35 protein-coding genes and 1 tRNA gene (2 of these 36 only partly in view) are annotated in these 57,671 nt (G+C 70.5%); 17 read left to right on the top strand and 19 right to left on the bottom strand.

The window, feature by feature from the left end; genetic code table 11:
- Both WMF19_RS06425 and WMF19_RS06420 read left to right on the top strand, forming a co-directional pair.
- Positions 1 to 25: the 3' end of a class I SAM-dependent methyltransferase gene (locus tag WMF19_RS06425; RefSeq protein WP_437898244.1), read on the top strand. 545 nt of this gene lie to the left of the window's left edge; the window shows 25 of its 570 coding nt (coding positions 546–570); its start codon lies off the left edge, out of view; its stop codon occupies positions 23 to 25.
- Positions 26 to 289: 264 nt separating this feature from the next.
- The gene (locus tag WMF19_RS06420; protein ID WP_437898243.1) at positions 290 to 904 is read left to right on the top strand and encodes a DNA-3-methyladenine glycosylase I; all 615 of its coding nucleotides are present in this window, start codon (positions 290 to 292) and stop codon (positions 902 to 904) included.
- A 15-nt stretch (positions 905 to 919) separates the two neighbouring features.
- Here the strand turns inward: WMF19_RS06420 and WMF19_RS06415 are convergent, their stop codons facing one another.
- On the bottom strand, positions 920 to 1,816 hold the full coding sequence (locus WMF19_RS06415) for a cupin domain-containing protein (protein ID WP_437898242.1): 897 nt from the start codon (positions 1,814 to 1,816) through the stop codon (positions 920 to 922).
- Between the two features lie 158 nt (positions 1,817 to 1,974).
- On the opposite strand from WMF19_RS06415, the gene WMF19_RS06410 reads away from it, so the two are divergent.
- The gene (locus WMF19_RS06410; protein WP_437327913.1) at positions 1,975 to 2,718 is read left to right on the top strand and encodes an SDR family oxidoreductase; all 744 of its coding nucleotides are present in this window, start codon (positions 1,975 to 1,977) and stop codon (positions 2,716 to 2,718) included.
- A 99-nt stretch (positions 2,719 to 2,817) separates the two neighbouring features.
- Here WMF19_RS06410 and WMF19_RS06405 read toward each other — a convergent pair whose 3' ends face one another.
- Together WMF19_RS06405 and WMF19_RS06400 are read right to left on the bottom strand one after the other, a co-directional pair.
- On the bottom strand, positions 2,818 to 4,245 hold the full coding sequence (locus tag WMF19_RS06405; protein ID WP_437898241.1) for an MFS transporter: 1,428 nt from the start codon (positions 4,243 to 4,245) through the stop codon (positions 2,818 to 2,820).
- Entirely contained in the window at positions 4,242 to 4,781 is a 540-nt protein-coding gene (locus tag WMF19_RS06400; protein ID WP_437898240.1) for a hypothetical protein, read from the bottom strand. The genes WMF19_RS06405 and WMF19_RS06400 overlap by 4 nt, the downstream gene beginning before the upstream one ends.
- 149 nt (positions 4,782 to 4,930) lie before the next feature.
- Here WMF19_RS06400 and WMF19_RS06395 point away from each other — a divergent pair, with 149 nt between their 5' ends.
- Positions 4,931 to 5,890 (top strand): LysR family transcriptional regulator, encoded by a 960-nt coding sequence (locus WMF19_RS06395; protein ID WP_437898239.1) that lies wholly within the window; start codon positions 4,931 to 4,933, stop codon positions 5,888 to 5,890.
- Positions 5,891 to 5,924: 34 nt separating this feature from the next.
- Here WMF19_RS06395 and WMF19_RS06390 read toward each other — a convergent pair whose 3' ends face one another.
- Positions 5,925 to 6,989: an NAD(P)-dependent alcohol dehydrogenase gene (locus WMF19_RS06390; protein WP_437898238.1), complete on the bottom strand. Its 1,065-nt coding sequence runs from the start codon at positions 6,987 to 6,989 to the stop codon at positions 5,925 to 5,927.
- A gap of 464 nt (positions 6,990 to 7,453) precedes the next feature.
- Between WMF19_RS06390 and WMF19_RS06385 the strand changes: the two genes are divergently transcribed.
- The 9 genes from WMF19_RS06385 to WMF19_RS06345 all read left to right on the top strand — a co-directional run bounded on the left by WMF19_RS06385 (position 7,454) and on the right by WMF19_RS06345 (position 18,979).
- Positions 7,454 to 8,899 (top strand): sigma factor-like helix-turn-helix DNA-binding protein, encoded by a 1,446-nt coding sequence (locus WMF19_RS06385; protein ID WP_437898237.1) that lies wholly within the window; start codon positions 7,454 to 7,456, stop codon positions 8,897 to 8,899.
- A gap of 83 nt (positions 8,900 to 8,982) precedes the next feature.
- Complete coding sequence (locus tag WMF19_RS06380; protein ID WP_437898236.1) at positions 8,983 to 10,062, top strand: hypothetical protein; 1,080 nt, start codon at positions 8,983 to 8,985, stop codon at positions 10,060 to 10,062.
- 186 nt (positions 10,063 to 10,248) lie between these two features.
- On the top strand, positions 10,249 to 11,340 hold the full coding sequence (locus tag WMF19_RS06375) for a hypothetical protein (RefSeq protein ID WP_437898235.1): 1,092 nt from the start codon (positions 10,249 to 10,251) through the stop codon (positions 11,338 to 11,340).
- Between the two features lie 792 nt (positions 11,341 to 12,132).
- Positions 12,133 to 12,342, top strand: coding sequence for an excisionase family DNA-binding protein (locus WMF19_RS06370; protein WP_437898234.1), 210 nt, complete (start codon positions 12,133 to 12,135; stop codon positions 12,340 to 12,342).
- Positions 12,339 to 13,769, top strand: coding sequence for an ATP-binding protein (locus tag WMF19_RS06365; protein ID WP_437898233.1), 1,431 nt, complete (start codon positions 12,339 to 12,341; stop codon positions 13,767 to 13,769). The genes WMF19_RS06370 and WMF19_RS06365 overlap by 4 nt, the downstream gene beginning before the upstream one ends.
- A gap of 24 nt (positions 13,770 to 13,793) precedes the next feature.
- Positions 13,794 to 14,687: a hypothetical protein gene (locus WMF19_RS06360; protein ID WP_437898232.1), complete on the top strand. Its 894-nt coding sequence runs from the start codon at positions 13,794 to 13,796 to the stop codon at positions 14,685 to 14,687.
- 421 nt (positions 14,688 to 15,108) lie between these two features.
- On the top strand, positions 15,109 to 16,533 hold the full coding sequence (locus tag WMF19_RS06355) for a sigma factor-like helix-turn-helix DNA-binding protein (RefSeq protein ID WP_437898231.1): 1,425 nt from the start codon (positions 15,109 to 15,111) through the stop codon (positions 16,531 to 16,533).
- A complete protein-coding gene (locus WMF19_RS06350; RefSeq protein ID WP_437898230.1) occupies positions 16,530 to 17,696 on the top strand; it encodes a hypothetical protein in 1,167 nt (388 codons plus the stop codon). Before WMF19_RS06355 ends, WMF19_RS06350 begins: the two co-directional genes overlap by 4 nt.
- Before the next feature lie 152 nt (positions 17,697 to 17,848).
- A complete protein-coding gene (locus WMF19_RS06345) occupies positions 17,849 to 18,979 on the top strand; it encodes a hypothetical protein (protein ID WP_437898229.1) in 1,131 nt (376 codons plus the stop codon).
- Between the two features lie 203 nt (positions 18,980 to 19,182).
- Here WMF19_RS06345 and WMF19_RS06340 read toward each other — a convergent pair whose 3' ends face one another.
- From WMF19_RS06340 to WMF19_RS06275, 14 genes are all read right to left on the bottom strand, one after another.
- Positions 19,183 to 20,028 carry a hypothetical protein gene (locus WMF19_RS06340; protein ID WP_437898228.1) on the bottom strand — a complete coding sequence of 282 codons (846 nt, stop codon included), beginning with the start codon at positions 20,026 to 20,028 and terminating at the stop codon, positions 19,183 to 19,185.
- Positions 20,029 to 20,429: 401 nt separating this feature from the next.
- Positions 20,430 to 23,183 (bottom strand): DEAD/DEAH box helicase, encoded by a 2,754-nt coding sequence (locus tag WMF19_RS06335; RefSeq protein WP_437898227.1) that lies wholly within the window; start codon positions 23,181 to 23,183, stop codon positions 20,430 to 20,432.
- Between the two features lie 2 nt (positions 23,184 to 23,185).
- On the bottom strand, positions 23,186 to 24,556 hold the full coding sequence (gene brxD / locus WMF19_RS06330) for a BREX system ATP-binding protein BrxD (protein WP_437898226.1): 1,371 nt from the start codon (positions 24,554 to 24,556) through the stop codon (positions 23,186 to 23,188).
- The gene (pglZ, locus tag WMF19_RS06325) at positions 24,556 to 27,150 is read right to left on the bottom strand and encodes a BREX-2 system phosphatase PglZ (protein WP_437898225.1); all 2,595 of its coding nucleotides are present in this window, start codon (positions 27,148 to 27,150) and stop codon (positions 24,556 to 24,558) included. Before pglZ ends, brxD begins: the two co-directional genes overlap by 1 nt.
- Complete coding sequence (locus WMF19_RS06320; RefSeq protein WP_437898224.1) at positions 27,147 to 30,728, bottom strand: DUF6079 family protein; 3,582 nt, start codon at positions 30,726 to 30,728, stop codon at positions 27,147 to 27,149. Before WMF19_RS06320 ends, pglZ begins: the two co-directional genes overlap by 4 nt.
- Positions 30,725 to 31,909 (bottom strand): PDDEXK nuclease domain-containing protein, encoded by a 1,185-nt coding sequence (locus WMF19_RS06315; protein ID WP_437898223.1) that lies wholly within the window; start codon positions 31,907 to 31,909, stop codon positions 30,725 to 30,727. The genes WMF19_RS06320 and WMF19_RS06315 overlap by 4 nt, the downstream gene beginning before the upstream one ends.
- 103 nt (positions 31,910 to 32,012) lie before the next feature.
- Complete coding sequence (locus WMF19_RS06310) at positions 32,013 to 32,699, bottom strand: DUF4276 family protein (protein WP_437898222.1); 687 nt, start codon at positions 32,697 to 32,699, stop codon at positions 32,013 to 32,015.
- On the bottom strand, positions 32,696 to 33,829 hold the full coding sequence (locus WMF19_RS06305; protein WP_437898221.1) for an AAA family ATPase: 1,134 nt from the start codon (positions 33,827 to 33,829) through the stop codon (positions 32,696 to 32,698). The genes WMF19_RS06310 and WMF19_RS06305 overlap by 4 nt, the downstream gene beginning before the upstream one ends.
- Positions 33,826 to 37,434 carry a BREX-2 system adenine-specific DNA-methyltransferase PglX gene (gene pglX / locus WMF19_RS06300; RefSeq protein ID WP_437898220.1) on the bottom strand — a complete coding sequence of 1,203 codons (3,609 nt, stop codon included), beginning with the start codon at positions 37,432 to 37,434 and terminating at the stop codon, positions 33,826 to 33,828. Before pglX ends, WMF19_RS06305 begins: the two co-directional genes overlap by 4 nt.
- Before the next feature lie 10 nt (positions 37,435 to 37,444).
- Entirely contained in the window at positions 37,445 to 41,590 is a 4,146-nt protein-coding gene (locus WMF19_RS06295) for a protein kinase domain-containing protein (RefSeq protein WP_437898219.1), read from the bottom strand.
- A gap of 2 nt (positions 41,591 to 41,592) precedes the next feature.
- Positions 41,593 to 42,342, bottom strand: coding sequence for a hypothetical protein (locus tag WMF19_RS06290; RefSeq protein WP_437898218.1), 750 nt, complete (start codon positions 42,340 to 42,342; stop codon positions 41,593 to 41,595).
- A gap of 746 nt (positions 42,343 to 43,088) precedes the next feature.
- Positions 43,089 to 43,550 (bottom strand): PIN domain-containing protein, encoded by a 462-nt coding sequence (locus WMF19_RS06285; protein ID WP_437898217.1) that lies wholly within the window; start codon positions 43,548 to 43,550, stop codon positions 43,089 to 43,091.
- Positions 43,547 to 44,494, bottom strand: a complete 948-nt coding sequence (locus WMF19_RS06280) for a hypothetical protein (protein ID WP_437898216.1) — start codon at positions 44,492 to 44,494, stop codon at positions 43,547 to 43,549. The genes WMF19_RS06285 and WMF19_RS06280 overlap by 4 nt, the downstream gene beginning before the upstream one ends.
- A 292-nt stretch (positions 44,495 to 44,786) precedes the next feature.
- Positions 44,787 to 44,859, bottom strand: a tRNA-Asn gene (locus tag WMF19_RS06275).
- A gap of 87 nt (positions 44,860 to 44,946) precedes the next feature.
- Here WMF19_RS06275 and WMF19_RS06270 point away from each other — a divergent pair.
- The 3 genes from WMF19_RS06270 to WMF19_RS06260 all read left to right on the top strand — a co-directional run bounded on the left by WMF19_RS06270 (position 44,947) and on the right by WMF19_RS06260 (position 53,330).
- On the top strand, positions 44,947 to 46,695 hold the full coding sequence (locus tag WMF19_RS06270; RefSeq protein ID WP_437898215.1) for a lipopolysaccharide biosynthesis protein: 1,749 nt from the start codon (positions 44,947 to 44,949) through the stop codon (positions 46,693 to 46,695).
- A 323-nt stretch (positions 46,696 to 47,018) separates the two neighbouring features.
- Entirely contained in the window at positions 47,019 to 48,692 is a 1,674-nt protein-coding gene (ettA, locus tag WMF19_RS06265) for an energy-dependent translational throttle protein EttA (RefSeq protein WP_437898214.1), read from the top strand.
- Positions 48,693 to 48,842: 150 nt separating this feature from the next.
- Entirely contained in the window at positions 48,843 to 53,330 is a 4,488-nt protein-coding gene (locus WMF19_RS06260) for a translocation/assembly module TamB domain-containing protein (protein ID WP_437898213.1), read from the top strand.
- Positions 53,331 to 53,387: 57 nt separating this feature from the next.
- On the opposite strand, the gene WMF19_RS06255 is transcribed toward WMF19_RS06260, so the two are convergent.
- The gene (locus WMF19_RS06255; RefSeq protein WP_437744596.1) at positions 53,388 to 54,191 is read right to left on the bottom strand and encodes a phosphate/phosphite/phosphonate ABC transporter substrate-binding protein; all 804 of its coding nucleotides are present in this window, start codon (positions 54,189 to 54,191) and stop codon (positions 53,388 to 53,390) included.
- A 182-nt stretch (positions 54,192 to 54,373) separates the two neighbouring features.
- On the opposite strand from WMF19_RS06255, the gene WMF19_RS06250 reads away from it, so the two are divergent.
- On the top strand, positions 54,374 to 57,671 hold the 5' portion of the coding sequence (locus WMF19_RS06250; RefSeq protein ID WP_437898212.1) for a POTRA domain-containing protein. It continues 167 nt past the right edge of the window; 3,298 of the gene's 3,465 nt are visible here — the first part of the coding sequence; it begins with the start codon at positions 54,374 to 54,376; its stop codon lies beyond the right edge, outside the window.

Below are 57,671 nucleotides of genomic sequence, written 5' to 3'. Positions count from 1 at the left end.
CTGGCTGGTCCGTTCGGCGGAGTAGCTCGCGCCGCCCAGATACATAGCACGCTATCATTAACGCATGCGACGATCGTCGATTCCGTCACCTTGAACCAGTTGCAGAAGGGGCCCACGGCGAGGGCGGACGCAGCGACGCTTGACGGTCCAGGGCAACCGTCCTACTAGATCGCCTCTCCCCGGCTGCGACAGCGGCCATCCGGCGAGGCGACGCTGTGAGCAACCCGACGACGCGCCCTCAGATCGTTCGAGTCGACGAGCGGCTCGGTTTCCTGCGAGGCGAGGCGCCATGAGCACGGCGACGATCGTGGGGCCCGACGGCCGAGCGCGTTGCCGCTGGTCCGGCGCAGCGCCGGAGTTCATCGACTATCACGATCTCGAGTGGGGGTTTCCTGTCAGCGACGACCGCCGCCTGTTCGAGAAGCTGAGCCTCGAGGGCTTCCAGTCCGGGTTGAGCTGGCGCACCATCCTCGCCAAGCGTGAGAGCTTCCGCGCTGTGTTCCACGGCTTCGACTTCGACAAGGTCGCTCGCTTCACCGGGCGGGACGTCGAGCGGCTCCTCGGAGACGCGCGGATCATCCGCCACCGCGGCAAGATCGAGGCCGTCATCCACAACGCGCGATGCGCCAGAGAGCTCGTCGAGCGTGAGGGCTCGCTGGCGGCGTTCCTCTGGCGCTACGAGCCCCAGGCGGAGCGGCTCGCGCCCCCGCAGACCGTATCGACCTCGCCGGAGTCGGTCGCCCTCTCGAAGGACCTGAAGAAGCTCGGCTGGAAGTTCGTCGGCCCCACGACGGTGTACGCGTTCATGCAGGCGATGGGGCTGGTGAACGATCACGTCGAGGGCTGCGTCATCCGAGGGGAAGTCGAGCGGTCGCGCGAGAGATTCAAGCGTCCCCGGCGCTGACGGCTCGAGCAGCGGCTAGCCCGCGCGCGCGTAGTGACTCGGAGGCTGGCCTACGTGTCGGCTGAACGCCGTGCTGAAGGTGCTCGCGGAGCCGTAGCCGACGCGCTCGGCGACCTCGGCGATCCCGAGGTCGTGGCGGCGGAGCAGATCCCTCGCGACGGCCATGCGCAGGGCGAGCAGGTATTCCATCGGCGGCAGGCCGACGGTGCGGGTGAAGCGCTCGAAGAACGTCGAGCGCGAGAGCGCCGCCGTCTTCGCGAGCTCGGCCATCGTCCACGAGCGCGAGAGCTGGCCGTGCATGTGTCGTATCGCCGGCGCGAGCCGCGCATCGGCCAGCCCGCGCAGGAGCCCCGGAGGCGCGTCGTCGCCTGAGGTCGACCGCAGCGCCTCGATGAGCATCACCTCCACGAGCCGCGTGAGCACGAGGTCGCGACCCGCCTTCTGCTCGTTCGACTCCTCGCCGACGAGCCGCACAAGCACCGAGAGCCGCTCGACACCGCGCACGTGCACCAGCGCCGGCAGCAGCGACACCATGAGGGCCGCGTCCGGCGAGTCGAAGACGAAATAGCCGCCGAGCAGCCGCGCGTCGGGGCGTCCGCCGCGCGTGCCGTGGCGGACCTCGCCCGTCGGCGCGGGCGCGATCTTGGGGTCGATGCGCTCTGGCCGCACCGGATCGAAGCCCGACAGCGTGAAGCCCGGCGTCGCCGGCAGGAGCACGAAATCACCTGCCTCCAGCGTGACGGCGCGCTGACCGTCGACAGCGAGACGGCAGCTGCCCTCGAGCACGGCAGAGAAGCTCGGCTGGCCGAAATCCGAGTAGCGAACACCCCAGCGGCCGGCTCCGCTGATGACCTTCGAGAACACGGCGCGCGGCTGGAGCAGCGCGATGACTTCGGAGAGAGGGTCGCTCACGTCCGGACTCTAGCAAACGAAATACGGACTGTGCATCATAGATCGTCCGGCGTGCCGCGACTACTTTACCCTCATCAACGCCGCGCGCGCCGCGGCAGAGGGGTCGATATGAAGGCGACGGTTGGATTTCATGGCGAGTCTCGCGGGGAGGTGATGCGATGAAGACGGTGCTCATCACGGGTTGTTCTTCTGGCTATGGCCTCGAGACGGCGCGCCATTTCCACGCGCAGGGCTGGAACGTGGTCGCGACCATGCGCACGCCGCGCGAGGGCGTCCTGAGCCGCTCGGACCGGCTGCGCGTGGTCGCGCTCGATGTGACGAAGCCCGAGAGCATCGCGGCCGCGCTCGAGGCGAGCGGGCCCATCGACGTGCTCGTCAACAACGCGGGTATCGGGCTCATGGGCGCCTTCGAGGTCACGCCGATGACCACGGTGCGCGACGTGTTCGAGACCAACACCTTCGGCGTGATGGCGATGACGCAGGCCGTGCTGCCCCAGCTCCGCGCGCGCAGGTCGGGGGTGATCGTGAACGTGACCTCGAGCGCGACGCTGGCGCCCATGCCGCTGGTGGCCGTGTACACGGCGAGCAAGGTGGCCATCGAAGGGTTCACCGCGTCGCTCGCGTTCGAGCTCGAGGAGTTCAATGTGCGCGTGAAGCTCGTCGAGCCGGGCTATGGCCCGAGCACGAGCTTCACGAGCAACGGGGGGGCCCGCATGCAGGGGCTGATCCCCGAGGCGTACGCGCCTTTCGCACAGCGCATCTTCGCCTCTCTCGGACAACCGTCCGCGGTGACGAGGGAGTCCGACGTGGCCGAGGTCGTGTGGTGCGCCGCGAACGACGCGACGGGGAAGCTCCGTTTTCCGGCCGGCCCCGACGCGCTGGCGCTGGCTCGGTCGACATAGGCACCGTCGACGGGACGCGGGGGATCGTCGCGCGCCACGACCGGAGCGCCCTCGTCGCGCGCTCCTTCTCGCCCGCGGCGCTCTCTGCTCGAGCGCTGTTCATCTGCCCATCCCCCCACCGTCATGGCCGCGGTGCGAGCCAGCGCGCAGCGTGCTGACGGTCCCGGCGCCCAGCGTCAGCAGGGCGCCGATGCCGAGGCCGATGCGCGGCGCGGCGTCGAGCGGCGTGAGCGTGAAGAGCAAGGTCATGACGACAGCGCCCGCCGTCTGGCCGGCCAGCCGCGCGGTGCCCTGCATGCCGCCCGCGGCGGCGCTCCGCGCGCGCGGCGCCGCGAGGAACATGTTGCGGTTGTTCGGCACCTGGAACAGGCCAAAGCCGGCGCCGCAGAGCGCCACGAACGGCACCAGCGCCAGCGCGCTGCCGTGCGCCGGCATCAGCGCGAGCGCAGCGAGCCCCAGCGCGAGACACACCGCGCCCGTCGCGCACAGCCAGCCCGTGGAGATGCGGTTGGCGAGGCGGCCCGCGATGGGCGCCACGATGGCCACGCTCAGCGGCCAGGGCGTGATCAGCAGCCCGGTGGTCAGTGCCTCTTGGCCGAAGCCGTGCCGCAGATAGAAGGGCAGCGCGACGAGCGCCGAGGCCTGTCCCGCGAAGCACGCGACCGACGCGATCACGGAGATGCGAAATGATCGGCTGCGCAGCAGATCGAGCGGCACCAGGGGCGCCTCCTTCGGCAGCTCGCGGCGGAGCAACAGCGCCGCGCTCAGCACGGACGCGGCAAGCAAGCCGACCCCGAGCGCTGGCTTTACCGGCAGCTGCTCCGCGCCTGCGATCAGCGCGCCGAAGGCCCCCGCGTTCAGCGCCATGCTCGTCGCGTCCAGCGCTCGCGCCGCGCCGGGGACGTCGGGGAGGCCGCGCGTGGCGAGAAGCACCGCCACGCCGAGCGGAAGATTGACGGCGAACAGCCAGGGCCAGCTCGCGCTGGAGAGCAGCACGGCGCCGACCGTGGGCGCTGCGGCAGAGGACAGCGCCACGGCGAGCGCGTTCCAGCCGATGGCGGCCGCCAGCTGCGCCTGCGGAACCACGAAGCGCAGCAGCGCCACCCCGAGCGCCATCACGGCGGCGCCCCCGAGCCCCTGCAGAAAGCGCGCAGCGACCAGCCAGTGGAGCGATGGTGCCAGCGCACACAGCAACGACGCGCCCGTGAACAGCCCGACGCCTGCCGTGAACACGGCGCGATAGCCCAGGCGCTCGCCCAGCGCGGCGCACGGCAACAGCGCCATCACCAGCCCGAGCTGGTAGGCGCTGACGACGCGCACCGAAACGGCGGGCGTCACCTGGAATGCGTGCGCGAGCACGGGCAGCGCCACGTTGGCGATTCCTGCGGAGAGCACCACGAGCACCATGGCCGCGAGCACGCACGCAATCGCCTCCGTGCGCGCCGGGCCGCGCACACTGGAAGCCGCCTGATCGGGCGCCTCGCTCGGCAGGGGCGCGCCCGCGATCGAGGTGCGCAGCGCCATCATGTTCCCACCGTCCAGACGCCGTTGCGCTCGACATAGCGGGTGACGCGCCGCGCGACCTGATCTTCCTGTTTGAGATCGCGCTCGGTGAAACGGAACAGCAGCGCCGGGCCGGAAACGCAGCGCGTGTCGTGGATGTCCCCCGGCAAGAACAGCTGCGCCTGCCCGGCGCGCAACAGCGTCTCGTCACGCTTGACCAGCTGGACGCCGGCTCCGGTCTCGACGCGAGCGTAGGTCGACATCGCGATCTCTCCGCGCTGAAGGGCGTAGATCACCCAGCTGCGACCGTGGTCGTGCGGCGGGCGGTAGAGCCCGGCCTGCTCGGTGTGGGCCTGCAGCACGAAGCCGTGCTTCGCATCCCGGTAGAGCTCCCTGGACGCGGGCGCCTCCTCGTGCAGCGCCGCGAGCCAGGGCTCGGAGGCGCGCGCCTTCGCCAGCTGTTCCAGGTGATGGCGACAGCTGGCGACCAGATCGCTGCTGAGCGGTCCCCAGCTGGCGCGGGTGCGATGGATGAACAGTTCAAGGGCGTTCTCGGTCATGGGTGGCCTCCGGCTCGGCTCGAATCGACGTGATCCGCGCTTCGACGTCCAAGCTAGGACCCCGGCACGGATTGCGGAACGCGCAACGGATGCAATCTACCTTTGCGTTTGACGCCATGGTTCACCCAGACCTCTGCTAGCCTGGTGGCATGGCGCTGCCCGACCTGAACCTGCTCGTGACGCTCGACGTGCTGCTCACGGAAGGCAGCGTCACCGGCGCGGCCCGACGCCTGCGCCTGAGCCCCTCGGCGATGAGTCGGGCGCTCGCGCGCCTGCGGGAGACCCTGGGCGACCCGCTGCTGGTGCGCGCTGGACGCGGCCTGGTGCCGACCCCGCGCGCGCTCGAGCTGCGCGAGCGCGTGAGCCACCTTGTGCAGGGCGTCGAGGCCGTCCTGCGCCCTGCCGAGAAGCTCGACCTGAAGCGCCTGGCGCGCACCTTCACGCTGCGCACCAGCGAGGGCTTCGTCGAGAGCTTCGGTCCAGCCCTGATCGAGCGCACCGGCGCCCAGGCGCCAGGCGTCCGGCTGCGCTTCGTGGCCAAGCCCGACAAGGACAGCGCGCCGCTGCGCTCTGGCGCCGTCGACCTAGAGACGGGCGTCGTCGACGAAGACACAAGCCCAGAGCTGCGCACCCAGGCGCTGTTCCGCGACCGCTTCATCGGCGTCGTGCGCAGCGACCATCCCCTCAGCCGCGCGAAGATCACGCCCGCGAGCTACGCCGCTGGACGCCACGTCGTGTTCTCACGGCGCGGCGTGGCCAAGGGGCGCATCGACGAGAACCTGGCCGCGCTCGGTCTGGCGCGCGAGGTGGTGACCATCGTCGGCGGGTTTGCCACTGCGATCGCCCTGGCGCGCGCGACCGATCTGATCGCCACCGTTCCGGAGCACCACACAAGGAGCCTGCGCGATGGCCTGTTCAGCTTCGCGCTGCCCTTCGCTGCGCCGGAGATCACCGTCTCGTTGGTGTGGCACCCGAGGCTGGACGCAGACCCCGCTCACCGCTGGTTGCGCGACAGCGTGCGGGAGGTCGTGGCAGGCGGGGAAGAGTCGGTGGCGCGGAGCGGGCCTGCCGGGCAGCGCCGCGAGCCACGGAAGAGGCGACGGGGCTAGCGCCGCCCCTCGGCTTTGAAGATGACCTAGGGCCTTACCGCTGTGGCCCGGCTGCCAAGCTGGCGGTGTCGATGACGAAGCGATACTTGACGTCGCCCTTGAGCATGCGCTCGTACGCCTGTTCGATCCGCTGGATCGGAATCACCTCGATGTCGGCGACGATCCCCTTCTCCGCACAGAAATCGAGCATCTCCTGCGTCTCGGCGATGCCGCCGATCGTCGACCCGGCGATCGTCCTGCGCTTGAGCACGAGGTTGAAGACGTTGGGCGACGGGTGGGCGTCCTTCGGCACGCCCACGAGCACCAGGGCGCCGTCCCGCTTGAGCAGCCTCGTAAAGGCGTCGAGGTCATGGCTCACCGCGACCGTGTTCAAGATCATGTCGAAGCTGTCGGCGTGAGCGTCCATCTCGCTCGCGTTGCGCGACACCACGACCTCGTCCGCGCCGAGGGCCTTGGCGTCCTGCCGCTTCGACTCTGACGTCGTGAACGCGACGGTATGCGCGCCCATCGCGTGGGCGAGCTTGACACCCATGTGGCCGAGCCCGCCGATGCCCACCACGCCGATCTTCTTGCCGGGCCCGGCGTTCCAGTGCCGAAGCGGCGAATAGGTGGTGATGCCGGCGCAGAGCAGCGGGGCCACGGCCGCCAGCTGATCCTCGCGATGGGTGATCTTCACCACGTGCTTGTCGTTGACGACGATCCGCTGGGAGTAGCCGCCCAGCGTGTGCCCGGGGGCGTCCGGGGTCAGAGAGTTGTAGGTGAGCGTCATGCCCCTCTCGCAGTACTGCTCGAGGTGTTCGGCGCAGGACGCGCAGCGACCGCAGCTGTCGACGATGCAACCGACGCCGACCAGCTCGCCCTTCTTGAAGCGAGATACCTGGGCGCCCACGGCGGACACCCGCCCCACGATCTCGTGCCCAGGAACACACGGATAGAGCGTGCCCGCCCATTCACCTCGGACGGTGTGCAAGTCGGAGTGGCAGACGCCGCAGTAGACGATGTCGATCTGCACATCGTGGTCGCCAGGGGCGCGACGAAAGATGTCGAGCGCCTCGAGCGGCTTGTCGGCGGCATGGGCACCAAAGGCTTTCACGGTCATCTTTTACTCCTGGAAGAACTTGAGCTCATGGAAGAGGTAGGATCGGCCCTGCTCGCTCGTCGGCTGCCGGGCGACTTGCAGCACGATAATGCGCTCGGCGTCGACGGCGAACAAAAGCACCGAATGGGCAAAAGTCCAAACAAATCCGAGAATTTACGAACCGGCGTATACAGCAGCGTGCCTGTCCATCGACGCACCGGGGGCCCCCCCTGGGGCGCGGTGGGCCATGAAACCGGGCGGTTTCGCGGGGTTTTAAACCGTTCCGTGTTTGGGGCGACGCAGTACCAGGTCTGCTGGAGGACCTGCTCCCCTCCCATCGGGCGTTCCACCCGGTCGAAGGGGGTCGCCCCCTCGTCCGAGCTGGGTGGGATCGCACCGGGTCGAAGGGGGCCGCATCGGGTCGGAGGGGCCTCGGCCCGGTCCGATTCTGTGACGGCCACGGGAAACGCCCCGTAATTCTGAGCATGAGCCCTTCTCGTCCTCCGGCCGCCCCGGTCCAGCACGGCGCCTGGACATCCATGCACGCAACCGCCGTTCACGTCCTCCCTGGCATGCTCCGGTTCCTCGGCGTCGCCGAGGACGACCTCGACGACCTGTGCCAGGACGTCCTGCTGGGCGCCTACCGCAGCTTCCCCCGGTATGACCCGATGCGGTCCAGCAGCGCGGGCGCCGCGGCCCTGGTGGACTCGCCAGACACCCTGGGCTTCGCCGCAGCGCCCGCGCGGGACGCCGTCGCCGCAGACAGTGCACCGAGCGACACGCCTCCCCGGCTGCGCAGCACACCCACGGGCATGCCCGATCCATCTCGACCGGAGCGCCTCGGCGAGCACTGGAGGGCGGAGGCGTCGTGGCTCTTCGGGATCGCCTGGCGGCAGGTCCGCCATCACCTGGAGCGCGCCTACCGGCGCCGCGAGGTGCCTGTCGGGCTCGCGGACGCCGCCTGCTTCCAGCTGGCAGACATCGCGGCGAGCAGCGAGCATCACATCGCCGTGCAGGAACGGCTCGCGCTCGCGATCCGCCTCCTGTCGGAGCTCGCGCCCGAGCGCCGCGCCGTCCTCGTCCTGGCCGACGCGTACGATGTCCCGATGCGCGAGATCGCGCGCGCCCTTTCGCTCAACGAGCACACCGCCGCGAGCCGGCTGCGCCTCGCGCGCCGGGACTACCGCGCCGCCGAGAAGCGGCTGCGCCCCGAGGAGAGGCGGGCGCTCCGGTCCAGCGTCCTCGTGCTCCCGCTATTCTCCGCGACCTCGTTGCGTTCGCTCCGCGAGACGATCCTGCCCGCGAGCGACCCGGCGGCGCCGATCGCCGGTGCGCGGGTCGATGGGACACGGTGGCGAGCACGCTTCGTGCGCCTCGCGCGCCCGGTCGCCCGAGGCCTTCGACCGGCGCTCGGGTGGGGTGCGGCAGGCGTCGCCGGCGGCGTGCTCCTGGCCGCCTGGCTCGCTCGAGGACCGGTGCACTGGGCGCGCCACCTCGGCCCGGCCGCGATACCGCTCCTCGCCGCGCGGAGCACACATCCGGCCCCGACGCCGGAGCCGCGACCCCGAGGCGTTCTCGGTGAAGCGCCGCGCTCCGACGACGCCACGCGCTCCGCCGACCCCCAGAGCCCCCGAGCGCCCGCGGCACGGACGACCGATGGGCCAGGCCAGCGCACTCCCGCGGGATCGAGGCACGCCCCGGCGCCGGCAGACCAAAGCCAGGATCGGCTCGACGAGGAGCTCGCGCTGCTCGATGCGGCCAGACAAGCGCTGCTGCGCGGCGAGCGCTCGGCTGCCCTCGAGCACATCGATGCGCACGCGCAACGGTTTCCACGGAGCCGGCTGACGTTGCTGCGCGAGCGGCTTCGGTCAAGGGCGGAGGCGCTGCCGGTGACGACGACCAGCGGCACGGCGGGGCACGAGCGGCGATGAGCGCAGAGCCGCCGCATCACGCGCGCGCCGCGTCGCGTGCCCGGAGATGGGGAAAGCTGGCATCGCGCGCAGCGATCGCTTCGGTGGTCGCGGCCCTTGCCGCGCAGCTCGCGGCCGCGCCGGTCCGGGCCGATTCCGGAGCGCCCCGGGCTCGCGTGCGGATCGAGCTCACGCGCGGCCCAGGCACCGAGCGCTGCCCCGACGAGCAGTTCCTGCGCTCGGAGATCGCCCGGCGCATGGGCTTCGACCCCTTCGACGCGGAGGCTCCGTTCACGATGGCAGCGTCGATAGAACAAGGGCAGCGCGAGCTCATCGCGTCGATCTACCTGCGCGATCACCGCGGCGTGGTGCTCTGGACCGACAGCTACAGGGCGCGCGGCGACTGCAAGACGCTGGTGTCGACGGTGGCCCTATCGATCGCCGTGCAGCTCGACGATACGGGCGAGCTCCCGCCACCGCAGGCAGCGCCGGCCCCGCAGGAAGAGCCTGCGACGTCGGCGGAAGCGCCGTGCTCCCCCGAGCGCCCGTGCGCGGGGCAGCCGGCGCCGCCGCCGAACGACTCGCCGCCCGCGCGCCGCCCGGGCAAGGCGCCGCCCGCGCGCGAGCTGCCGTCCGTGCGGGCGCCGCCCTCGAGCAGCGCGGAGCAATCTGCAGCGGAGCGCTTCCGGTGGAGCGTCGGCGCCGGCGCCACGATGGCGCTGGGGCTGACGCCCGGCGTTGCGGTTGGACCGACGTTGGCGGTCACGGGACGCTGGCCGGCATGGTCGATCGCGCTCGAAGCCCGCGGGCTCTCGTCACTGGCGACCAACGTAGAGGGCGTGCGCGTGACCGCATCGGCGCTCACCACGAACGCTGCCTTGTGCCTTCACCGGCATTTTCTCTTCGCGTGCGGGGTCGGAGAGCTCGGCGTGCTCCGAGCGGCGCCCGAGGTTCCAATTACCCCGGAATCGCTGCTGGGTCTTCGTGCCGGAATCGGCGCGCGAGCGGGCGTCACGTGGCCGTTTTCAGAGAGCCTCTCTGGGTACGGGTATACCGAGGCCGTTCAGCGCTTGGTCGACTGGTCACTCGTCCGCCGCGGAGGCATCGCCGGATCAGAACGCGCGGCCTGGAGCGCTCCCGCGCTCGGTGTGACGTTCGGGATGGGTCTACAACTGAACCTGTGACGGGGATCCGGCGGCAAGGACATCTGCCGTACCCGAAGATGAGAAAGCATGAGAAAATTTCCTCAATCCGCCGAATGCTCAAACCTTACGAGGCTCGCAGGGCGATACCTGCCTTGCGCTGAAGGCCATCGTTCGAGTAGGGTTCCACGCATGCGCGTGTCATGCGTTGCCCTTGCAGGGGCGCTGTTGAGCGCTGGTTGCACCCAAGAGCCAGGTGTCCTCTATGGCCCATGCACGGACGAAGAGCGCGTCCTCTACCCTGAGTGGTGTGAGAAGTACGGCGGCGACGGCGGCCAGGGCGGCGGTGGTGGTGGAGACGGCGACGGCCAGGGCGGCGCTGGCGGACAGGGCGGCGCTGGCGGTGAGGAGCACAGCGCGCTGTGCTCCGGCCAGTGCGTCTCCCCCGCACCGCTCGGCTGGTCCGGCCCGGCGCTGCTCTGGTTCGGTCCGCCGGAGGCCACCCCCGGCTGCCCCGCCGACGCGCCGACGATCGGGTACGAGGGCTTCGCCGATCTCCAGCAGGTGCTGAAGACGTGCCCGACCTGCGCATGCGACCCGCCCGAGGTCTCGTGTTCGCTCCCCACCGCGTGGGCCGCATCTTCGTCCTCGTGCGCCGGCGGCGAGCCCGACGCCGTCGCGACGCCGTTCGCCGCACCCGACGCATGGGACGGCGCCTGCACCGGCGGGAGCGCGATCCCTGCCAATCAGGACTGCAACGGCGAGCCCTGCGTGCAGTCGCTGACGATCGCTACCCCCTCGATCACGGCCGGCGCGTGTACGCCGCGCATCGAAGCCCCGCAGCCCATCCCCCAGAGCGCGCCCTGGTGGGCGACGCGCGCGACGGCCTGCGTCGCCGGCGCGCACACCGCGTGCGCCGACGCGACGACGTGCGCGCCGGCAGCGCCGCCCGGGTTCCTGACCTGCGTCTACCACGAGGGCGAAGCCGCCTGTCCGGAGGGCTACGCCCAGAGGCATGTCTTCTATAAAGACGTGCTCGACGGCCGCGACTGCACTCCATGCAGCTGCGGCGAGCCGACCGGCGCTTCGTGCACGATCATGGCGTCCGTGTACCGCGACGCGGCGTGCACCGACCTGGTCGCGGCGAACCTCGTCAGCTCGAGCGTCCCGTTCTGCGCGGTGACGCCGCCCGGCGTCGGCCTGGGAAGCAAGTCGGCCGCGGTCGTGGCGGTGGAGCCGGGCGCGTGCGCGCCGCAGGGCGGCGAGCCCGTCGGCGAGCTCCAGCCGACCGAGCCGTCCACGTTCTGCTGCATCGCCTGACCTCGCCGGAGCCACCGCCTCCCGGCGGAGCCGCCGCCCGGCGCAACGACCGGCTACCGGCGCACCGCAACCTCCGACGTCGTCGCTGGAGGTTGCGAGCGGTGATGGTGGACGGGAGCGGACGCGCCGCGGAGCGCAGTTTCCGCGCGGGCGAGCGCTGGCCGTCCTGCGCGTGGAACTCCTTGATACGCGCGAGCTGCGCGTCGGCAGGCTCGTCGACGTCGTCGTCGAGCAGGAACTCGAGCTCATCGACCATGAGTCCGCCCCTTGTCCGGATAGGCGACGGGGATGTCTAGACGAGCCCGTCCCTTGTCCAGATGGGCGGGCCGGGTGCCCCAGCTGGGTCGGGAAGGACGTCCGACAGGCTCAGGCCGAGCACGGCGAGCATCGCGCAGGTCGCCTGCATGCTTGCCCTCGCACGCCACCTGCACGGCGCCATCGACCGGAACCTCGTCGCGGATCGCGCCGCCGTGGCGTACCAGCTGGGGCCAGCGCGGGCGCAGAGGAAGCGCCTGCTCGACTTGCTCCTCCTCGCGCCCGATCTTCAAGACGCCGTCCGTGCGCTCGAAGCCGCCGACGGCGCAGAGCCCGATGGCCGAGCGGCCCCTCCGGTCGGTGGCCCGCGCGGGGACGTGGGCCTCGCAGCGGGCGGTGTGCGCGTCCACCATCCGGCGTCGGTAGGTTCCGAGCCACACCTGTTGTTCTCGACTCTGGTCGGGTCTTGTTGGCAGAGTTCGGCCCGGGTAGCGTGCTCCGGTGCACAGGGGATGCCACGCGACCGGAGCGGAGCCAATGACGACAGAGCGTTGGACCTCGGTTGAAGACGTCGCCAGGCACCTTGGGGTGGCGAAGGACTCGGTCTACCGATGGCTCGAGCCCCGGAGCCTGCCGGCACACAAAATAGGACGTCTCTGGAAGTTCCAGCTCGACGCTGCGCTGGCTGGCCTGCGCGACGAGTGTGCGCGCCTCATCGGGGCGGGCAAGAAGGTGGTGCTCTCGTGACGGCCCGCATCGACCTCGTGGAGCTCGCGAGGCGGGAGAGCGAGCAGACGGAATGGAAAGAGAACGTCGCTGACGTCAACGACGTCGTCGAGACGCTCTCCGCCTTCGCGAACGACCTCCAGAATCTGGGCGGCGGCTACGTGGTATGCGGTGCGAAGGAGGAGAAGGACGAGAGCGGATTTCCCAAGCTCGTTCGCGCGGGGCTGACCGCGGCACGCTTGAAGGAGGTCGAGAACACGGTCCTGACTCGGTGCAGGGATCGCGTTTCGCCGCCTCTGGCGCCGTTGGTCGAGGAGCTCGAGTCGGATGATCCGCAGCGGCGGATCCTGGTCTTCCTCCAACCTGCCACGGGCTCCGCGCACACGTTTCGCCGAAACAACGAGGGGGCGAAGCACTTCGTGCGGGTGAGCCGCTCCACCATCGAAGCGCGGAACGGGCTCCTCAAGGACCTGCTCGTTCGCAAGGGGGCACTGGAGCCCTGGGATCGGAGGCTGTGCAACGCCGCGACCGTGAACGACATCGACCTGCTCACGCTGAGGGACGCGCTGCAGCGCATGGGGGTCTTCACGCTCGACCGTGGTGTCGAGCCCTACCTGGTCGACGGGGTCCAGCTGTCGCCGTTCGTGCCGTCGCTGTGCGTGGCCGAGCCGCTCTCCGGCGTGCTGCGTCCGAGGAACTTCGCCGTGTTGCTCTTCGGACGAGAACCCCAGCGCTTCATCCCCGGCGCGTTCTCGATCTTCTCCGCGTACCCGGGGCTCGATCGCACCGATCCCATCGCTCGTCGCTTCGAGATCCCCGGCACGCTGCTCGATCAGGCGCGCCGCCTTCAGGAGCTCCTCGACGCCGAAGCCGTGACGCTGTTCGACAAGACGAACCTCGAGGCGCCGAATGCGGAGAAGTATCCACGGAGAGCTCTCCGGGAGGCGATGGTCAACGCGCTCGCGCATCGAGACTATGAGCTCGTCGATCCTGGCCGCTTCACCTCGTACCGTGATCGCATCGAGTTCATCTCACCGGGGCCGCTTCCCGTCGGTGTGACGCTGGAGAACCTCCGTACCGGTTCCGTCACGCCTCGCTGGCGAAACCAGGCGCTCGCCTGGTTCCTCTCTCGCCTCCAGCTCGCCCAGGCGGAAGGACAAGGTATCCAGACCATCCGCAGCACGATGGAGGCGACGGGCTGTCCCCCGCCCATCTTCGATGCCACGGAGGTCTCCGTGACTTGCGTCCTGCGGGCTCATCCCCGCTTCGAGTCGGCGAAGCTAGGGAAGACCCTGTCGAGAGGCGGAGCCACGAAGCCCGCTGCTTCGAAGAAGACCAAGCCGAAGGCAAAGAAGGTCGCATCGAAGGCGAGACCAGCGGCGAAGCCCGGGAAGACGGGCACGAAGGCGACCCAGAAGAGCAGCAAGAAGGGGGTGCGTCGTGGATAAGCGCTGTCACCGTAGAATGCGCCAGTGAGCAACGTGCCCAGCATCGCCGACGAGGTCGAGCGGTACCTCCGCACCGGCGAGACCGACGCATACAACGCAGCATGGCCCGGCGAGTTCATGGAGCGTGCGAACCGCGCCCATGAGGAGCTCCGAGGCGCGCTCGTTCGCGAGGTGCGGCGGCGGGCCGAGGGACTCGCGCACGAATCCCTGCCGCACGCCGACACCGTCGCCATCACGCGCGGCAAGGTCGAGCCGATGGTGCGGGGGCTGTTCCCGCGGGTCGAGCAGGACGCGGTGCTCGCGACGCTCGAGACGTCGGTCGTGTTCGTCACGAGCGCGAACATCGAGCCGCTCTTGCTGAAGCATGGATACGACAGCTCGGCGTGGACGCTCGCCAACCTGTACCTCGCGAGCCTCAACGCGGATCTGCTCGGCGAGGACGCGCCGCGCCTCGTTGGCTTGAGCGAGGGGACGACCTGCTATGTCTCGGTCGAGTACTTCTCGGACGACGATCCGTTCGCCGACTTCATCGTTCACGAGGCGGCGCACATCTTCCACAACTGCAAGCGCGCGACCGTCGGTCTTCGCGAGACGCGAACGAAGGAGTGGCTCCTCGACATCGAGTACCGCAAGCGCGAGACGTTCGCGTACTCGTGCGAGGCCTACGCGTGCATCCTCTCGCGCGCCAAGGGCCCGGCCGAGCGCCGTGCGCTCGCCGCGGAGTACGGTGCGACGGCGCGGCTCTCCGAAGAGCGGGTGGACGCGAGCGAGGTCGCAGACATCGTCGCGGAGGCGGCGAGCGCACGGAACGGCTGGAAGATCATCCTCTCGCGGTGCGCTCCGACGAGCCGTCCGCGGTCGGCTATCCAGCTGCTACGGGCGTCGTGGGCCGCTGAGGATGCTGCCCGGCGTCGGTGATCGAGTCGGGTCCGGTATCCATGCATGTCGGCCCGTCGGCCCGGCACCCCTTCTACGGCATCGTCACCCCGCCGCCGTCACGTTCACGGGGAACCACCACGTGCACTCGCTATCGTGACATCATGACACTCTGGGCGCAGGGCGCCGACATCGAACTCCCGGCAGATCGGAGGGTCGGGCAGGTTCGCCACGCGGCGAACGGCAGCTGGAGGCCTCGGTCTGCTGGAGGACCTGCCCCCCTCCCATCGGGCATCCCCGTGGTCGAGGGGGTCGCCCCTCGTCCGAGCTGGCATCGCACCGGGTCGGAGGGGGCCTCGGCCCGGTCCGATTCTGTGACGGCCGCGGGAAACGCCCCGTAATTCTGAGCATGAGCCTTTCTCGTCCTCCGGCCGCCCCTGTCCAGCACGGCGCCTGGACATCCATGCACACAACCGCCGTTCACGTCCTCCCTGGCATGCTCCGGTTCCTCGGCGTCGCCGAGGACGACCTCGACGACCTGTGTCAGGACGTCCTGCTGGGCGCCTACCGCAGCTTCCCCCGGTACGACCCGATGCGGTCCAGCAGCGCGCGCGCCGCGGCCCTGGTGGACTTGCCAGACGCCCCGGGATCCGCCGCAGCGCCCGCGCTGGCCGCCGCCGCAGACAGCGCGCCGGGTGATACGCCGCCTCGCCCGCGCAGCACACCCACGGTCATGCCCGATCCAGCGCGACCGGAGCGCCTCGGCGAGCACTGGAGGGCGGAGGCGTCGTGGCTCTTCGGGATCGCCTGGCGGCAGGTCCGCCATCACCTGGAGCGCGCCTACCGGCGCCGCGAGGTGCCGGTGGGGCTCGCGGACGCCGCCTGCTTCCAGCAGGCAGACATCGCGGCGAGCAGCGAGCATCACATCGCCGTGCAGGAGCGGCTCGCGCTCGCGATCCGCCTCCTGTCGGAGCTCGCGCCCGAGCGCCGCGCCGTCCTCGTCCTAGCCGACGCGTACGATGTCCCGATGCGCGAGATCGCGCGCGCCCTTTCGCTCAACGAACACACCGCCGCGAGCCGGCTGCGCCTCGCGCGCCGGGACTACCGCGCCGCCGAAAAGCGGCTGCGCCCCGAAGAGAGGCGGGCGCTCCGGTCCAGCGTCCTCGTGCTCCCGCTGTTCTCCGCGACCTCGTTGCGTTCGCTCCGCGAGACGATCCTGCCCGTGAGTGACCCGGCCGCGCCGAACGCCGGAGCGCGGGTCGATGGGACACGGTGGCGAGCACGCTTCGTGCGCCTCACGCGCCCGGCCGCCCGAGGCCTTCGACCGGCACTCGGGTGGGCTGCGGCAGGCATCGCCGGCGGCGTGCTCCTGGCCGCCTGGCTCGCTCGAGCACCGGTCGACTGGGCGCGCCACCTCGGCCCGGCCGCGATACCGTTCGTCGTCGCGCGGAGCACACATCCGGCCCCGACGCCGGAGCCGCGACCCCGGGGCGTTGTCGGTGAAGCGCCGCGCCCCGACGACGCAACGCGCTCCGCCGACACCCAGAGCCCCCGAGACACCCAGAGCCCCCGAGACACCCAGAGCCCCCGAGCGCCCGCGGCACGGACGACCGATGGGCCAGGCCAGCGCAAGCCGGCCGGATCGAGGCACGCCCCGGCGCCCCCAGACCAGAGCCAGGATCGGCTCGACGAGGAGCTCGCGCTGCTCGATGCGGCCAGGCAGGCGCTGTTGCATGGCGAGCGCGCCGCTGCCCTGGAGCAGATCGATGCGCATGCTCAGCGCTTTCCTCACGGCCGGCTGACGTTGCTGCGCGAGCGGCTGCGGTCGAGCGCAGGAGCGCTGCCGGTCACCACGACCGGCGGCACGACGGGGCACGATCGGCCGTGAGCGCAGAGCCGCCGCGACGCGCGCGCCCCCCGTCGCACGGCTGGCGACGGGGAAAGCAGGCATGGCGCGCAACGCTCGCCTCGCTGGTCGCGGTCGCCATCGCGCAGCTCGCGGCCACGCCGGTCCGGGCCGATCCCGGACCGCGCCGGGCCCGCGTGCGGCTCGAGCTCACGCGCGGTCCGGGCACAGAGCACTGCCCCGACGAGCAGTTCCTGCGCGCGGAGATCGCCCGGCGCATGAGCTTCGACCCCTTCGACGCGGAGGCGCCGCTCGCGATGGCGGCGTCGATAGTACAAGAGCAGGGCGAGCTCATTGCGTCGATGTACCTTCGCGATCGCGGCGGCAGGTTGCGCTGGACCGACGGCTACAGGACCCGCGGCGACTGCAAGACGCTGGTTTCGATGGTGGCCCTGTCCATCGCCGTGCAGCTCGACGACCCGGGCGAGCGCCCGCCGCCGCAGGCAGCGCCAGCCCCGCAGGAAGAGCCCGCGACGCCGGCCGAGGCGCCATGCTCCCCCGAACGCCCGTGCGCGGGGCAGCCGGCGCTGCCGCCGAGCGAGGCGCCACCCGCGCGCCGGCCGGGCAAGGCGGCGCCGGCGCGCGAGCTGCGATCCGTGCAGGTGCCGCCCTCGAGCAGTGCGGGGCAAGCTGCGGCGGAGCGCTTCCGGTGGAGCGTAGGCGCCGGTGCCACGATGGCGCTGGGGCTGACGCCCGGCATTGCGGTTGGGCCGACGTTGGCGGTCACGGGACGCTGGCCGGCATGGTCGGTCGCGCTGGAAGCCCGCGGGCTCTCGTCGCTGTCGACCAACGTGGACGACGTGCGTGTGGCGACATCGACGCTCACCGCGAACGCTGCCCTGTGCCTTCACCGGCAGTTTCTCTTCGCGTGCGGGGTCGGAGAGCTCGGCGTGCTCCGTGTCGTGCCCGAAGCTCCAAGGATCGCGAGAATGCTGCTGAATCTTCGTGCCGGAATTGGCCTGCGAGCCGGCGTCAGGTGGCCGCTGTCAGAGGGCCTCTCTGGGTACGGAACTGCCGAGGCGGTCCAGCGCACGATCGACGCGTCACTCCTCCGCCGTGGAGGCATCGCCGAAGGAGAGCGCGCAATCTGGAGCGCTCCCGCGCTCGGTGCGGCGTTCGGGATCGGTCTCGAACTGAACCTATGAGGAGGTCCGGCTGCAGAGATATCCGCCCTCCCCCAAGGTGACAAAAAAAGATGAGAAACGTTTCACGACCGAGGGAATGCTCAGCGCGCGCCAGGCCCGCGGTACGACAGCCGCCTTGCGCTCAGGGCCATCATTCCCATAGGGTACGACGCATGCGCGTTCCGAGCTTTGCCCTCGCAGGCGTCCTGTTGACTGCGAGCTGCACCCAAGCCCCCATCGTCATTGAGGGCCCATGTTCGGACGAAGAGCGCGTCCACTATCCTGAGTGGTGCGAGAAATACGGCGGCGACGGCGGTCAGGGCGGCGGTGGTGGTGGTGACGGCGGCGGTCAGGGCGGCGCTGGCGGACAGGGCAGCGCTGGCGGTCAGGAGCACAGCGCGCTGTGCTCCGGCCAGTGCGTCTCCCCCGCCCCTCTCGGCTGGTCCGGCCCAGCGCTGCTCTGGTTCGGCCCGCCGGAGGCCACCCCCGACTGCCCCGCCGACGCGCCGACGATCGGCTACGAGGGCTTCGCCGATCTCCAGCAGGTGCCGAAGGCGTGCCCGACCTGCGCGTGCGACCCGGCCGAGGTCTCGTGTTCGCTCCCCACCGCGTGGGCAGCATCGTCGTCCTCCTCGTGCCCCGCCGACGAGCCCGACGCCGTCACGACGCCGTTCGCCGCGCCCGACGCATGGGACGGCGCTTGCACCGCCGGGAGCGCAATCCCCGCCCATCAGGACTGCAACGGCGAGCCCTGCGTGCAGTCGCTGACGATCGCGGCGCCCTCGATCACGGCCGGCGCGTGTACGCCGCGCATCGAAGCCCCGCAGCCCATCCCCCAGAACGCGCTCTTGTGGGCGACGCGCGCGAGGGCCTGCGTCGCCGGGGCGCACACCGAGTGCGCCGACGCGACCACGTGCGCGCCGACAGCGCCGCCCGGGTTCCTGACCTGCGTCTACCACGAGGGCGAAGCCGAGTGTCCGAAGGGCTACGCCCAGAGGCATGTCTTCCATAAAGACGTGCTCGACGGCCGCGACTGCACTCCATGCCGCTGCGGCGAGCCGACCGGCGCTTCGTGCACGATCATGGCGTCCGTGTACCGCGACGCGGCATGCACGGACCTTGTCGCATCGACCCTCGTCGACTCCAGCGTTTCGTTCTGCGGGGTGACACCGCCCGGCGTCGGGCTGGGAAGCAAGTCGGCCGCGGTCGTGGCGGTGGAGCCGGGCGCGTGCGCACCGCAGGGCGGCGAGCCCGTCGGCGAGCTCCAGCCGGCCGAGCCGTCCACGTTCTGCTGCATCGCCTGAGCTCGCCGGAGCCCACCGCCGCCCGGCGGAGCCGCGGCCCGGCGCAACGACCGGCTGCCGGCGCCCCCAAACCGGCGGCGTCGTCTCAGATGGCTGCGAATGGCGATGGGCGATGGTGGATGGGGGCGAACGCGCCGCGGAGCGCAGTTTCCGCGCGGACGGCGAACCGGCTGGGATGACGGCGGCCGAGCGCCGGCCGATACCTAGGAGGTCGCGGGCGCGGGGGTCGCGGGTACGGGCGTCGCCGCCGGCTTGCCGTTGGCCTGGCCGGCCTCGGCGGCCTTGCGGGCCTTCTCGCGCCGCGCAGACGCGCGCCGGCGCCGCTCGTAGGCGCTCGTCACCTCGCGGGCGATCTCGGGGTGGCGCCGGAAGACGTGGGCCGCGATCTTCCGGATGGCGCCGACGCGCCCGACCATGAGGTGCAGGAGCTGGTTGCGGATCGTGGTCGCGGCGGCCGAGGCGCCGGCCTCGGGGGCCGCTTCCAGCGCCCGCCGTTGCAGATCCTCCGCGAGCTTCCTGGCCTCGGCGATGAGGCGCACGTCGAACGCCTCGTCCGCCTCGACCAGGCGATCCTTGAGCGGCTCCGCGAGCCCCGCGTAATCGCGGAGCGCCTGGGAGAGGGCGCTCGAGCGCTGGCCGTCCTGCGCGTGGAACTCCTTGATGCGCGCGAGCTGCGCGTCGGCGGGCTCGTCGACGTCGTCGTCGAGCAGGAACTCGAGCGCCGACTCGAGCTCATCGACGACGAACCGGGCGCGCTCGCCGAGATCGGCCACGGCCGGATCGACGATGAGGAGCAGCCGCGTCTGCGCCTCCTGCACCGCGTGCACGATGGAGAGCAGCTCCTCGCCGCTCGATGCGGGCAGGCGGCTCTTGACCCGCTTGAGACCCGGGCGATCACCGTCAGGCTCCCAGTACTTCTTCACGAACGCCGCGGCGGCGACCGCCTCGCGCACGGCGATGTCGTACGGAATGTTCAGCGGGTTGTCGGTCCGCTCCGACCCGGCGGCGACCTTGACCCAGCGATCGAAGTCCTGTCCTTGCTTTGCCATGATGATTGCCTGACCCCTCCTCCTGCGACCCGCGCCCCTCGGGGCACGACGCAAAGCGGCAAGGATGAGCTCGGTCGGAGGGACGTCCAGCGCGGAGCAGGGTCTGGACGGGGGTGGGGGGAGCCGGGAGGCGAGGCGGCGGGGTGGGATGTCCAGATGAGCGAGGGGGATGTCCAGATGACCCCAGTCCCTGTCCAGATGAGCGGGCAGGGTGTCCAGATGACCCCACCCCCTGTCCAGATGGCCGGGCGGCATTCCAGATGATCCCACCCCCGGTCCAGATGGGCGGGCAGGATGTCCAGATGACCCCGCCCCCTGTCCAGATGGGCGGGCGGCATGTCCAGATGATCCCACCCCCGGTCCAAATGGGCGGGCAGGATGTCGGCCTCTGTAGCTCGCCGTCAGTTGTTCCCCTCGGCGTCCGACGTGACGCCCAGCTCGTTGAATCGCTCGTACAGCGCGAGGAGTACCTCGGCGTCGAGCGCGGCATAGGTCAACTGGTCGACGTCGAGCGGGCGGCGGCTCCAGTCGGAGGTCTGCGAGGTCTTGTCGAGGACGATGCCCAGTTCGCGCTCGCACACCACCGCGAGGTTGTGGCCACCGAGGGCATCGGTGCCGCGCGCACGACGTGATGCCTCCAGCGTGTCGAAGACACCATCGAGCGCGATGCCGATTCTGGCCAGGACACGGCGCTCGAAGCGGGCGTTGTGGATCACCTTCACCGGCACCGAGCCGCTGAGGATATCAACGATCGGCTTCAGGTCGCCGACGGCCAGCGGGTCAATGAGGAAGGTCCGGTCTCGCGTCGCGATCTGCACGAGGCAGAGCGTGCTGAAGTCGAGCGCGGTCTCGACGTCGAGGCCTACGATATCGGCGGCGCGCAAATCCTGGCTGACCGACCGCAGCGCCGCCGGGGTGTCCACCCACTGGACGTCGTTCTTCGGCGCGGCGGCAGCGCCCGGGGCGACACGCACCGCGAGCTCGAGCGGCAGCGGGCCAGTCGCTTCGATGTCCGCGAGGCGCATGCCGCTCGGGCGAGCCGCGAGGCGCGATCCGTTCACCTTCACGGTGGCGAGGAAGCGAAGGGTGCCAGGCTGGTCCAAAAGCCGCTCGGAGCGCAACCGATCCTCGGCATCCTCGGGGAGGCACGGCTGGAACTTGCTGAGCATCCCGCGCGCCATGTCGCGGGCCGCACCTGCGGCGACGCGCTCCCAGTTCAAGTCGGCCAGGGAGCGAATCGCGTCCCCGGCTGCCGTGAACGGGATGTCCTTGCAGCGAAGCGAGAGATTCCCCGCGACCCACTTCTTGCCAGTCTTCTGCTCCAGACCCGCCGCGAGGAGCCGGTTCACCGCGCCTCCGGCGAACGTGTGCCACTGCACGCCATCGGGAAGGTCCTCGAGGGGCGCGGTGCCCTCGCCGAGTAGGCCGTCGTAGCTCTCGCGCATCGACCCCAGCTCCGTGGCAGCAACGCGGCTGAGCCACGCGCCTTCATCTCGCTCCTGGAGCAGCACGTCCATCATGGCCTGGCAGAGCGCGTTCGAGAGGACTCCTGGAAGCCCAAGCCAGCTCGGCACGCGCCCGTGCGCGGCGGGTCGAACGTGGAGGACGCCCTTGCCGAAGTCGACCTGCCCGACCTCCCACGCACGCCCCGAAAGCCGGAAGCAGAGCGGCCCCTTCGTCCGATCGTGCATCGTGACGAAGAGCGCCTGGATGTAGCCGACGTCCTCCTTGCCGTGCTGCACGCGCAGGACGGGCGGCGCGGTGAATACGGCGTAGAGCTCGAAGAAGTTCTTCCGGCCGTAGAGCTTCTCACCGCGCGCTCCGAGCGACAGGAGTCCATCGGCCTCGTAGAGGATCTCGCGCTCGAGCATCGTGTCGACGAGCTCCTGCACGCGCTCGGGCCGGATCGACGAGAACGGATAGGCCGCCTCGACCCACGGCATCAGCTTGTGTCGGGAGATGCCGCCTTCCTGGAGGATGAGCGCCATCACCTGGTGCGCGAGCACGTGCATCGCGTGGGCGGCGGGCCGCACGTCCTCGACCCAGCCTGTCTCGGCGAGGCGCAAGAGCGCCACCGACTGGAGCAGCGACTCGGGGCTCAGGCAGAAGAACGTGCAGTTGGCACGCGTGTTCGCGCGGCGCCCGGTGCGGCCGAGGCGCTGGAGGAACGAGGCGACCGAAGCCGGCGCGTCGACCTGGATGACCTGATCGAGGTCGCCGACGTCGATGCCAAGCTCCATGGTCGAGGTGCAGACGATGGCGGTGTTCCGGCCTTTGGCGAACTGCTCCTCGGCGAGCGTGCGGTCGGCGCGGCTCACGGAGCTGTGGTGGATGAAGACCTCGACGCCCGTCCCCGCGAGCGCGTGCGCGACCTTCTCGGCCTTCGAGCGGCTCTCGACGAAGACGAGGCTCTTCTTGTCGCGCGCGATCTGCCCGATGGCGCTCGCGGCCTCGCCGATGTCCGCGCAGAGGTCGACGCGCAGGTCGCGCGCGGCCCTCGCCTTCGGCGGGTCGACGAGGCGGAACGGGCGCTTGCTCGACCCCTGCAGCCACTCGCCGAGGACGCGCGGATTGCCGACCGTCGCCGAGAGGCCGATGCGCTGGATGTCGCGGCCCGTGAGGGCGACGAGGCGCTCGAGCAGGCTCGCGAGGTGCGCTCCACGATCGTCAGCGGCGAAGGCGTGGACCTCATCGATGATGACCACCGAGAGCCCCTCGAAGAGCGCCTTTGCGTCGGTGCGCTCGGAGATCATCATGACCTCGAGCGACTCGGGCGTGGTCATCAGGATGTGCCCGGGCGACTGCCGGAACCTCTGCTTCTTCGAGTCGGCGACGTCGCCGTGCCACTTGAAGACCTCCAGCCCCACCATCCGCGCATAGGACCGGAGCCGCTCCTCCTGGTTGTTGAGGAGCGCGCGGATCGGGCAGACGTAGAGTGCGGAGACGGGCCGCATGTCCTCCGTGAGGATGCGGGAGAGCACCGGGAAGATGGACGCCTCGGTCTTCCCACCCGCCGTCGGGGCGAGCACCACCGCGTTGCAGCCGTCGAGGATCGCGTCGATCGTCAGCTCCTGGACAGGGCGAAGAGACCGCCACCCGAGGTCGTGGATGATCGCGTGCTGCAGGTGCGGATGAAGGCGCGGCAGGCCGGCCATCGCTATCCGTCCAGCCGTTTCCGCTTCGGAGCCGCGGGCTCCGCCCCCTCGGAGGGCTCAGGCGCTTCGGCAGGGCCGTCCGCTACCGCCTCGACGGGGCGCCCGTGCTTCGCCGCCAGCTCCTCGGCCGTGAGCTTCGCGTCGTCGAGCTCGAGCTTGTAGTGATCCTTGGGGTCGTAGGCCTCGTGGATGTCCACGCGATCCATCACGTCGATCAGCTCCCGGAGGAACATCCGCGGCGCGAGGGCCACCTTGCCGCCGAAGCCCGCCGTGACCTGCGCGACGAGGCCATGGAGGAACGCGTCGCTCACGCGCTCGGCGATGCGCGCCGGGTTCTTCGCTGGATAGAGGTCGCGGACGCGCGTACCCACGGTCAACAGCCGCTCGTCGGTGAACGGCATGAGCCGCACTTGCGTCGCTTTGAGGTTGTCGAAGCGCGCTTCGCCGCTGAAGTTCGCCTGCACGCGCTGGTACAGCGGCGCGAGCCCCTTCAGCCCCTTGTAGCCCTCGAAGAAGTCGCGCGTGCCGGTGATGACCAGGTAGAGCCCGGGCAGCTCCTCGTTCGCGAGCATGTCCATCAGCTGCCGGAGCGCGTTGAGGGACTTCTCGCGCGTTTGCGCGTTCATGCGCTGCACCGTCTCGACCTCGTCGAGGACGACGACGAGCCCGGCATACCCGGACTGCCGCAGCAGTTGGAGCAGTCCAGCGAGGAACGTCAGCGACGCCTGGCCGTCGACCTTGCCCTTGGTCCCCGCCGCCTTGAGCACCGAGCGCTCGGTGTGCGGCTGGCCCGCGATCCACGCGAGCAGGCCCTGCGCGGTGGCGAAATCGCCCTCGTGGGTCGCGCGGTGGTACGCCCGGAGCACCTGCGCAAAGGCTGGGTTGCGCTTCGAGAGGTCGGCCAGCTTGTCCTCGAGCCGCTGCTCCGTCGCGTCGGCGAAGCCAGGGTCGTCTTCGCCGATGCCGCGCAGCCGCATGACCTCGTCGCCGACCTGGTAAAGCCAGCCCTCGACGATGGCCTGGAATGCGTTGGGCCCGTCGGCGGCGGTCTCGAGCTTCTCGATGAGGCGGCGGTACACCGTCTCCAGGTGATGGAGCGGGGTGTCGTTGATGGAGATCTGTACCTCGGAGGTGGCGAACTTCCGCTCGCGCGCCTTCGCGCAGAGGTACCGGGCCGCAAAGGTCTTGCCGGTGCCGTACTCGCCGCGAATCCACTTCGAGAGGCCCTTGCCGCCCGCAACGAAGTCCAGGTCCTCGTTGACCGCGTTGACGAGCGCGTCGAGCCCGGTCGCGAAGTGGTCGAGGCCGGCGTTGGGCACGAGGCCGCTGCGGAGCGCATTCACGATCGCCTGCGATTCCGGGACAACAGCCATCAGCGCGCTCCCTGGTCCTTGGGCTTCGGTTGGTAGCGATACATCGTCTCACCGCTGGATAGAACTTCGTCGCTGAAGAGGACGTGCCCCTCGGCGTGGAGGGTCCGGCGCAGCGCGCGCATGAGCCCGTTCAGGCGGACGGGGTTCTTCTTCAGGCGCTCGGCGAGCTCGCTGGCGCGCGCGGAGCCGTTCTCGCGCAGGAGCACCAGGATCGACCTCTCGTCGACGCTGAGCTTCTCGATCAGCGCCGCTGGAAGCGGGAGCGAGCCCGCCCTGTCGGCCGGGTTGAACAGCGAGAGCTGCGCCTTCGGCTTCGCCGGCACCTCGTCGGAAGGCAGGGGCGTGACGATGGGTGGCTGCACCGGCGCGGCCGGAACGCTGAGCTCCGCCAGGGCGCCGCGTCCGTACCACCACGCGGGCTCGTCGGCGTGAAGCCCCTCGCGCTCGATCCACGCGAGCGGGACGACGACCTCTTCGAGCCCGCAGCCACCGTGGAAGCCGACCTGGGGGCCGCCGAGGTACGCGCCGGAGCGCCACGCGAACGCGCGCCGCTCGGGCGGACCACCGAGTCCGGCGACGTCGATCTCGATGAAGCCCTCGGGCGCGGCATCGTGCTTGCCGAGCGCTGTGTACCTCGGCGTCTTGCCGTTGCCCGCACGAAGCGACTTGTCGACGTAGGGGCTGTGGCCGTGATCTGCCGTGATGAGCACGCGCCGCCTGGACTCGAGGGCGACGCTCAACGCGGGCTTGAACGCGGTGATGTCCTCGGGGGAGATCTTCACCGTCGCGCCCGTGTTCGACGAGCCGATCTGGTCGTCCACAGCGTTGAAGACGACGCCCACGACCGAGCAACTCTCGTCCTTCAGGGCGGAGAACAGGCCCTGCCCGCCGTCGGCGAGGTCGCCTTTCAGGAAGAGCCTTCGCGACCTGCTGCCGAGCGCGGCGTTCTGGTTGAAGCGCGCCTTGTCGGTCTTCGCTTCGTCCTGGTCGCGGAACACGGTCTCGGCGACGAGCGGGTCGCTCGGCAGCTCGCCGAGGAAGATTGCGCCGCGCGCGTGGCTCGTGATGGTCGGCAACGGCGAGAGCGCCGGGAGCCCGTGCACGCGGCCGCCCGCGTCGGGCTTGATGCCGATCGGGAACGCGCTGTCCTGCGCAAGCGCGTAGAGCAGCTCGAGGAACACCGGATAGCTGCAGCCATCGAGCACGACGAGGAACAGGCGCGCATCGGGCTCGCCCTGCCAGAGCGGCGCGACGGTGCGCTTCCAGATGCGGTGCAGCGGCGTCAGCCCGTCGCGGTGCAGCGCGGCCTCGTAGCCGCGGGCCAGCGTCTCGGCGAAATGCCGGTTCTCGCGGTCGCGGCGCTCGCGGCACGCCGCGAGCAGCTGGTCCGCCTCGGCGTGGTGGTGAACGCTGCTCGCGAGCGCGCGGCGGAGCTGCAGCATGGCGAGGTCCACGAAGGCGCCGCCCCGCTGGTACTCGCGCACCTGGTCCAGCAGGTCGGCCCTGGGGCTGAAGGGCTGGTCGAGGTAGCGCGAGATACGCGCCATCGACTCCAGCACCGCGAGGTCGGCGCGGTGGATCCGGGCGGCCCGGTGGCTGGAAAGCCAGCTGATGTCGGCGGCGCTGATGGCCTTGCCGGAGGCGGCCTGCTGCGCGAGCGCGTGGCAGCGGTCGGAGAACGCGAGCGGCAGGACGCGGCTCGTCTGAAGCTGCGTCGGCGTCAGGCTCCCGCGCCCGACGCGGTCGGCTGCCGTGAGGAGATCGGCGCCGCCGTCGCCCAGCAGCGAGAGCGTCTCCTCGGCGAGCCGCGCGGCGGTGCGCCGGAGGATGCGCCGGTCCATCTCGATCGGCGGCTCGGTGGCGGCCTTCCACAGCGGGCCCCAGGCGGGCTTCGGCAGCTCGGCGGCCTCGACCGTGAGCACCGCGCCGTACACGACGAGGTCGCGCAGGCGCGCGTCGGGTTCGGCGAGCGCCCAGGCGAGCAGCCGCCCCTCGTCGCCGTGGAGCGACGGCATCGCGTCGCGCACGAGCTGGCTGACGTTCGCCGACCAGCGCGGGGGCTCCTGCACCCACGCGGCGAGGAGCTGCGCGGGGCTGCGCGTGCGCACCTGCTCGCCCACGCTCACGTCGACGAGCAGCTCCGTAAGCAGGCGCCGGTCGACGACCGTCGGCAGCGTGCGGTGGCTCATCGCCAGGCCGAGGCGGTCGACGTTGGCGATTGCGAGCTGCTGAATGTGCGGGGCGTCGGCGCCCACCACGCGCACGCCGAGCGCCACCTCGAGGAGGTCGTTGGCCGAGAGCGCGTGGACGCGCTGGTCCATCGCGCGCCGGAGGAGATCCGGCGCGCCCTGGATTCGCCGCGCCACGTCCTCGGGCATCACGGCGATCAGCGGCGCCCCCTTCGCCTTCCAGAGCAAGTGTCGAAGGCCAAGCTCGGACGCGACACGGTGCACGCCATAAACGGCCTTCGGCGTCGGCAGTTGCGCCGGCAGGTCCTCGAGCCCCTCGCCGTCGATCACGAGCACATAGCCCGTCTCGCCGGCGCCGCCGGCTCGTTCGAGCAGACGACGAAGGACGAGCTGAGCCGCGCTCACTCGTCCTCCTCCGTCCTCACGAGCGCGATGCTGATCGGCTTCGTCCCCTGCTCCGCCAGCGCCTTGCGGACCCTGGCGAGGAACGACGAGATGGCGTCGGCATCGGTCGGATTGACGCGCTCCCTCACGAGCACCAAGCGCGGCGGAGGCGGCGGCGGGGGGGGCGGAGGCGGCGGGGGCGAAGGTGGCGGGACCGGCTGATGCTCGATGAGCCGCGTGACCAGCTCCTGCGCCTTCGCGTTCCAGGTCGATATCCAGTCCTTCGTCAGCGGCTTCTCGGCCTGTGCCGCTGCGAGGCGGCCGTCGAGCGCGCTCAGGTGCCCGCTCACCTCGGTGCCGACAGCAGGGTGGCTCACGCCCGCCTTGAGGTTCGTGCGCGCGTGTTCGTTGAGCTCCGCGAGCGCGTCGCGCAGGCGCTCGGCCTGCTGCACGAGGGCGCGCAGCGCGTCGGAGGCGTCGTCGGGCCACGCGGCGAGCAGCTCGGTCAGCACCTTGTGGGAGTCGGTGGTCTTCTGCGTGAGCGGCTCGAGGCGCGCGTGCGCTGTCCCCAGCTCCGCGAACCGATCGCTCTGCTCGACGCCGAGACGCACGAGGCTCGCTCGCAGTCCATCGAGCACCGCGCGCTTGGCCGTGCCCTTGTCGCGCAGCGCCGTCGTGAAGCGGTCCTGACCCTGAAGGGAGCGGTGCGCTGCGGGGCGCGGCACCTCGAAGAGCTGGTTGCCGAGGTCGCGCAGGCGGTGCCAGTCAGCGGCGCTCACCAGCCTGCCGCGCTGGAGCCGGATGCGCGTCGCCTGCGACATGCCGATGCGCACGTCGACGGGCTCGCCATCGACCTCCTGCAAGGCGCGGTGATCGCGCTGGCAGAGGAAGCAGAGGAAGAGATCGACCAGCAGCGGCTGGAAACCGTAAGTGTCGCGCAGATGCTCTGCGATGGACCACCACGCGACAGAGTCCTGGTCGGCGCGCTGGAGCACGTCCTTGATGTACCGGGAATCGAGGCGCAGCGAGGCCTTGGTCTGCCCGAGGTTCACCAGCTCGAGCGGCTGGCCCAGGGTCTTCAGCACCTTGCCGACCTTCTCGTCGTAGGGGACCGACACGCCGCCTTCGCTGGCCTCGACCATCCAGCCGAGCAGCGTTTCCAGGTCCTGCTTCTTCGGCTCGGCGAGGAACGTCGGGTGCTGCGGGTAGCGACGGTCCATCAGCAGCGTCGCGATGTGCTCGAGGTTCTCGGCGAGCGTCTCGCGCGGGCGGCTCGAGTCGACGTCGGAGATGAGCGCGAAGAACTCGCCGTGGCGGACATAGACCTCGTTCAGCAGGTCTTCGAGCTGCCCTTCGAGCGTCCTCTGCCGAATGCCGGCCTGGTCGAGGACCTTGCTCCTGTCCTGCGGACCGAGCGTCTCGAGCAGATCTTCCTGCCCGGCGTCGGAGAGCAGGTAGCGGACCGCCGCGAGCTCGGTGAGCACGCCGAGCTCGCTGGGGCCCATGTGGCGCGGCAGCCAGCACACGGAGTGCATCTGCGACTGCTTCTTGCGCACGTTGGTCGCGCGAAGGCGGTCTTCATCGACCGTGTGCCCGGGCTCGTCCCACGGATAGTCGACGAGGATCTTGAACGCCCCGTCCGGCGGCACGAAGTCGTCGTAGGACATCTCGCGCACGTTCCCGAGCTTGAGGCGGCCGCGACGCTTTGTGCGCCGCCAGGAGAGATCCCAGTCGCCTTCGTTCGGGCCACCGTCCTCGAAGCCCTTGGTGTCCGCGACGCCGAGCGCGCTGCGAAGCGCACTCCAGAACACCTTGAAGCGCTGAGCCGGGTTGTCGACCTTCGAGCGCGCGCGCGCGAGGATCTCGCCGAGGCTCACGCGTCCGAGCACGTAGCGGACGAGCGCGGTCTTGCCCTGGCCCGCCACCTGGAGATCCGGCACCCGCTGCGAGAGCGCCAGCAAGTCCGTCTCGGCGACGCGCACCTGGCCACGGAACGTCTCGCCCTCGACGTCGACGGCGTTGAGCTGCACGAGCCGCTCGATGGTGAGGCCGCCTTGCTTCAGGCGCGGCGACACCTCCGCGAGCAGCACCGTCTTCACGAGCTGGTCGAGCGCGCGGCGCCGCTCGTCGTTGAACTCCGCGCCGCCCTCCTCGGCCATCTTCGCCATCGATGGCGCGAGGCGCGAGTAATACTGATGGTGGATGTCCTGCATCAGCTCCACCTTCTTGCTCGCCTCGACGCCCGACTCGGGGAAGATCGCGGAGAAGGCCGAGCCCACCGGCAGGAACTCGCCGAGAGGCAGCTTCGGGTAGTGGACGACGAGCAGCTCGTAGAGCAGCCGCAGCGCCGAGCGCTCGCGCTGCATGAGCGACGTGACGTCGACGAGCATCTCGATGAGCGCCGGGTGGAACGGGTAGACGTCGCGCAGGTAGTCGAGGTCGCCACCGACGAGCAGCGCGGGCAGCACCTTGCTGTGCTTGTCGGCCAGCTGGCTCACGGCCGCCTGGACCGCCTTCGCGTCCTTCGGGCGGAGCACGCGGCCGCGCACGATGTGGCGCAGCTCGACGTCCTGCAGCTTCGTGATCTCGAAGCGCTTGGCGTGGTGATCGAGGTGCTCGTGGATCTTCGACTCGTCGACGAGATCCGGGAAGAACTCCTGGAGGTTTCGCTGCCGCGCGACGAACACGAAGACCGGCGCGGGGCGCTGGCCTGTGTTGTGGTCGACGATGACGTTGAGGTTGTTGATCTCGGCGACGAACTCCTGGCCGCTCTTCTCGGCGAGCCAGAGGAGGAATTCGTCGATCATCAGCACGATGCCGCCGAAGCCCTGGGCCTTTGCGTGCTCGGCCATGCGCTTGAGCCCTTCGCTCCAGCGCGGGTCGATGCCGGCGTCCGAGGCGTCGCGCCCCTTGTACTTGAGCCAGGCGCGCGCGAATCGCTCCCTGGCCTGGATCGAGCCCGCGGCGAGGGACTCGAAGTCCTCGCGCCCGCCGACGATGCCGTCGGTCTCGAGGCGCTTCCACACGACGTCGCCGTAGACCGAGGCCTCGCGGCGGACCTCCTCGAAGATGGAGTCGACGTTGAGGAACTCGAAGGGCGCCTTGCCGCGCCGCTTGAGCGCCGCGTTGAAGCCCTCGTAGACGGCGCGGTCGAAGCTGGTGCTGCGGCCGCGCACCGAGAGCATGTGGATGCGCACGACGAGCAGCCCGGCCTTCGTCAACCACGCTTCGTGGTCGGCGGCCTCGCCGCCCTTGCTCAGCTTCGCGTCGCGGTGCGCGTTCAGCAGCGGGCGGAACTTCTTCCACGCCGGCGCCGCGCCCTCGACGAGCAGCGAGAGCATGGTCATGAAGTGCGACTTGCCGCTGCCGAAGCTGCCGTGGATGAAGCGGCCGTACTCCTCGCCGCGATCGAAGACCTGCTTCATGTCGTCGAGGATGCGGGGCAGCTCCTTCTCGACGGCGGGCGTGATGACGTAATCGCGCGCGAGCTGCGCCACCTCGTCGGAGTTCGGGTCGAGCTCGCGCAGCTTGACGACGAACCCCATGGCCCGGATGTCCTCGGGGCGCGGGAGCTCGAAGGCCTCGGTGATGGTGGTCATGACTCGTTGGTCTCCTCGGTCTCGCTGTCCTCGTCGTCGGCCGTGAGGAGCAGCACGCGTTCGGCCTCCTCGCGCTCGCGTTCGAGCTCGGCGCGGAGCTCCTCCTCCGTCGGGAGGTACAGCTGATAACGCGCCGCGACGATGCGCTCGTCGTCGGGCAGCGTGATGCGCACCATCGCGTCGTTCTTGTCGGAGCACAGCACGATCCCGATGGTCTTGGCCTCGTGCTCGACGCGCTGGAAGCGATCGAAATAGTGGACGTACATCTGCATCTGGCCGAGATCCTGGTGCGTGAGCTTGCCGAGCTTGAGATCGACGAGCACGAAGCACCGCAGCAAGCGGTTGTAGAAGACCAGGTCGACGTAGAAGTGGTCGCCGTCCAGCGTCACGCGCTTCTGCCGCGCGACGAAGCAGAAGCCCTTGCCCAGCTCGAGGAGGAAGTCCTCGAGCCGATCGATGATCGCCTGCTCGAGATCGCGCTCCTGCGCGCTCGGGCTCTCACGGAGGTCGACGAACTCCAGCACGAAGGGGTCCTTCAGGACGTCCCCCGGCGCCGAGACCTGTTGACCCGCGCGCGACAGCTCGCGCACCTGCTCGGGCCGCTTGCCTCTGGTGAGGCGCTCGAAGGCGAGCGCCGCGATCTGGCGCTCCAGCTCGCGCACCGACCAGCTCTCCCGCGCGGCTTCGATCTCGTAGAAGGACCGCGCCTCGGGCCTTGTCATGCGCAGGAGCACGAGGTAGTGCGACCAGCTCAGGCTGGACGGGAACAGCTCCGGCGAGCCTTTCGCATCGCTCCCGGATTCGATCAACGCCGTTGATCGAATCCGGTCCCCGAGCCCGGGGAGCGCGGACCCGGCAGGGAACGCGAGGTAGAACGAGCGTGCCCGGCGCAGCGTCGCCACGCCCATGCCTCGCCCGAAGCGCGTGGTGAGCTTCCGGGCGACCGTCTCCAGCAGCCGCTTCCCGTAGTCCGCGCGCGCCGCGCCTCGCTGCTCGATCTCGACGATCTCACGACCGATGAGCCAGTACGCGTGCACCATCGCCGAGTTGATGGTGCGCGCGACGCGCGAGCGCGCCGCGTCGAGGATCCCCGCGATGCGTTCGTAGAGCTGCGCCTCGTGGCCTCGGTCCGCCGTGGTCGCGAGGGGCTGCGATGGCTTCTTCTTCGGCCCTCTTGCCATCAGCCCTCGTCCTCTTCGCCCTCCGGACCAGGCCTCCTGGCTCCTTCGCGCTTCCCTCCCATGTCCTCGGGGCGCGGGAGCTCGAAGGCCTCGGTGATGATGGTCATGACGGCTGTTCTCCCAATGCCTCCAGCGACGCGACCCACGCACCGAAGCGCGGACAACGCTGTTTTAGCCCGTCGATCCCGACCTTGGCCGTGACGCTCGGTCCGTGCGTGGTCTTTCCGTAACCGGGAACACGCGCGAGCAAGCGCTTCGAAGGTGCAGTCTCGGGGCCGTCGTTGACATCCTCGGGGGCCGTGTCACCGAGCTCCTCTCGGAGCGCATCGAGTCCCGCGCGAGCGTCGGCGTCCGCGAGCTGCTCACGAAGATGGTCGAGTCCCGAGAGCACCAGCGCCTCGAACTCGTGGCGCTGCACGTACGGGATGAAGCGGTGGTCCTCGATGTCGTCGCGCATCGCGTCCTGCAAGAGACCGGCCCTGTGGACCGTGTCGCGCTCGGAGCTGAGCTCAGCGAGCCGCGGAAAGTCCTCAGGGAGCCCGTACAGGTCGAACAGCGATGTCACGCGCAGGTCAGCGGCGTTCGAGCGCAGGAGCCTGCGGATGTCCTTTCGCCAGTGCTTCCAGTGCCCGCCGCCCTGCGAGAGCTTCTGGCCCGTCTTTCGATCTCGCTTCGTGGTGACCTCGATCGGCGTCGTCCACACCGAGAACCCGTCGAGGTGCGGAGCCAAGCTGTGCTTGACGAACTCCTGCTCGGTATCGCCTTCGACGATGACGAAGAGGCGAATCACGGCCGGCCTCCTAGCACGTTCTTGTCGTAGAGCTCCGACAGGCTGTAGTCCTCGAGCCACGCATCGAGCTCCCTGGGATCGAGTCGCTTGAACGAGGTCTCACCGCCTCTTCGCTCGGCGACGACCACCTCGTCAGCGGCGAACTCGTCGAGCAGCGCGGGCGACTGCGTCGCGACCAGGATCTGCGAATGGGCCGACGCCGAGCGCACGAGGCCAGCGAAGATGGAGATCGTTGCCGGGTGCAACCCCAGCTCGGGCTCGTCGATCGTCAGGAACTTGGGTCGCGTCGCCGGGGGTTGGGTCAACGCTGCGAACAGCGCTATCGCGCGGAGCGTCCCGTCGGACAGGTCGTGCGCGTCGAAGCGATGCCCGCGTTCGTCGCTCCAGTAGAGGCGCACGGCGGACGCATCCGCTCGATCCGGCGCGACGAGATCGGGCTCCAGAGCATTGATGAACGGCGCAATTCGTCGGACGAGCCCTTCGAACAGGGTCCACGCAGCTCGTGCTTCCTCGCTCTCGCTTCGCTTGATTCGGTACAAGTAGGCCGCCAGATTCGACCCGTCGGAGCGGACGTACTTGCTGTCGGCCTGGGTGGCGTTTTGCCTGAGCGGCGACGTGAGCGACGTGTCGTGGAAGTGGAAGAAGCTCATGCGCCCGATGAGCGCGGGCACCGCGGCCAGGGACGCAGTCGATGGCAGTTGGATGTTTCCGAGTTGCGACTCGGTGTGCCCCGTCCCGAGCTGCAGCCCCTTGGGCTCTTCGTCGGTGAGCGTCCCGAGAAAGAGATTCTCCGCCACGAAGACCAAGGAGTCGCCAGCCGCGTATCCGAGCCGGACCTCGTAGCACTTGCGCCCCGGGCCATCTTTGAACTCGAGGGCGATACCCAGCTCACGCGTGGTCTCGGGCCCGTAGTGAAGCAGCTTCGACGCGCCCCCCTGTTCACCGACGAAGCGTCGGAGCACCTGCGTCCGCATCAAGGGCGGCAGGCGCAGCGCGGTGAGCAGGTTCGACTTGCCCGCTCCGTTTGGACCGATCACCACCGTGATAGGACCGAGATCGAGCGTCACGTCCTTGAGGGACCGGAAGCCCTCGACGCGAACCCTGGTGAGCTGCGTGGCGAGCGCGGTCATTCGTCGCTCTCCTCCTCGATCTCGCGGTCTTCCTGGTCGCGCGCTGCAGCAGCCTTCCTGGCGCGGCCCGCTCGCGCCGTGGGCGGCGGGAAGCGCTTCTTCCAGTCCTCGATGAGCTCGCGGCTCGGCCCCTCGGGGCCCACGAGCGCTTGCAGCTCGGCCTTCAGCCGGTTCGCGGCAGCGGCGTCCTCGCGGGCGACGTCGGGCAAGAGGCGCCACGCGCTGTCGAGCAGGCCGATGCGGTCGGCGAGCGGGACGGAGGCGTCCTCGAGTTCCTCGTCGATGGCGAGGATGGCCTTCACGCGCTGCTGCGCGGTCCAGCCCGCCCAGCCGTAGAGCGTCTCGACGCCGGAGCGGCCGGGGACCTCGGTGAAGGCGATGAAGCGCTCCTTCGGGACGTCGAGCTTGCCGCGCAGGCGCCAGTACTCGGGCTTGAGGAAGTCGCCGGAGCCGTAGGGGGGCGGCACCTCGGGCGTCACCTTCTCGCCTGCGTCCTCGCGCCGCTGGTCGGCCCAGGTGCGCTCCCAGACCTCCCGCTTCACGAGGCCCGAGGGCTTGTAGAGATGGAAGCGGTGGCTCGGGACGGCATCATCCCGGAGCGCGCTCGCAACGAGCTGCGATAGGCTGAAGTCCTTGCGTCCGGCCAGCACCTCGCACACGGCGAGCACGCGCGGGTCGTCCTGGAGGTTCGCGACGAGCTGCTCGAGGACGAATGCCGTGGTGCGCGACCTGGCCGACTCTTCGACGCGATCGGCGAGCCACTCCGAGAGTGCGAGCCGCTCCTCTTCGGCGTAGTCGGGCTTGTACCAGCGGCGCTTGAAGTTCGCGGTTTCGATCAGGCGCAGCGCGGGGTTGGTCTCAGCCCGCGCGCGCCGGGCTTCGATGCGCTTCTTCAGCGCGGGCGATGCCTCGCTCGGGGGCGCGGTGAGGGGTTCCCAGCCGTGTCGCTCCCACCAGACCGAGGGCTGCTCGTCCGGCTCTTCGCCGCTCGCAAGGGCGGCGCGGTTGGCCGCGTCCTTCTCGGCGAAGGCGAGGTTCCAGGGAAGCCACGTCGGCGGGCACGCTTCGACTTTGTCGGAGGCGACGACGTCGCTGGACTCGTCGAGCCCGTAGATGGCGTAGCAGAACCAGTCGAGTTCCTCTTGGAGGGCGACCATGCTGGTCAGTTCGACGAGGTCGACTGCGTTTCGGTTATCGATCGCACGCCGAAGTGACGGCCCGTCGTCCCACTCACGAACATCGAGTACGCTCCTGATCGAACGAGCCGAACGGGTGCGGGCGAGGGTATCAAGCTTCTGGGCATACGGAGCAACCTTCTCGCGCTCAGCAACAACCGGGAATAGCTTCATCTTGGTCGAGTCGTGCTGAAAGAACTGCTCCCAGAGAGCGCTCTTCATCCCCTCGTTGATTCCCTGGCTACCCTTGCAATGGAACACCTGCTTCATCCAGAAGCAGGCGGTGGACGAGTTGAGGAGGCCGAGCAGCGCGAGGTGGTCCTCCTCGGTGGTGCCGGCCGGCAGCTTGATGACAGGCGCGGTCTGCTTGAACACCTTGCCGCCCCGATCGAGCACGAAGTGGTTGTGCGTGGCAACTTCCGCGAAGGCGATCGAGAGCGGGGTACGGAGCTTCGATGCGGTGAAGCGCCCATACTCGTACCACTTGAGACCGACTTCAACCTTGGTCCGCCCACCGAACATCTTGTTGTTCGAGAGCCTGGCCTTGTAGGGCCACAGCCACTTCTCAAGCGGCGTTCTACTCACGACCTCCAACACAGCGAGGCTGTCATCATAGGGGAAAGCCGCGGCAGTAGCCGGCGCCATCGCCCAATCGCGGATGGTGTCGCCTTCGACCATCGGACGTTGCTGGGCCGAGCCAAGACCTTGACGCGCGAACACGTCGCGAGGCGCGAGAAACGCATCATCTTCGAGAGTGAAGCAAGTAATGCCAATGCTTTCGGCCTCTTGACCCAGCGCGCTAGCCGCAAACTCTTCGATTCGGCTTTTGAGCTCGGCTCCTCCTCCACCACCGAGACTCCACGGGTGCTTCTTCAGCGTCTCTCTCGGCAGCTCCGCGACGCTCAGATACTCGTTCTCGAAGCCGACACGGCTCCACCCATCTTCGATGCTCGACCATACCTTTCCCTTCGCCGGATCTTCGGGAGTCCCGCTCTCACCACGCTTACCCATCACGGCGGGCACCGTCTCGTCCGCGGGCTTTCGGTTGCGCCCGAACAGCAGCACCGTCGGCGTTCCGTGGAACGGGATGTACGCCTGCGACGTGTCGACAACGAGAGTCAGGTCAAGGCCAGCAAGCACCTTCTCGATGAGCGCCTTACCGAACTCACGTTTCATGAAGTTGTTGCTCGTGATGAGCCCGACATAAGCCTCCTTCTCGGCGAGCTGAAAGCAGCGCTCGGTGAAGGGTGAGCCGAGCGAGTACTTGCCCGTGGCCGACACGTAGCGGCGGTTCTTCCCGATGAGCTCCCGGTGGTACGCCTTTCGCGCCTCGTCGCGCTCCAGAATGTACGGAGGGTTCGCGACCACCGCGTGGAACTTCGTCGCAAACACCTTCTTGAGCGCCGCGCGAACATCCGAGCGCGTCAGCGTCGCGCGCGGCCTCTCCTCGGCCTTCGTGAACAGGTCGAACTGAACCGAGGGCTTCTCCTCCTCGCGCTCGACCTGCTCGAGGCCGTCGGCCCAGTACACGTGCGGGTGGAAGCGCGCCGCGTCGGCAAGCCTGGTCACGCCCGCCAGCTCGGCGGCGGTCATGATGAGACGCGTGCGGGCGAGCGCACAGGCGTAGTCGTTCAGGTCGATGCCGACGACGCGATCGAGGGCGTGCGAAACGACCTTCTCGCGCTCCCAGTCGGGGTGCTTCTCGGCCGTCGCAGCGACCAGCCGCTTGAGCCCATCGATCAGGAAATGCCCCGAGCCGCACGCCGGATCGAGCAGCCGCACAACGTCCGCGCCGAAGGTCTCGACGGCCGGCGTCAGCGTGCGGTCGAGGATGAACTTGCGCACGAAGTCGGGCGTCTGGCAGAGCGCGAAGCGGTCCTTCACGACCGGATCGAGCTCCTGGTACAGGTCGCCCATCAGCTCGCCCTCGAAGCGCTCCTCGGCGAAGCTCCAGACAGCGCCCGTGTCCGCGTCGCGGTGGCGCCAGAAGGCGATGAGCGCGCGCGACAGGTCGTCCGAGGGCAGCGCCACCTCGGCGGGCTGCGGGCTGAACAGCTCGGGCAGGCCGCCCCTCGTGCTGGCGAGGTCCTTGTAGATCCAGCGCAGGAACGCGGTCTCGCCGAGGTTGGGCGCCAGCTTCTCGAAGAGCTGCTGCGCCTCGGGATCCAGCAGGCGCCCGGGCGCGAGCAGCCCCCGATCTTCGAGCACGCGCACGTAGACGGACTTCAGCACCCAGAGCACCGCCGCGCGGCGTGAGAGCAGGTCCGTCCAGACCTCGAAGTCCTCGGCGACGCGCTCGTCCTTGTGGAGCTGCTCCGCGGCCGCGCGCGCAGCGCCGGGCGCGCGCATCCTGGCGCGCAGGTCGGCGGCGATCTTCGCGACGTGGTCGCGGAGGGCGGCGGAGAGAAGGGCTCGGTCGTTGGCTTTCATCGATGCTGGCTCAGCCCGTGGGGCTCGGGGTGGAGGCTCCGCTCGCGGAGCCCGAACCCCCGGCGGTGGGAAGAGGGTTCAGAAGAGGAAGCGTCGCGCCTTCGAGGTGCCACATCGCGGGCCCCTCGTTGAAGCGCGGCTGGCGGTTGTGGATGACGCCGGGCACGACGAGAACCCAGAAGCCCCGGCTGCCGGAGAGGGTCTCGTCGTAGAGGCGACGCGGAAGATCGAGCGACTCGCACAGGCCGAGCAGCGCGGTGTCGCCAAGGACGATGACCTTGCCGGGCCTGCCGTGCTCGTCGAGGAGGCTCCACAGCGTCTGCTCGGCGGCCTCGGTCAGCGCCTCGCGCTGGGCGACGAAGCGCTCGGCGCGCTCGAGCGCCTGGATGTCGGCCGAGTGCTCCGAGAAGAAGGCGTCGTCGAACGACACCCACTTGCCCGAGAGCGCGGCGGCCACGGAACGCCCGATCTCGGCGTGGCGCTCGGGCGGCGTCACCAGCATGCGGAAGCCGCGCGAACCGGCGGCCTCCCTGAGCATGTCGCGCACGACCAGCTCCGGGCTGCGCTCGGCACCGAGCAAGCTGGGCAGGTCGTCGCCCGCGAGGGCCGGCGTGGCGACGATGGCTCCCGCGCTACCGGGCAGCACCCGCTGCCCCTGCACGCGACAATCGAGGTCGCGCAGGATCGCGAGGAGGTGATCGGAGTCGGGATACGGGGTCTCCGGACCGAAGATGCGCCGCACCCGCGCGGCGAGCTCGTCGAGCGCGACGGGCTCGCGGGTCTGGTCGATGACGAAGCCGATGCTGTGCCTGGCGTCCAGCGGACCGATGTACATGTGGCCGGTCTCCGCGACCCGGACGTCCTCGCAGATGCGCACGCCGAGCGCGAGCGGATCGCCATCGAAATGCGGGAGGAGCCCCGCGAGCGTGCGCCTCGCCGTGTCGGGCTCGACGGGCGGCCACTGGCCGGCGAGGCGCACCACCTCGGCGACGAAGGCCTTGAGCGTCTCGCGGTCGAAGATGGGCCGGGCGACAAGCGGCTGGTCAGCGCCGTCGACCTCGACGATGTGCGCGCGCCCCGACGAGACGCGGACGAGCAGGCGCACGATGCCTTCGCCCGTGACGACGCCGGCCGGCCACTCGCTCTCGAAGCGCCGGCCGATCTCGTCGAGGCGCACGATGCCGCCGAAGCCGTCGACCACCGCGTCGAACGAGCGCAGGAGGTCGGCGAGCGCGCTCATGTCGAGGCGCTCGATGCCCCTCGACAGGTCGTGGCTGATCTGCGACTGGGTCCTGCGGAGGTCGTCGGCGATCTGCTCCTGCGTCTCCGGCGCTCCGGTGATGCCAACGGAGCGCTCGACGGCTGTGCACTGACCACCGCTCAAGGGCCGCGCCGCGAGCTCCCAGATGCGGTCGAGCGTGTGCGCGCCGTCGCCCTGGCTGCCGCCCCTGTCGAGGGTGCGCGCGCGGAACTGGTGAAGCGCCTCGACGACCTCGGCGAGCTTCTTCCGCCCGATGCCGGGGAGCCCGAGCAGCTCGGAGCGCGTGAGCGAGGCGACAGCGCCCACGGTGGGCAGGTCGGCCTGCGCGAGCGCCGAGCGGAGCGCGTCGGAGAGCGGCAGCTTCTGCACAGGCTCGGGCGAGTCCCAGAGGTCGGGCACGAGCGGCGGCTCGACGGCCGCCGTCGACGCCGCCGACGCCGACAGCCCGCGCTCGAGCAGGGTCTCCTGGAACGCGATGATGTCGTTCGCTGTCTTGGTGCCGATGGAGTGGATGGCGCGCACCTGCGCGGCAGGCAACGCGAGCAGCTCACCGACCGTGTGAACCCGGCTGCGGGCGAGCGCGTTGATGGCGCGGCGCGAGAGGCCGGTGATGCGAAGCGGCGTTGTCACGTCGAGCTGCTTCGGCGGCGGCACCGACGACGACGTGGTGGCGACGTCCTCGCCGAGCGCGACGAGCAGCGTGTCTCGCATCGAGCGCGCCGACGGAAAGCGCTTCTCCGGCACCGGGTCGAGCGCCTTGCGGAAGAACTCGACGAGGCCCGTGGGCTGGATGTCGTCGCCTTCGACGCTCGGCGGCTCCCCCGGCTCGGGCACGCGGCCCTCGAAGGCGTGGCGGCCGGCGTAGAGCTCGAAGAGGCAGAGCGCGGCGGCGAAGCGGTCGGTGGCGTGCGTCCAGCGCGCGCTCGCCGGATCGCGGTAGAGGGCCGTGCCGCCGTAGGGCGCGTCCTCCGGCACGGCCGCCAGGCTGAAGTCGATGAGGGTGAGCCGCCCGTCCGAGACGAGCAGGTTGTCGGGCTTGAGGTCCTTGTGCGTGACCGACTTCTGCTCGAGGTAGTCGAGGCCAGCGAGGAGGTCCTCGGCGAGGCGGCGCTGCGCCGTCGGCTCGGGCGCGGGGTGCTGCGCGAGCCACTGGCGCAGGGTCACGCCGCTGACGCGCTCCATCACGAGCGTGAGGCGCCCTTCAACCATCTTGGTCAGGTCGATGACGCGGACGATGTTCGGGTGATCGAGCCTGGTGAGGACGTCGTACTCGCCGCGCAGCGCCTCCTCGGCGGCGTCCTCGGTGCGGGCGATCTTCAGCGCGCGCGTGCGCCCGCTGACGACGTGGCGCGCCGCGTACACGACGGACATGCCGCCCTGGCCGAGGCGCGTGATGACCTCGTAATCAGCGCCGATGCGCGTGCCCGGCTGCAGGTTGTCGGCGTCGAGCGGAGCGCGCCCGACGTTCGGCAGCGCCGCCTGGACGCGGGGAGCGGTATCGCGGCCGACGCGCACCGCCTGGATGGCCTCGGCGAGCGACGGGTAACGGTCGGTCGGGCGCAGCTCGACCATCCTCGTGACCGCCTCGTCGAGGCTGAGCGAGATGCGCTGCGAGATGTCGCGGACGCGGCGCATGAGCCGGCGCGCGGCCATGAGCTGGCGCGTGTTCTCGAAGAGCGGCTTGCCCGTGAGCATGAGCGCGAGGATCGCGCCGAGGCTGAACTGGTCGGACGCGGGCTCGGCGCTCGAGAACGCAGCCACGACCTCGGGCGCCGCGTTCACGAGGCGGTCGTCGTGGACGGTGGTGAGCGAGATGGTCGCGTCGCTCGTCATCTGCTTGGCCAGGTCGAACCCGGTCACGCGGACTTCGGTCGGCTCCTGCTTGTCCTCGACGAGGATGACGTCGGGGCGCAGCAGGCGATGGACGACGCCCTGGCGATGCACCTCGTCGATGGTCTGCGCGATGCGCATCCAGAGGTCGGTGCGCACGCGCAGGTCGGCCCTCTCCTTGCCGCGCGCGTCGGGGCCGTACCGCTCGACCCAGGTGGTGAGCGTGATGCCCTTGAAGTGCTCGAGCGGAAGCACGATGCCCGCCTCGTCGGAGAAGGGCGGATCGGCGGAGAGGACGCCCTCGCTGCGCCCGAGCCGGCCGAGCACCTGCGCTTCCCAGCGGGCGCGCTCGGCGATCCGGTCACGCTGCTCCTGCGTCGCGAGCGGCGGGGTGCTGTAGATGCGGAGCACGCGCTCGGTGCCAGAGAGCGAGTTCCGCCCGAGTAGCTCGGTAAACGTGTCGTGGTGGTCGAGCGTCTCGACGACCTCGTACTCGCGGACGCGACGGACCGGCCGAGGTCCGGACTGCGCCCCCGTGAAGAGCTCAAGGAGCTCGCGATCGGCGAGCGACGCCGGTGTCCGCGCGCGCCCCTGGCTCAAGCGCTCGATCAGGGCCTGGTCCTGCAACGCGGCCAGGATCGTCTTTCGCGTGTGGACACGGTCATTGCTCGCGGGGCCGCGCACGCCCACGTCCGTCGTCGCCGAGAGAAAGACAAGGCCTTCTGTCCAGACCTGTCCCGCCTGGTGGCTTGCGTTCTTCAGATGCGACTTGAGCACCTGCGAGGTGATGCGATTGAGCTTCAGCGGGCTGCGGATCTTCTCGGGCAGCCACCAATCGTTGTCGGTGCCCTCGATGCGCCCACGATATGACTTGATCTCGACGACGAAGATCGCGTGCGGGGCGACGACGACGGCATCGAGCTCGTAGACGACGCCGCCGCGTTCCACGAGCCAGGCGTTGCCGTAGACGGTGAAATCCTCCGGCAGCCCCTCGACGAGGAACCGGAGCGCCTGCCGCTCTGCGTCGTGGGCGGGCTCGCCGATCTGGATGAACTTGGCCGCCATCGTCAGACCAGCAGGACCTTCGCGGTCGGAAACCAGATCGCGAGTTGGTCCTCGACGTGGAACAGCCCACCCTTGTCAGGGTGGAGGCCGACGACGAAGTCGAAGGAGCGTTGGCGGAGCGGGTGGTCAGCGTTCTTGAGGTCCGCAGCCTCGGCGCGCACAGCGAAGTTGGCGTGCGGTGCGCCGAGCTCCAGGGCGATGACGCCGGCGAGCGTGAGCTCCTGCCAGGAGCTGCACGCCACGATGAAGTTGTCCTGCAGCGTGAGGTCCTTCTGGCTGCTCACGAGGTGGTGCGCGAGCTGCCCGCCCGTGCCCGGCAGCTCGAGCACCTTCTGGTGTGCCTTGGCAACGTGGAGGTCCGAGCGCGCCATGCGCGTCGGCAGCCCGAGCAGGCGCGCCTGCTCGAGGATGTAGTCGGCGCCCGCCGTGCTCAGCGAGAGCGACTCGACGGACTTGAGCCAGCCGTCGGTCACGGCCTCAGGCAGCCGGTCCGGGCGAAGAGGGCCGCCCACAGCCTCGGGATCGAACGGCACACGGTGAAGGACGGCGGCGTCTTCGAAGAGCAGCGAGACGAGATCCACGCTGGAGAGCCGACCGCGAAAGCGCGTCCAGGTGTCGAGCTTCGGTTCGGTGAGGGCCGGGCGCCTTCGCCCAGCCGCTTCGTCGCGCACGATGGCGTGCAGGAGAGACGCTGCCCACACGCCCGTGGGGCGCTGCGCGTCGGTGAGACTCGAAACATCAAAACTCGGCATCAGTGAGCTCCCCGCGACGAATCTCCGGCTCTGCATGGCCGCTGCGCGCAAGAGCAGGGTACCCAGACCGCGCTATGCCAACAATACCCAACCAAAGTCGAGAAGAACCGACGTGGGTTCCTGGCCCACCCGCGCCGCGTGGCGGCCGCCCACGCCGCCCGCCATCACGGCGGCGTCGGCCGGGGGAAAGCTCCATCGCGACGAGCGTGATCCCCGCCCGCTCGGTTCGCTGCCGTGGCGAAGCGAGCTCGAGGAGCTGCCCGCGAGACGCCGGGCCGCGTCTCGGTGCGACGCCAGGCTGACCGTCGGCTCGTCGGCGAGGACGAGCGGCGGTCGGCGCGACAGCGCGCGCGATGACCACGCGTTGCTGCTGGCCGCCCGAGAGAGCCACCGCCCTGAAGTTCATTCGGTCGGCGAGCCCCATCGCTCCGAGCAGCTCGGCCGCGCGCTCCTTCATGGCCGAGGAAGGCAAGCTTTCGTCGCCCCAGGCGGGCAGCATCGCGTTCTCGAGCGCGGTGAACATGCGAGATGCCGCGTGCGCTGCACGGGCGCGCTCCGAACCCGCGCCGACCGCAGCCGCTCGGGCCCCAGAGCCGGAACGCGTCCCTCAACGTGATCCACTCATAGGATTCTCGTCCGGTCTGTCTCAAACCCGTTGGCATCTCCCGTGGTTCGTGGCGCCAAGCGCGAGGCTGCCGGACGTTGCCGCGATCCCGCGAGCGCTTCCGTCGTGCGGGATGCGTGTCCTATTCGCCCTCGTGGCGCGATGCCATCGTGGGAGCGATGACCTCGCCATCGAGGTGCTCGGGGATCAGGTGGCAGAAGTCGTCGTCCGTGGTGAGCAGCGTCGCGCCGGCAGCCTTGGCGCAGGCCGCGATCCACAGATCGTTCTTTCCCATGTTGCGGGCGCCGTCGGGGTGGCGCTGCGAGACCAGGTCGAGCTGCACGTACGCCTCGAGGACGGCTGGATGATTGATGTCCACGACAACCAGGCTGTCGAGCGCATTCGAGAGCGCCTGGAGCTTGGCGTCGCCCCAGGCGTTGCGCAGCGCGAGCACGCGCACCTCGCCGAGGCTGACCACGGACACGAGCGGACGTTGCGCAGCGGACCGCAGGCCGAAGCGCTCGTCGATGTACCGACCCAGCGCGTTACCGCGCACCAGCGGGAGAATCACGCTCGTGTCGAGCAGGTAGATCCGCTGGCTCACCGGATCGCCTCGAGCGCGCCGAGCAGCTCCTCATCGGTCTCGTCCCCCGGCCATGTGCCGAAGAACGCCGACACGCCGGTGGCCTCGTCCTGCGGCACCCAGGAGGCCACGGGCTTCCTGGCTGTGGCTTTTGGCGCGCTCTCGAACACGGCGTCACCAGCGCGCGCGGGGCCGAGATACTCGACGTCGATGACCAGGAGCTTGCCGGACGGACGGAACTGGGCCATGCCCGAAACCACCACCCGCGAGCCGAACAGGGTCTTGAGCTGCTCGTTGTCGCGGGCGTCGAGCCGGGCAGCCACGGCAGTGCCATCGGCCAGCGTGAGCATGACGTCTGACTTCGTCGCGGAGATCGTGTCGAGCGTGCCGGTCACACGCACGGCCTTGGGATCCGGGGTCTCGTCGCGAAGGAGCTCGATCTTGCCCACATCGTCGCGTCCCACGACGAGGGGCGCGTCGAGCCCAGCAATGCCTTCGAGCTGTACGCCATGAAAGCCGTCACGCGCAGCCCGAGCGAACCGGACGCAGGTGTCGAGCAGCGCGCGGTCGGCGAGCACGCGATCTCGGTCGCCCTTCACGACGCTCGCGAGCACCCCCGCGAAGATGTCCACGGCCGAGCTGCTCGTCTCGATCAGCCGCTGCGCCTCGACGAACAGCGAGACTCGATGCGCGCCTCCAAAGCGCTCGGGCGCCACGTCGGCCAGCGTCGGAGCCTCGAGCGCCACGACGGCGGAACCAGCGGTCAGCCCCGTGATTTCCACGCGACACGCCACATCGAGCCACGCGGGTCGCGGCCCCTTGCGCGTGCTCTCGCCCTCGACGACGAAGCGCGTCGCCTGGCGGGCCCCCTCGAGCAGCGCGCCGACCGTCTCGAGAAGCACGTCTGCCGGAACGCGAAGCTCGCCGCGCGTCCCTCCCAGCAGCGTCATGGTGTGCTTCTTCATCGCGGCCTCCCTCTCTATCTTCCGGTGTGCGGGCGCGACCGGCAAGGAGAGGAGGAGCTGTGAACCCCAGAGCGGGGAGCCGTTCACCGTGAACTCAAGAGCACCGCTCGGTCTCGGCTCTGCGTGGGCCGAACCTTGTGGCTCGTCACGCGCCACGTCTTGCTCTGAGCGCTCTCCTGGGTTCCGCGTGCGCGCTGCGTGAGCTGCGGAAAAAACAAAGAGGCCTTGCCAGATTTTCTGGCAAGGCCCCTTGTCGGCATGGCGCCCTGACCGGGTCGCCTCGGCGAAATAGCTCCAGCTGCTGGACTCGAACCAGCGACCCGGCGGTTAACAGCCGCCTGCTCTACCAACTGAGCTAAGCTGGAATGCGTTGGAGACGGGCGCGAGGATAGTCGGCGAGGCCTTCCCGTCAAGCGAATCCGCACCGCCGCTGAAGTTTACGTGACGCCCCGGTGTGCTCGGCCGCTCCGCGCGAGATTGCCCGCCCGGCGTGCTTCTGCGACAACCCCGCCGTGCAGCGCGCCGCCGTGCCCTTCCCGCCGCCGCCGGACGCTCCGGCGCCCTCGGATCCCCCGCACTCCGCCCCGGATCCCTCGCGTCCCGCCGCGGACCCTGCGCAGGCCGCCCCGGCGCCTGCCGCTTCCTCTCCCTCCCCTCCCGCCCCGACCGCCCCCTCCCCCGCCACCGCCCGCTCCGCCGGCCGCGGCGGCCTCGCCATCGCCGGCGCCAAGGTCTCCTTCATCCTCTTCGGCTTCGTCCAGCAGCTCATCCTCCCGCGGCTGCTCGGCACCGACGGCTACGGCGCGGTCTCCGTCGTCCTCGCGGGCGTGGGCGTCGTCAACAACGTCATCGTCGCGACCGGCATCCAGGGCGTCTCGCGCGCCGTCTCCAGCGTCGCGGAAGAGGACGTCGCCGCCGCCTTCCGCCGCACGCTCGCCCTGCACGCCGTCCTCGCCGTCGTCGTCTCCGCCGGCTTCGCGCTCCTCGCCGGCGCCATCGCCGACTTCTCCGAGGCCCCGCACGTCGCCGGCCCGCTGCGCCTCGCCGCCGCCGTGGTCCTCCTCTACGGCCTCTACGCCCCGCTCGTCGGCGCGCTCAACGGCCAGCGGCGCTTCGTCACGCAGGCCGCCTTCGACGTCGGCTACGGCGCGCTCCGCACCGCGAGCATCGCCGGCTTTGCCTTCCTCTTCCTCCGCGCCGGCCAGAGCGGCGTCCTCGGCGCGATCACGGGCTTCGTCGCCGCCGCCACCGTCATCGTCCCCCTCGCGCTCACCAGGACGGGCCTCGGCCGCCGCGGCAGCGCCGGCCCCTCGATCCGCGAGCACGCCGCCTTCCTCCTGCCGCTCGCCGTCTCGCAGACGTTCCTGAACCTCCTGCTCCAGACCGACTTCTTCCTCCTCCGCCGCTTCCTCGGGCAGGCAACGAGCGGGCTCGCGCTCGGCGCGAACGCCGCGGACGACCTCATCGGCGTCTACCGCGGCGCGCAGCTCTTCGCGTTCCTGCCGTACCAGCTGCTCCTCTCGGTCACCTTCATCCTCTTCCCGATGCTCGCCCGCGCGCACGCCGAGCACGACCGCGCCGCGGTCCGCCGCTACGCCATGACCGGCGTCCGCCTCTCGTTCCTGCTCACCGGGCTCCTCTGCGCCCCGATCTCGGGCCTCGCCCCGCACGTCCTGCGCTTCGCCTTCCCTGTCGAGATCTGGAGCCGCGGCGGCGACACGCTCCGCGTCCTCTCCCTCGGCATGGGCGCGTTCGCCGTCCTGGGCGTCGCCTCGGCCGCGCTCACCAGCCTGCACCGGGAGCGCGCGGCCGCCGCCCTCACCGCCGCCACCGTCCTCCTCGTCGCCACCGGCTGCTCGATCGCCGTCCCGCGCGCCGCGTTCGGCCCCGACATGCTGGTGCGCTCCGCCGTTGCCACGTCGCTCGCGCTCGCCACCGCCGCGGTGGCCGGCGGCGTCCTGCTCCACCGCGCCGCCGGCGGCTTCGTCCCCGCCCGGACGGCGCTCCGCGTCGGCGCCGCGCTGCTCGCCGCGATCGCCGTGGGCGCGCAGCTCCCGTGGCTCGGCAAGATCGCCGTGCTCGGCGAGGCGATCCTCGTCGCCCTCGTGTACCTCGCCGTGCTCGTCGCCACGCGCGAGGTCGGCCGCGAGGATCTCGCCGCCCTCAAGCAGGCGTTCGGGCGCGGCGCACGACGCGCCTAGCTCCGCCCGTCAGGAGTTCGGCCAGGGAGCCGGAGAGAGATTTCAACGCAAAGGCGCAAAGGCGCAAACCTGCATGAAATCTGTTCTTTTTTGCGTCTTTGCGCCTTTGCGCCTTTGCGTTGAAATCTCCCTTCATACATACGACGCCCGCGTCCGTCCCGACGCGCGCCCTGCGCGCCCGCCTACAGCCGCCTCGACGCCCTCTTGACCGTCAGCCGGCGATCTCGCATACGGCCTCTCCCCCCAGCCCGGCCAGCGCCGCGCCCGCTCGAAGGCCGAGCGGGGCCCCACGGCGCGCCGGGCACGCACAGGCAGGCGAAGACGTGGCCCCTCAATTCATCTTCACGATGCAGGATGTCCGGAAGGTGCACCCCCCGAACAAGGAGGTGCTGAAGGGCCTGTGGCTCTCCTTCTACCCGGGCGCGAAGATCGGCGTCCTCGGCTCGAACGGCGCCGGCAAGAGCACCCTGCTGCGCATCATGGCGGGCGTCGACAAGGAGTACCTCGGCGAGGCGAAGCCCGCCGACGGCATCCGCATCGGCTACCTCGCCCAGGAGCCGCAGCTCGAGGCCGGCAAGACCGTGCAGGAGCACGTCGAGATGGCCGTCCACGAGGTCCGCTCCCTCGTCCAGCGCTTCGAGGAGATCGGCGCGAAGCTCGGCGAGTCGCCCCCCGACATGGAGGCGCTCCTCGAGGAGTACGCCGCGCTCCAGGACAAGATCGAGGCCGCGAACGGCTGGGAGATCGACCGCGTCGTCGAGCGCGCCATGGACGCCCTCCGGCTGCCGCCGCCCGACGCCGACGTCACCAAGCTCTCCGGCGGCGAGCGCCGGCGCGTCGCCCTCTGCCGGCTCCTCCTCGAGAAGCCGGACATCCTGCTGCTCGACGAGCCGACCAACCACCTCGACGCCGAGAGCGTCGCCTGGCTCGAGCGCTTCCTCCACGACTACCCCGGCACCGTCGTCGCGGTCACCCACGACAGGTACTTCCTCGACAACGTCGCCGGCTGGATCCTCGAGCTCGATCGCGGCGCCGGCATCCCGTACGAGGGCAACTACACCGGCTGGCTCGAGCAGAAGAAGAAGCGCCTCGAGCTGGAGCAGAAGCAGGAGAGCGCGCGCAAGCGCACCCTGGAGCGCGAGCTCGAGTGGGTCCGCCTGGCCCCCCGCGCGCGCCAGGCCAAGAGCAAGGCCCGCCTCGCCGCCTACGAGACGCTGCTCGCCGAGGACAAGTCGAAGAAGGTCGAGGAGAACGAGATCCACATCCCCGCCGGCCAGCGGCTCGGGAACGTGGTCGTCGAGGCCGAGCACCTCCGCAAGGGCTTCGGCGATCGCGTCCTCATCGACGACCTCAGCTTCTCGCTCCCGCGCGGCGGCATCGTCGGCATCATCGGGCCGAACGGCGCCGGCAAGACCACGCTCTTCCGCATGATCATGGGCCTCGAGAAGCCCGACGGCGGCGCGCTCAAGCTCGGCGAGACCGTGGAGCTCGCGTACGTCGACCAGTCGCGCGACGCGCTCAACCCGAACAACAACGTCTGGCAGGAGATCTCCGGCGGCGAGGACCGGCTGCTCGTCGGCAAGCGCGAGGTCAACTCGCGCGCGTACGTCGCGAGCTTCAACTTCGCCGGCAGCGATCAGCAGAAGAAGGTCCGCGATCTCTCCGGCGGCGAGCGCAACCGCCTCCACCTCGCCAAGCTGCTCCGCCGCGGCGGCAACGTCCTCCTGCTCGACGAGCCCACCAACGACCTCGACGTCGACACGCTCCGCTCGCTCGAGGAGGCGCTGCTCAACTTCGCCGGCTGCGCCGTCGTCATCAGCCACGATCGCTGGTTCCTCGATCGGATCGCGACCCACATCCTCGCCTTCGAGGGCGACAGCAAGGTCGTCTGGTTCGAGGGCAACTACGCCGACTACGAGGCCGACCTGAAGCGCCGCCTCGGCGCCGACGCGGCCGAGCCCCGCAAGCTCCGCTACCGCAAGCTCACCGCGGGCTGAACCCGGCCTGCCTCGCCCGGCGCCCCCGCGGCGTTCCACCCTGGAGCACGATTCCGGTCGGGTGCGACGCGCACGTACCGGTATTTTCCTCGCACAGGATCACCCCGCCCACGTAAGCGTCCGACCGCGCTTCAGCTAAGCTGCGCACCGATGCACGGCACGAGGAGAAAGGGCTCCCCGCCGAGCGCCCGCAGGGACTGGGGGCGCCTCGCCGTGCGCTTTTTGTGCGCCGTGTTCGCGGTGATCGGCGCGATCCCGCTCGCGCTCGGCCTCCTCGTGCGCACCGAGACGGTGCGGGCCTGGGCGGCGCGCGAGACGGCGGCGCTGCTCCAGCGCGAGCTCGGCATCACGGCCCGCTACGACGTGCGCGTCCAGGCCTGGCCCCTCATGGTCGGCCTGAACCGGCTCGTCGTCGACTCCTCGGACGGCGGCGCGCCGTTCCTCGAGCTCGAGCGCGTGGCCATCCGCCCGCGCCTGTTCTCGCTGCTCGCGGGGCACATCGACGCCGGGGACGTCGAGATCATCGGCCCGCGCGTCCGCGCGGTGGTGAAGGACGGGGAGCTCCGGAACCTCACCCTCCCGAGCACCGGCGGGGGCGGCGGGGGCGGCCTCGGCCGCGCGCCGCTCTCCTCGGTGGCCATCACCGACGCGCGGCTCGACCTGACGATCGACAACGTCCGCGTCCAGGCGAGCGAGGTCGACGTCGACGTCTCCGCAGAGCCGTCGGACGCGTTCGAGATCGCGATGCGCTCCGGCCTCGTCTCGGTCGTCCGCACGCACCCCGCGCCCGGCCGCGAGGCCGAGGAGGACAGCGTCGACGAGGACGTCGTCTGCCGCTTCGACACGCGCGTCCGCGTCGAGCCGGGCCGCGCGCTCGTCCGCCGGCTGATCCTGGAGGGCGCCGCCGACTTCGACCCGGATCCCGGCACCGCGCCGCCCTGCGCGCTCCAGGACGGCGACTGGCGCCGGGTGGAGCTCGAGCTCGGCGCCCTCCGCGCCGTCGGCCTCGGCGACGGCATGCCCCACCGGATCGAGGGCCGCGTGCGGGCGCGCCTCCCCGTGCCGATCGTGCACCGCTTCCTGAGCCTGCCGCCCGCGTCCGGCTCGGTCTCGCTCGACGTCGACGCGGAGTACGACGCGGCGTCCGCGCCGCTCGGCCTGGCGCTCCCCCGCGTCAAGGGCACGCTCCTGCTGGACCGGCCGGGCCTCGACGGCAGGGTCTTCGTCACGCGCCTCGCGGGCAGGGTCTCGACGACCCCGGACGCCGTGCAGCTCTCCGACACCGACGTCGCCTGGGCCGACGGCACGCTGAAGATCTCGAGCGTGGAGATCAAGCCGTTCGAGAGGGGCGTGCCGCTCCAGGCCGGGCCGATCGACCTCGCCAACGTCGAGCTGCCCGGCCTGCTCCGCGACCTCGCGGTCCACCCGCAGGCGCACGTCGCGTGGACGCTGCGCGAGGGGAGGTTCGATCGCTTCGGCGGCACGCTGTCCCCGCTCTCCCTCGAGGGCCCGCTCGCCGTGCAGACGCACGGCTTCGAGATCTTCGATCACCCGACGAAGGACCCTGCCCGCAAGCGCCTGATGGGCGTCAAGGAGGGCACGGTCCGCGGCTCCTTCCAGGTGCGGCCGAACGCCGTCGTGCTCTCGGGCTTCTCGGTCGACACGCCGAGCTCGCACCTCAGGGCCACCGTCTCGCTCGGCTTCAACGACCAGCTCGGGGTCGAGGTCCACCCGGGCTCGCGCGTGGACCTCGCCGAGGTCTCCCCGCTCGCCGCGCTCGAGCTCGCCGGCGTCGCGACGCTGAAGGCCGCGATGCACGGCTCGTACGCGCACCCGAAGCTGACGGGCGAGGTCGGCATCGAGAAGTTCGTGTTCGGCGGCTTCCCCATCGGCGATCTCGAGCCCTCGCCGGTCGCGTTCGAGCCGCTCGCCCTGACGCTCGAGAACGCGCGGGTCCGGCACGGGGCGAGCCGCGTCCGGATCCCGTCGATCAAGGTCGATTTCGATCCGGCCGGCAACCTGCCCAAGGGCCGCCCGCTCGACAGCTCGTCGGGGATCGTCGTCGTGGACGCGACCGTCGACACGCGCGAGGCGCCGCACCTCGCCGCGCGCGACCTCCTCGAGGTGCTCCGCCTCGACAAGGATCCGCGGTTCGCCGCCTACAAGGCGACCGCCAGCGGGACGGCCCGCGCCCACTTCGCGCTCGGCGGCCCCGAGGACCGCTGCGGCGGCGGCTACCTCGCCGTGAACGCGGGCATGCGGCTCACCGGCATCGAGCTGCTCGACGAGCGCTTCGACGAGGGCGAGGTCGACCTCGACATGATCTGGGACGACCAGGCCGCCGGCGCCGACGGCATGCGGCTCGACGTCCGCTCGGCGTCGCTGCGCAAGGGCACGGGCTCCGTGCTGGCGAGCGCCTCCGTGGCGCACGGCGGCGCGCTGAAGGGGAGCGTCATCGCGAGCGGCCTCCCGCTCTCGCGGATCGACGGGCTCGGGGCGGCGGCCTCGCAGTTCGACGGCTCGGTGTCGGTCGTCGCCAGCCTGGGCGGCACCGTGAGCAGGCTCTCCGCCTTCGCGGACGTCCACGTCTCGCGCGTCGGCATCCGCCGCACGCACGCGAGCCTGCCGCCCTCGCGGGTCGAGCTCACGATCGTGCCGAACGACAAGGCGCCGAAGATCATCGGCAGGACGCCGATCTGCGGCAACCCCCAGGGCGCGCCGTTCGACCCGGCGGAGTACGACCGCGACCTCCCCGACGGATCCATCGTCGCGAACGGCTCGCTGTTCGGCGGGCAGGTCGCGCTGAAGGGGCTCCGCGTCACGCGCCAGCGGCGCAAGATCGTGGACGGGGACGTGCGCATGGACGCGCTCGACCTGGGCACGCTCGCGAACGTGATCCCGGGCGCCGCGCTCGCGGTAGCGCCGAAGGGCACGATGACCGGGTCGCTCGACATCGAGCGGCTCCCCCTGGCCGATTTCCGGCAGGCGGCCCTCACGCTCACGGTCGACGCGCTCAAGCTCGAGCGGGAGGGCCAGGGGGTCCACCTCACGAGCCCGAGCGGCCCGATCCGCCTCGCGGGCAACACGCTGAAGGTGCCGGAGCTCCACCTCGAGGCGCACACCGCCTCGCGCCTGTCCGCCGCGTTCACGGCGTCCGGCGAGGTCAAGCGGGTGTTCACGGCGCCGGACCTCGACGTGGCGATCCGGGTCAGCCCGACCAACCTGTCGCGGCTCAGCGCCGACATCCCGCAGATCCGGCGCGCGCGGGGCACGGTGCAGGCCGAGGTCCATGTGGCCGGGCCGCTCCAGGGGCTGAGCTACACGGGCTCGGCGACGCTCAAGGAGGGAGAGCTCGACGTGGTCGGCCTGCCGGTGTCGCTCGACGACATCGACGTGGAGTTCGCGATCGGCGGCGACCAGGTGCGCCTCACGCGGGCGAGCGCGCGGGTCGGCACGGGCACGGTGACCGCGGTGGGGCACATGCCGGTGCGCGGCCTGACCCTCGGCACGGCGCAGGCCTCCATCGTGGCGACCGGCGTGAAGCTGCCGGTCGCGGAGGGGGTGAACCTCACCGCGAACGCCAACCTGACGGCGAGCTTCCGGCCCGGCGTCGAGGACGACGCGTCGGGGGAGAAGAACCTGCCGCGGGTCGAGGGGAAGATCACGCTCACGTCGTTCAGCTACACGCGCCCCATCCTGATGAGCATGGACCTCGGCGATCTCACGGGGCGCCAGCGGACGGCGGTGCAGACCTACGACCCCGCCGACGACGTCGTCCGGTTCGACGTCACCGTCGCCTCGCCGAACCCGCTCCGCTTCTCGAACGATCTGGCCGACATGCGGCTCGAGGTCTCGCAGCCCGGGCTCGCGCTCTCGGGCACGAACCAGCGCTTCGGCGCGCGCGGCACGCTGCGCATCCTGCCCGACTCGAAGCTCATGCTGCGGAGCACCGAGTTCGAGGTCCGGGACGGCTACGTCCGCTTCGACGATCCGTTCCGCATCGCGCCCAAGGTCGACGTCCGCGCCGAGAGCGAGTACCGCCGCTACACGGCGACGAGCACCGCCGCGGCGGACGCGACGTCGGGCGCGGAGCCCGCGGCGCCGACGGCCGCGGCCGCGGGCAGCAGCGCGAACTCCAGCGGGCTCTGGCGCATCAAGCTGCACGCCCAGGGCGACGCCGACAACCTCCAGCTCAACCTGACGAGCGATCCGCCGCTCAGCCAGGAGGACATCGTCCTGCTGCTCACGCTCGGCATGACGCGCGCCGAGCTCAACCAGGGCGCCGTGTCGTCGCTCGGCGAGACCATGGGCCTCGAGGCGCTCTCGTCGCTGACGGGCGCCGACAAGGCGGTGAAGACGATGGTCCCCCTCATCGACGAGTTCCGCTTCGGCACCGGCTACTCGTCCAAGAACGGCGCCCCGGAGCCGACGGTGACGATCGGCAAGCGCATCACGGACGCGGTGCGCGCCAACGTGACGACGGGGCTCTCGCAGGGCAGCCAGGTGCGCGCGGGCGTCGAGGTGAAGCTCAGCGACCGGATGAGCCTCCAGGGGTCGTACGACAACTCGAGCGACGCCTCGAGCTCGCCGCTCGGCAACGTGGGCGCCGACCTGAGGTGGCGGCTCGAGTTCGAGTGACGCTCGAGCCGCGGATCGAGCTCGAACGACGCTCGCGCGGCGCTCGCTCCGCGGCCGTCAGGTGGCCGCGGCGAGCGCCGCGTCGAGGGCGCCGTACCGGTCGTCGCGGCCGGAGACCCACTGCTTGTGGCCCATGAGCTCGAAGATGCGCCGGTGCTTCGGGTTCTTCCAGGTCATGCTGAGCAGCGCGCGCTGGAACGCCTCCGCCTTCGCCTCGGGCAGCGCCGGCAGCGCGTCGAACATCGCGAAATCGTAGGCCGGCGTGGTCCAGAGGACGTCGACCCGGCGGAGGTCGATGTGGCCGTTCGCCTGCTCGGCCAGCCACACCGCGTCCCCGACCGCCGCCGCCTGCGCCTTGCCCTCGTGCAGCGCCGCGAGCGCCTGGACCTCGCTCGTCGCGGTGTCGCCGTGCTTGCCGACGTCCACCTCGAACGGCATGAGCTGGATCTTCTCCACGGCCACCCCCGCCTGCCGGAGGAAGTGGAGCGGCAGGATGCGCGCGTGCGCCGAGTCGACGCTCCCGACCGCGAGCGCCTTGCCCTCCAGGTCGCTGAGCGCCCCGACGGCGGCGTCGCGGCGGACGAGCAGCTTGCTGTGGAAGTCGCGATCGATCTCGCGCATCGCCAGCGAGCGGGACCGCCCCTCGGTCTGCCGCTTCACCCGCACGTGCGCGACGGCGCTGTTCCAGGCCACGTCGATGTGCCCGCGGATCAGCGACTCGACCTGGCGCTCGTAGGTAGAGAACAGCGCGAAATCAATCAGGATTCCATGTTCGCGGAAGTGCTCGCGCAGGCTCTCCCACAGCGTCACCACCTTGGCGTCATGCGCCACGGCGCCGACGAGCATCGCCAGGTCCTTCATCCGGTGCCTCGCACGGGCGGCGACGCTAGCACGAGCTTCGCCCGCCGAGAGCCCCGCGTCTCGCACATCGGCGCCCCGGGGGCGGCCTCTTGCCCATCCAGCGCCCAACCGGGCTACGCTGCGTCCGTCGTGCACGCCGGCGCCGGTTCATTTCAGTTTCGTCCCCCGGCGCTCCGCGCCTGATGGCTCGCTTCCGTTCCACCCTCATTCCCCTTCTGCTCGGCCTTTTGCCGCTCGGCGCGCTCGCCGTCCCGGCGCACGCCGCCCCGACGTCCGCACGTCCGGCTCAGGCCAACCTCAACCCCGGTCAGCCCAACCTCAACCCCGGTCAGCCCAACCTCAACCCCGGTCAGCCCAACCTCAACCCCGGTCAGGCCAGCGTCGACCCTGTCGACGCTGTCGCTGTCGACCCTAAGGCACGGGCCGTGCCCTCGGGCGAGGCCGGCACCCAGGCCACCGACGTGCCGTCGCTCGGCCAGCCGCTGGCCCTCGGAGAGCTCGTCGGCAAGCCGATCGTCCGCATCGACGTCGCCGCCCAGGGTGACCGATGGCAGATCGTCTCGCCGGTCACGAGCGTCGACCTCGGCGAGCCGCTCAGCCCCGACGCCGCGCGCCGCGCCATGCGCGAGCTGCTCGCCTCCGGCAACTTCGCCCGCGCGTCGGCCGAGGCGTACCTCGTGCCGGACGGCGCCGCGCTCCGGATCGTCGTCGTCCCCCGCAGGAGCATCGCCACCATCCAGATCACCGGCGGCGCGCTCGACCGGCAGGACACGCTCGAGGCCGCCGGCATCGCCGAGGGCGGCGAGATCACCGCGGCCACGCTGGCCGAGATCAGCCCCCGCATCCGCGCGTTCTACGCGCTTCACGGCTACCCCGCGACCGCCGTCACGATCCGCGCCGTCGACACCGACGAGCCCTCCCAGGTCGTCCTCGCCCTCGACATCGAGGCCGGCGCTCCGCGCGTGGTCTCCGAGCGCGTCTTCGTCGTGGCGCCGCGCGCGGACCGGGAGCTCGGCTCGCTCAAGCAGAGCTACGGCCTCGGCGTCGGCGCCCGCGTCGACGAGCCCGCCCTCGCCGTGGCCGACCGCGAGATGGCCGAGCTGCTCCGCCGGAGCGGCTTTCACGAGGCCGAGGTCTCCCACCGCGTGCTCGCGGTCGGCCCGCACAACTACCTCTACGTCTACCTCGAGCCCGGCGCGCGCATCGTCCCGGTCTTCGACGGCAACCGCGCCTTCGACGACGACGCCCTCGAGGCCGCGCTCGATCTCGGCGAGACGACCGAGACGAAGACGAACGATCTCACCGATCGGCTCCGCGCGTTCTACGTCGCGCGCGGCTTCCTCGACGCCGAGGTCACCCCCTCGCTGGGCGGCAAGCCCGACGATGCTGTCCGTTACCTGACGTTCACCGTCCGCGAGCACGACCAGGTGCGGGTCACGAAGCGCGTCTTCCCTTGCCTCACGGGCGACCTCGGCCCGGACGACCTCGGCCGCGAGATCGAGAGCTTCCTCGAGGAGGATCTGCCCGGCGCCGACGCCTTCTCGATGCCCGACCCGCGAGGCATCTCGGACCTCTTCGGCCCGACCCGCGGCGCCGGCGGCCGGGCTCGGCCCGTCGAGCTCATCCCCTCGATGACGTACGCGCAGGAGACCTACGAGCGCGCCCTCAAGCACCTCCGCGATCTCTACTTCAGCAAGGGCTACCTGAACGCTGTCGTCGGCCCGGTCTCCATGCTCCGCGCCACCTGCTCGCGCCGCTCCCCGCCGGGCGCCTGCATCCCCGAGCCGGTCGCCGAGCACGTCGCGGCCCAGTGCCTCACCGACGCGCAAGGGCTCCCCCTCCCCGAGCCGCCCGTCCCCGCCGCCCTCACGTGCCGCCCCGACGCCGCCCGGCACATCGCCTGCGCCCCCGAGGTGACGCTCCGCATTCCTGTCCATCCCGGCCCGCAGACCCAGCTCTACGATCTCGCCTTCGAGGGGAACAAGGGCTTCTGCGGCCAGACCGGCCTGAGCGAGCGCGACCGCGCCCTCTGCGCCGAGGCGCGGCCGTTCAGCGAGCGCTGGCTCAGCGACCTCGCCGATCTGAAGGTCGGACAGCCCCTCTCGACGCTCGCCCTCGACGCCGCGCGGCTGCGCATCATGGATGCTTACCGCGACCTGGGCTACGCGTTCGCCGAGGTCCGCACGGCCATCGAGCCCTCGCCCGACCGCACGCGCGCCCGCGCGCGCTTCATCGTCTCGGAGCGAGATCGGGTGTTCGTCACCGGCATCGTCGTCAAGGGCGCCGTCCGGACCGACGAGCAGCTGATCCTCCGCCGCGTGCTGCTCCGCGAGGGCGCGCCGTTCCGCCAGTCGCAGGCCCGCCTGAGCGAGGAGCGCATCGCCACGCTCGGCCCCTTCTCCAGCGTGTCGATCTCGCTCGAGGATCCCGAAGTCCCGCAGAAGAACAAGCGGGTCGTCATCCACGTGGTCGAGCAGCTGCCGCAGTACCTCAACCCGCAGATCGGGTTCTCGACCGGCGAGGGCGCGCGCCTCGCCTTCGAGTACGGACACCGCAACATCGGCGGCCTCGCCATCGGCCTCACGATGGGCGTCCAGCTCAGCTACCTGTTCGAGTTCATGATCGTGGACAAGGCGGCGAGCCGCCACTACGAGGAGCTCCAGGTCGACGACCAGCTGGAGCGCCGCATCGCGGTCTCGGTCGCGCTCCCGGACATCGGCCTCGGTCCGCTCGTCAGCATGTCGCTCGCGGGCATCCACGTGCGCGACAACCAGCTGGATTTCGGCGTCACGAAGACGGCGATCATCCCCGCGATCACCTACCGCCCGCGGCGCGCCGTGACGACGCAGCTCGCCCTGTCGACCGAGCTGAACAAAGTCGGGTTCTTCCCGGGCGCCGTCGGCGCCGACAAGCGGGATATCCTCGATCAGCTGCGCATGCCCGAAGGCGACACGATCGCCCTGGCGCAGCGGCTCGACGCGTCCTGGGACACGCGGGATACCCCCTTCGCCGCGACCCGGGGCTTCCTCCTCTCCGGCGGCGTCGAGCACGTCGACGCCTTCGACGCCTTCGCCTCGGTCCGGACCCAATCGAGCTTCCCCGAGAGCCACTTTCTGCGATTCACGGGCCGTGTGTCGGGGTATATCCCCCTCGCGCCGCGGTCGCGGCTCACCCTCGCCCTGAGCCTGTCCGGAGGGTATATTCAGCCGCTCGTGGCCCAGAGCGGGACGTACCCGGATCGCCTGTTCTTCCTCGGCGGCGTCGACTCGCTCCGTTCCCATCTGGCCGAGTCGCTGTATCCGGAGGACGGGCTCGAGGAGGCGAAAAAGGCGCTGGGCGGGGACGCGAAGGTCTCGACCGACGATATCCCGCGCGGCGGGACGGTGATGGTGAACCCCCGCGCCGAGCTGCGCATTCCGCTGACCGACCTGCTCCAGCTCGGGCTCTTCCTCGACGCGGGCAACCTCTGGATCAGGGCGA

It is taken from the genome of Sorangium sp. So ce124 (assembly GCF_051525235.1).
Taxonomy (GTDB): Bacteria; Myxococcota_A; Polyangia; order Polyangiales; family Polyangiaceae; genus Sorangium; species Sorangium atrum.
The sequence above is the reverse complement of the archived record's forward strand: the minus strand, read 5'-3'. Positions and strand labels throughout refer to the sequence as shown.

Excerpts from the sequence above, each read along its gene's own strand:
- brxD (WP_437898226.1), bottom strand. The coding sequence starts at position 24,556 with ATGGCTGTTGTCCCGGAATCGCAGGCGATCGTGAATGCGCTCCGCAGC.
- WMF19_RS06335 (WP_437898227.1), bottom strand. The coding sequence starts at position 23,183 with ATGGCCGGCCTGCCGCGCCTTCATCCGCACCTGCAGCACGCGATCATC.
- WMF19_RS06305 (WP_437898221.1), bottom strand. The coding sequence starts at position 33,829 with ATGACCGCGCTCGCCACGCAGCTCACCAGGGTTCGCGTCGAGGGCTTC.
- WMF19_RS06280 (WP_437898216.1), bottom strand. The coding sequence starts at position 44,494 with ATGAAGAAGCACACCATGACGCTGCTGGGAGGGACGCGCGGCGAGCTT.
- pglX (WP_437898220.1), bottom strand. The coding sequence starts at position 37,434 with ATGAAAGCCAACGACCGAGCCCTTCTCTCCGCCGCCCTCCGCGACCAC.
- WMF19_RS06410 (WP_437327913.1), top strand. The coding sequence starts at position 1,975 with ATGAAGACGGTGCTCATCACGGGTTGTTCTTCTGGCTATGGCCTCGAG.
- WMF19_RS06315 (WP_437898223.1), bottom strand. The coding sequence starts at position 31,909 with ATGGCAAGAGGGCCGAAGAAGAAGCCATCGCAGCCCCTCGCGACCACG.
- WMF19_RS06395 (WP_437898239.1), top strand. The coding sequence starts at position 4,931 with ATGGCGCTGCCCGACCTGAACCTGCTCGTGACGCTCGACGTGCTGCTC.
- WMF19_RS06385 (WP_437898237.1), top strand. The coding sequence starts at position 7,454 with ATGAGCCCTTCTCGTCCTCCGGCCGCCCCGGTCCAGCACGGCGCCTGG.
- WMF19_RS06345 (WP_437898229.1), top strand. The coding sequence starts at position 17,849 with ATGCGCGTTCCGAGCTTTGCCCTCGCAGGCGTCCTGTTGACTGCGAGC.
- WMF19_RS06320 (WP_437898224.1), bottom strand. The coding sequence starts at position 30,728 with ATGACCACCATCACCGAGGCCTTCGAGCTCCCGCGCCCCGAGGACATC.
- WMF19_RS06420 (WP_437898243.1), top strand. The coding sequence starts at position 290 with ATGAGCACGGCGACGATCGTGGGGCCCGACGGCCGAGCGCGTTGCCGC.
- WMF19_RS06260 (WP_437898213.1), top strand. The coding sequence starts at position 48,843 with ATGCACGGCACGAGGAGAAAGGGCTCCCCGCCGAGCGCCCGCAGGGAC.
- WMF19_RS06370 (WP_437898234.1), top strand. The coding sequence starts at position 12,133 with ATGACGACAGAGCGTTGGACCTCGGTTGAAGACGTCGCCAGGCACCTT.
- WMF19_RS06255 (WP_437744596.1), bottom strand. The coding sequence starts at position 54,191 with ATGAAGGACCTGGCGATGCTCGTCGGCGCCGTGGCGCATGACGCCAAG.
- WMF19_RS06390 (WP_437898238.1), bottom strand. The coding sequence starts at position 6,989 with ATGACCGTGAAAGCCTTTGGTGCCCATGCCGCCGACAAGCCGCTCGAG.
- WMF19_RS06355 (WP_437898231.1), top strand. The coding sequence starts at position 15,109 with ATGCACACAACCGCCGTTCACGTCCTCCCTGGCATGCTCCGGTTCCTC.
- WMF19_RS06405 (WP_437898241.1), bottom strand. The coding sequence starts at position 4,245 with ATGATGGCGCTGCGCACCTCGATCGCGGGCGCGCCCCTGCCGAGCGAG.
- WMF19_RS06290 (WP_437898218.1), bottom strand. The coding sequence starts at position 42,342 with ATGCCGAGTTTTGATGTTTCGAGTCTCACCGACGCGCAGCGCCCCACG.
- WMF19_RS06295 (WP_437898219.1), bottom strand. The coding sequence starts at position 41,590 with ATGGCGGCCAAGTTCATCCAGATCGGCGAGCCCGCCCACGACGCAGAG.
- WMF19_RS06340 (WP_437898228.1), bottom strand. The coding sequence starts at position 20,028 with ATGGCAAAGCAAGGACAGGACTTCGATCGCTGGGTCAAGGTCGCCGCC.
- WMF19_RS06400 (WP_437898240.1), bottom strand. The coding sequence starts at position 4,781 with ATGACCGAGAACGCCCTTGAACTGTTCATCCATCGCACCCGCGCCAGC.